Origin of the sequence: Lacrimispora amygdalina (assembly GCF_900205965.1) — a bacterium.
Lineage (GTDB): Bacteria > Bacillota > Clostridia > Lachnospirales > Lachnospiraceae > Lacrimispora > Lacrimispora amygdalina_A.
In genome coordinates, this window is the sequence record NZ_OAOF01000002.1 from 173,015 (window position 1) to 230,685 (window position 57,671).

Consider the following 57,671-nt stretch of genomic DNA (forward strand, 5'->3'; position numbering starts at 1 on the left):
AATCGGTAATCCCAAAACTATGGTATCGGCATGCTCAAGCGAGTCATAAATTTGTTGCATGTCGTCCTTGATTACACACCCCTGATCACTTTTATGGCAGGCCCAACACCCCCTGCATGGTTTAATATCAAGGTCGTTGAAGCTGAAAGCTTTGACCTCTGCGCCCTGTTCCTTCGCACCGTCGAGTATCTTGTTTACAATAAAAGCTGTATTACCTTCTTTACGCTGACTTGCGATTATTCCTATGATATTCAAATTTAATCCTCCTTGTGTGTTATGTCTGTTAATATCCCAAGCATATTTGATCATTTGTATAACCTTTCGGGGCGAAATTATTGTTTCCTTTTCACACATTTACTCTACCACTATATTGTTTCCTTGTCAACAAAGTTATGGTAAAAATATTGTTCTGCCTTCAGCCACAAAAAAACAGCCCATCCTCGATCGAGGTGGACTGTCAGAAATTAAATCGGTATAATCAGAGGTTATCAGATCTCATTTTTATACCCAGTTTCATAATTTCAGCGTCTAAATGCGTATTATATTTATTCGCGAAGTCGAGGATAACATCAAGCTGTTCCTCAGTTACCTGATTGAAAAAGGGTTGATCTCTATCCTTTAACTCCCTGTGTATATCCTCATGTATATTGTAAATCTTTTTCCCCTGGCTGGTAAGGTTAAAATACACTTCTTTCTTATTATCGGCTCTCTGATAACTTTCAATGAGCCCCTTATTAATCAGCTTCTTTGTCAGCTTGCTTATTGCACCTCTTGTCATATCAAAAGATTCCGCCAGCTTTGTCACGTTGGAATCCATATCTTCTCCGATATAAGCGATACAATGTATTTCAGACGGATTATATGCCATAAGGCTTTCTTTCATCCTAAAGCTGTCAAGCCACATTCTTTTTTTAAACATGTCCCATAGACCTATCATAGCCTGTTCCTCTTTGCTCATAACCTGTACTCCAATCTGTTTGTGCTTATGTGTATTATATAGCCGCGAAGTTTCCTGGTCAATATATCTTTGGCATCGATTGGTGTTATTTCCTGTGCAGCCTATGTGGCGGAAACACATTTAATTAAATCAAATATTTGATGCTACCTCAAACGCATCCCATATTGCATACATTATATTGGAAACCTTTCTTGCATCTCCAAGTAAGTAAATATCTCTGACTTCATGCTTTAACTCATTATAAATCCTGTTTTCTGAATCATACCCCACGGCAAGTACAACCGAATCTGCACTTAACTCCTTTTCCCCTTCAGCTGTTTTAATCAGAACCCCCTGCTTAGTGGTACGGACTGCTTTGGAATCTGTATAAACGGAAATTTTCTTCTCTTCAATCAGGGACAAAAGCATGCTGGTATTGGCAAAACACAGCGGACCATTTAAGGTTAACAGGCCATCCTGGGCTTCCACAATTGAAACTTCTTTTCCATTGTTTTTCAGCCACAGGGCAAGTTCACATCCAACAAGTCCTCCGCCTAAAACTACTACGCTGCTGCCCGGATTCTTATTTCCAAGAAGCACCTCTTCGGCTGTAAATACCTTGCTGTCGTCACCAAGACCAAATACCTTCGGTCTGGAACCAGTTGCTACAATTACAGTATCCGGATTTGATTCACGGATCATATCAGGAGTTACTTCCGTATTGTAATATACCGGCACTGCCAGATCCTTCAGCGTGTTTTTATACCAGTCCGCCAGAGCATGATCATCTTCTTTGAAATCAGGTGTTCCTCCTGGAATTAAATTTCCGCCAAGACGGCCGGTCTTTTCATATACCTCCGGCTGATGACCTCTCAGGCTAAGCACTCTGGCTGCTTCACAGCCGGCCACTCCTCCGCCGATAATCATTACCTTTTTCTTTTTCAGAACAGGTTTCAGCTCAGTAATCCGTTCTCTTGCACATGCCGGGTTGACTGCACAGTTAAGCCAGCCATAATGAACCATGCGGCCAAGACACCCCTCATGGCAGGAAAGGCATGGGCGGATCAGCTCTGTCTGTCCAAAGCGTAGTTTATTTACATAATCAGGATCTGCAAGAAGCGGGCGGCCAAGCCCAATTAAATCACAGCTTCCGTCTTCAATGGCTGAAAGAGCCAGATCCGGATTATCCATGCGGCCTGCACAGATAACAGGACCGTTAACAGCTTCTTTGATCGCTTTCGCATACGGTATGTACAGCCCTTTCTTCTGATACATCGGTGGATGATTCCAAAACCACGCATCATAACAGCCTACGTCTACATCCAAAGAATCATACCCATACTGCTCCAGCAGCTGCGCCGCTTCAATTCCTTCCGGCAGGTCTCGTCCCTTTTCTTCAAACTCTTCTCCCGGGAGACCGCCCACACGCCAGTCCTTTATAAAGGATTTGGGGCTGTAACGGAGCGTTACTGTAAATTCGTCACCACAGGTTTTCTTTATTTCCTCCACGATTTCTCTGGCAAAACGAAGGCGGTTCTCCAGACTTTCCCCGTATTCATCTGTCCTGTTGTTGAAAAATGAGATGGCAAACTGATCCAGAAGGTAGCCTTCATGGACTGCATGAATCTGGATTCCGTCAAAACCTGCATTCTTAGCAATTGCAGCTCCCTCCCCAAACCGTTTTACAATCCGGTGGATCTCTTCCTTTGTCAGTGCCCGGCAGGGTATGTCAACCCAGCGGTTCATAATCTCCGAGGCAGATACCGGCTTTAAATCAGGATCAACGGGAGGTGCAACACGCCCAAAACCTGCACTTAACTGGAGAAACACTTTGGCATCATAAGCATGAATCCGTTCTGTCATCTCTCTTGCAGTCCTGGTAAAATGTACCGGATTGATCGTCGGGCATGGAGTACTTGGCATGGAGTGATGCTCTGCTTCGTTATCAACAAAACATACTCCTGTGATAATAAGCCCGGTACCGCCCTTTGCCCGCTCCACATAATAATCAACCCCTCTCTGGTTAAAGCCTCCCACGCTGTCTCCCAGCCCCTGGGGACCCATAGGTGCCATCACAAAGCGGTTTTTCAATGTGACACTGCCGATTTTAACCGGTTCGAAAAGCTTTTCATATTTGTTCTGCATATTCGTTTTCTCCTTTTATTAATACTATAAAAAATAGTATCAAATACAAAAGGAAATGGGTATGTCTGTATCTATAAACTTTTGCCTGTTTCTTATTGGTTTTACTAAGGCTCCTTTTGTTTAATCAAACAATATTATCTGCATTCTTTATCTATTTTAACAATTCATTCTGGAACCTACATTAAAACGGTGTTATAATAATTTTCATAGTGAGAAATTACTACAAAAGAAAAGAGGATGCCTATGGCAAAGCATATGAAAAATTTGGAGGAATTTATAAAGAATTACAGCTGCCAATGTCATATCAGTAATGATTTCATTATCAGATAATGCCGCTGTCTGGTTGGCTATCCTGAGGCATTCTGCTCAGATATCGTTTACATTGCACATGTCTCAGACCTTCCTGCCTCGCTCCCGCTTTCAGAAGCTGTCAATCTTTTACTCATTGGTGACAGGGAACTGCCTCGCTCCTATGGCATCGAAAATAAAATCAACTGGATTGTCTGTGATCCCAGTCTGGTAACATTGCCAAAGTTAATCAACCTGACGGAGGAATTCTTTTTCCAGGAACTGACCCTATACCAGTACAAGGAAGAAATGATCTGTGCATTAAACGATCCGGATGCCATGAAGAAGATGCTTGAAGTAACCTTTAAGTATGTCGATAATCCTTTGAGAGTAATAGATTCCGCCCATAATCCCGTGGTTTCCTGCTGGGAGGAGAAGCAGTTGGATGAACCCCAGTGGATGGAATATAAAGAGAATCAGACATTCTCCCAAAAATACAACGATATCTGTAATGCTGATTATGCATTTCAACGTCATATGCTCAATTCTCCAACCCCATATATTATGAATTATCCGGAGATTTTTAAACACCGACAACGTATACTGCGTATCAGACAGAGCCATATGAATATTGCTTTTGTCAGCGAACTGGAATACAACCACCCCTTTACGGAGTTTACCAGTGAAATATTACAGGTCTTTGCCTATTTTGCAGGAATCCGGCTACGTAATGATGCGAATTTTTACTACTCCTATGATTCTCCATTATCGGAAATCCTTCTTTATGTTTTAAAAATGCAGCAGCCCAATCCGGAAAAGATCAGGCAGCTGATGAAAAAATCCGGTCTTCATTTTAAAAAATACTTATACTTAATCTATATCACAGACAATGACCTTTTTGACTCCAGGGAGAAAATGGTTTATATTTGTACACTGCTGGATAAATTCTTTACCGGGGGGCTGACTCAGATGATCGAAGGTAAAATAGTTATCCTTCTGGATTCTGATCATTGCATGAAGTCTCCCCTTGATGACGACCGCCTGCAGAACTTTCTTCAGATTCTAAGTGCAAATCATATTTTTGCTGCAGTAAGCCGCGCTTTTTTGGACCTTTCACAGGCAGGTTATGCTTTAGAACAGGCAAAAAAGGCCTTTGATTTTTCAAGACAAAAGGAAGGCCTGGGTCAGTTGTTTTTTTATGAAGATTATATTTTAGAAGATCTGGCAGAAACTTATCTGCTTCATAACCTGCCTGTTCACATGGTTGAACCGGGTCTTAACGAACTGATTGAATATGACAGGCTCCATGGTACGGCCTTAATGGAAACACTCACCTGCTACCTGGATCATCAGCTGGATCTACACACTGCCTCTGAACGTATGCATATCCATTTTAACACCCTGAAATACCGCATACAGAAGATAAAGGATATTACCGGACTTGATTTAAACAAAATTGATATTCTTATGAGGATCAGGCTCTCTTTGATTGTCATTAAGTCCGGAGGTTTTACTTAAATTTTTATAAGCATATCTGATAATATAAAGTTAGTTGAGGAATATAAATACTTAAATGGGGGATTAAGATGAATAAAGCAATTGTTTTACTTTGTTTTTCCATATTTTTTTTAACCAGCTGTACAACTTCTGTGAAGACGGAAAATGTAAAAAAAGAGGAAGACATTCTGGTGATCAAAAACGACAATTTATCCAGTACCACTCATGAATCTGAACCAATGCAGAGTAACAGTCATAGTGATTCTGTGAACCTATATGATTCGTACTCCGGGGAATGGATTAACTGGAATAATCCTGATAACGAAGCCGATGGAGGCGTCTCTCTTAACATATCAGTAGAAAGTAATAAGGTGACTGGTAACTTTTCCGCATGGTCTAAAAACTATGGACGCCTGGCTGATTCAGATATTTCCGGAGAAATTCAGGATCATTTATGCAAGATGACGTTTGCAGATGATGGAAGAGGACATTCGGGAATAATCTTAGTAACGTTTGGACAGGAACAGATTACTGCAGATATTTCGGTACAGACACAGAATACTGATTTCACATTTCCTTCAGGGACTACTGTCTTACTTAGGAAAAAAGTCCAATATGCCTCTGAACCAGTTCCAGCAGAAGAATCTTCCAGTCCTGCTTCCAATGCAGTCAGTTCAGATAATGATAAGGAGATTCTCTACAGTGGAAACCGGGGGGGGAATGCATCTTCTGTAAAATTAACTTACGGAATGAGTTATGATGACGTTGTTCGTTTGCTTGTTTCCATAGGAGAGAAGACAACTGAAAGTCCATGGGAAGAATATAGCAATTATACTCTCATCAATAAAAAAGAACTATGGTCTTCTATTAAAACAGAGGAAGATTTTAATAAACAGGCAAGCTTGCAGAAAACTTTAACAAACTCCAACATGCAGTATACATTTACTTTTATTAATCAAAATAATTCTACAATTTTAACCAGCATTTTGATTGGAACACCTGTCATAGGAACCACTAAGAATATCAAATGCGGCGATCCTGTCAATCTCCTGACAGATCAATATGGGGCTGACTATTATCTGTATTCTTCAGATAAATATGAAATTTACGAATATAAATCCAGTACAGGTTATGTGAGATTTTTTATTGATCCAATGACAAAGCTGATAGCGGAATGGGGTATTGATATTTACTCATACCAGGATTATTTAAATATGAAAAATAAACTGGATCGTGTTCTTTCTCATTAGAAGTGCAGCCTGGAGACAGGCTGCCCTTCTGTATGGTTACTGTTATTTTATAATTGCATGATCTGTAATACCATAGTCAGATAATTGATACGTTTTTCCATGAACAATACCGCTTCCATTTACAATGGTCATTTTTCTTGATTTCACATCATTCGGATAATTGGATGCTTCAGCGACTGCATTTGCTATGATTGAAAGTTTGTCCATATAACCAGTAGTACCAGTCAGTTTACTGTTAATAATTTCTCTTGCAGCAGCTTTTACGGAACCGTTCTGGACTGCAATATCAAAAGCTAATGCTAATCCTCTTTCTGTAGTCAGTTGGTAATCATCACAGATAGAGAAGGCCATATCAATATAATCCTGCATTCCACTCCTTTGTATCTTCTGGAATTCTGATGTCTGACAAAGTGCAATGAACTGTGATTTCCATGGCTCTACTATACTATTTTTTGAATTATTAATAGATTTTGCCCATGTAAGCTGTTCACTGAGGGACTTGGCCAGCATTTCTGTTAATTCCTGATAGTTATCTCCAAAAATATTATAAGTCATCTCGGGATAAGACTGAACCATTTGCTGTAAAAGTGGTTGTAAACTATTTGATTTAATATTAAACTGAATTATACCTAATGATAAGCCCGCACCATCAAAATCTCCGGCGATTGTACTATATGAGTTAGGACCTTCGAAATTAGACGTAAGCAAAATCGCTTTTTCGATTGTAGTATCTGACGATGTCGTTTCATCATTGGGGATTGGAATTACTTCTCCTGGCTTATTGATAATTGTATTATCGTCCTGTATAATTCTCCTAATACTTAAGATATGCGATTTCTGACGGGCTGTAAATGGGGAAATCCGTACATTCTGATTAGCAGGATCCAGTGCATTGGGATTACTATTCGAACCATGTTCATCAATAAACTGTCCATCCCCGGCATAAAGTCCAACATGATTCGGCACACCATCAAGTTCCCAGTCAAATAAAATCAAATCACCTGGTTTCATATCTTCGTATTCAACTGGTGTTCCTCGTTTTATCTGTTCAGAAGTGATACCTCCTATGTTAATTCCTAATATAGTCAGATAAACAGACGAAGTGAAATCAGAACAATCCATATATGGGGGCGGACTGTTTTTATCAAGAACCCTGGTCGTAATTATGGTATCAATACAATAAGGTATCTTTCCAATCCAGTAACGCGCCTCTTCGATAATTGCCTTTCTGCAAGAATCAGCGGTCCCATGAATCGTGCCTGGATAGGATGGCTGCACGGTTCCATCATAGGGTTTAGCAGTTCCTGATCTCAATATTTCCCATGTTTTTGTACCCACAATCCCATCTGGAGAAAGTCCGTTAATCCTCTGAAAGCTGACAACCGCATTGTAAGTTCCAGCTCCGAATATGCCGTCAGCACCGGTTTTCCCGCAATTATAATTTAAATTAATCAAAATGGTTTGTAATTCCTTTACCAGATCCCCCTTACTCCCCAGTTTTAATAAATCGCTTGCGCTATCATTTGCGACAGCTGAACCGGAGGTAAGCTTTTCCCATGTCTTACTGCCGGCAATCCCATCCGGTGTAAGGCCATTCTTTTTTTGAAATAATACAACAGCATCATAGGTGCCGCTTCCGAAAGAGCCGTCTGCTCCCGCATTGCCACAGTTATAACCTAAATTAATTAATGCTGTCTGAAGCTTTTTGACATATTCACCTTTGTCCCCCCGTTTTAATGTCGGGGTGGTATTTGTATTCGGCACTGCGTATCCGGAATTCAGAACTTCCCAGGTCATCCGGCCAACAATACCGTCAGGAGTCAAACCATTTGCAGTCTGAAATGCAGTGACTGCCCTTGTGGTTCCCGGACCAAAACTGCCGTCAGCCCCAGTGCTTCCGCAGTCATATTTTAATTCAATCAGGATATTCTGTAAGCGGATTACTGCCTGTCCGGTGCTCCCCTGTTTCAGCAAAGGAAACTTAGCATTATCATTGTCTATTGCATTCCCGGAGTTTAAGACTTCCCAGGTTTTTTGCCCAACGATCCCGTCCGGAGTTAAATTATTTGCTTTCTGAAATGCAACTACTGCGTTATAGGTACCTGTTCCAAAGCTACCATCAGCACCTGTTTTGCCGCAATTATACCCAAGGGCAATCAGCTTTGTCTGAAGTTCTTTTACCTTTGATCCGGAACTTCCCTGTTTGAGCACAGGATATTTTTCTTCTTCAGCTGCATATAGTTTTTCCAGTGTGGATTTGCCTGCCATACCATCTGCTGTTAAATTATGTTCTTTCTGAAATTTAATTAATGCATTATAGGTACCTGCACCCGCGACTCCGTCAACAGTACCGGAATAATAACCTTTCGTTTTTAATGTTTGCTGTATTGGTTTGATATCTTCTTTCAGTGCATTCCATGTTCCATTCCCAACCTTCCCATCTGGGGTCAAGCCCTTTGATGTCTGATAACGTTTGACCGATGTTGTTGTTGCTGGTCCGAAAATACCGTCTACACTTTTGGAGTTAAAGCATTTGATTCTAAGTCCATACTGGAGATACTTTACCTGCTCTCCACTGCTTCCTTCTACTAATAACATATGTATACCTTCCTTTTGTTTTTTGAATTTGCAAATTCAATGATTAAAAAGGAAGGATATTATTTTTTGTAAACCAACTTATCTAAAATTCTGATTCAAAACGTGGTGCATCAAAGGCAAAAAACTGCCGCACTCGGTGAACCAGTGCGACAGCTCTTTATACTTATGATTTTTGCATCAGATATCTCCATGTGGTCTCCGGCACCAGTCTTTTCACATCATGGAATCTGCCTTCCTTAACAGCTTCTCTGACTCTTGAAGCACTGATCACTTCTTCTCCCTGTATTTTTCGTTCAATCTCTATGACTTCTATTCCATACTCAGGAAGAATCTGTTTCATCGCTGTGTTATAAGAACCGGTTACTCTGCATATAGGCTCTGTTCCTGCAAAGCGTCTGGTAATCTTAAGGGGAGGAGCTATTTTTTCAGCAAACAGTTCCAGATCAAATTCACAGTTAGCTTTATCTGCAAATACTTTTTCCTTCAGATAATAAGTAGGAAAAGTTGCAGCAGAAACCATATAATTCGAAGCCTGATGAACAATGACCCGGTTTAGATCTTTCGTTCCCTGCTGAACCATCTGATAACGGTCCTCAGCGCCATAGAAGGTCCGCTTATCCGATAATACAAACACATGCAGATAGTCACACTGTTTCAAAGCTTCTTCTATTAAATACCGGTGTCCAAGTGTAAACGGATTACAGTTGGCAACAACAGCTCCAACCGTTCTCCCATAATCTTTGGCATCGATTGGTGTTATTTCCTGCACTGCCTGGATAAATTTTTCAAATCCCTGTTTTTCATTCTCCATAAACAATACAGATTTTGTACGGAACACGGTATAAAATCCTAAACTCTGAAACATTTCCTCATTCTTTGGTTTTGTATATAAGATAAGCCTGCTCCTGCCACGTTCGAACTCGTACTGAACCAGCTGAGAGACCACGCTGCCGGACAGTCCTTCTCCAAGATGATGGGGATCTACTGCAATGCACTTTAACACATTCTCTTCCACAGAACCTGCTGCAATGATTTTATAATCATCATCAAGTACACAGACACTATATTCAATTCCTTCATCATAATTCAGATTCTGACCCGCCAGAAATTCTTTTAGTTCCTCCAGCGCGCGGCCCTTAAGCGGTTTTCCTTCCAGCATAGTTCACCTGTTCACTTTCCTGTTCACACATTCTCAATTTCAGATAAAAAAATGGAGGCTGCCAGTAAATCGGCACATCCGCCGCTGCTATAGTTTTTTTCTATAAAATATGCGTCCAGTTCCATAAGTCTCTCTGTTGCTCCTCTGGCATAAGCACCGCCTGAGAGCAAAAACTCCTGCGACAGCCTCTGTACTTCCCTAAGCCCTTTGCTCCCGCACCTGGACAGGATATTTCCATCCTCCACCTGGCTCATCAGGGTAAACAGCGCCTGGATTTTTACCAGATTCCAGTTATGTCCTTCCTTCTTTCCCTGTCTTATAACCGGTAATGCCAGGTTTATCACAGAAGGATAACCATCTGCCGCCTCCCCCCTGATTCCTCTGGAACCATAAGTACATAAATTCTTTTTTCCATGGGTATCTTTGCTGTTCTTAAACTGAATCATGTCAAGTTCATTTAATAAAATATTCTTGACCATTTTTTGTTCCTGCACAATCAGACTGCGGACAGACACCTGACCATACTTTTTAAAACAGATTCCAGCAGCCGCACATAAGATACCCATGGTGAACACAGCTCCTTTATGGGTATTGACCTGCCCGGTTGCCTCATACATCGCCTTTTCAGCCTGAATTCCAATTTGCCGGATTTTAAAAAAGCAGCCTTCTGGTTTTTCAGACATCTGTAGTCCTGTTTCTGCGAATTTCCGGAAATATGGGATCAGAGCATCTGCACTTCTTAGAAAAGTAAGCAGATTCATATCCTGGTGAGCTCCACTACTCAATGGATCGACCAGTCCCGGCTTTGGCGCTGTATTAACTTCCTCCAAAAGTGCCAGTCCCGCCATGTTCCCAAGCCAGACGGCATTATCTTTACATCTCTTCTTATCTGTCTCTATCATCTAATTATCTGTAAAAGTATATTCTTTCACCTTACGGACTACATCTAAAATAGTTCCATCCCTGCTTTCGATGATACCCACAACCTTATCATCAAATTCCACTCTCTCCGGCTCTCCTACTATGGAATAAGCAATATCACGGAGTTCTTCGATTGTCTTAAAAGGAAGATCTACTCCTTTCATGCAGTCAATTAAGTCCTGTCGTTTCGGATTGATGGCAATTCCATAATCAGTCACTACTACATCAATGCTTTCACCCGGAGTGGTCACTGCAGTAACTTCTGTACAGACAGCCGGAATTCTCCCCTGTAACAGAGGAACAATTACGATGGCACACTTGGCTCCAGCAGCAGTGTCCGGATGTCCTCCCTGTGCTCCGGTTATCTCTCCGTCTGATCCGACCACTACATTGCAGTTGAAATTAACATCTACTTCAAGAGCAGCCAGAATGACAAAATCCAGTTTATTGACTACCGCACCTTTATTAAAGGGATTTGCATATTCTCCTGCAGAAATACGGAAGTGCTTTAAATCTTTTACCGATTCTACCGCATCAAGATCGAAATCCTGGGTATCTAACAGGCAATCCACCTGATCATTCGCCAACAGATCACACATGGGCTTTGTCAGGCCTCCAACGCCGAAACGCATGCGGATATTGCGCTCCTTCATGATTCTGGCCAGTGAAATGGTAGATGCAATGGATGCTCCGCCCACACCGGTCTGATAAGAAAATCCGTCTTTAAAATAAGGAGTATTTACAACAAACTGGGTGCAATAATCAGCCATCATCAGCTTTCTCATATCTGTGGTGGGTTTTGCAGCACCTGTGGCAATCTTGTCCGGATTTCCAATGGCATCTGCTACCACAACATAATCCACTTTTGTCATGCTGATATGTGCAGGAAAATTAGGAAAAGGTACCAGACAGTCGGTAATTGCTACTACCTGGTCAGCATAATCTCCATCTACAAGAGCGTAAGAGAGCACACCGCAGTTACTCTTGCCGCCAATTCCCCGGCAATTGCCGTAATCATCACAGGTAGGTGCGCCGATAAATGCAATATCAATTCTGGTTTCTCCGCTTTCAATGGCACGCACACGTCCTCCATGAGAGCGCATGATGGCTAATCCTTTTAATTTACCGGAGGAAATTGCCTTTCCGATTTTTCCTCTGACACCAGAGGACTGGATATTGGTTATGGTTCCATCTTCAATATATGGAACGATTGGGTCATGAGCCTTTCCAAGGGAGCTGGCACAAATTGTGATATCTTTAATGCCCAGGCGGTGAACCTCTTCCATTACCATGTTAACTATGTAGTCACCTTCCCGGAAGTGGTGATGAAAGCCAAGAGTCATACCATCTTTTATGTTGCATTTAATCAGCACATCATATATACTGTCTACTAATTTACTCTTCTTATTATCACTTACACACCTGGTTACCGGGCCATCCTTTTTATAGGTATATCCGTCTTTATAGTGAACGCCCTGGAATACTTCCTTTCCAGTGGCTTTTAGAACCTCTTCCGGGATATCTCTTCCAACTGCATTAATCATTTTACAAATCCCCCTTATATACGCCTGCCGCTTTGGCCATATAAATCGTACGTACTGCGCCATCATAGAATGCGATATCTATCATCTTTCCATCAACTGTAAATACACCGATTCCCTTTGCCTTTTTATCATCTATTTCTTTCACTACCTTTTCTGCAAAGATAATGTCCTTAAATGTCGGTGTAAATATTTCATGTACGATACGGATCTGTCGTGGATTTATAATTGATTTTCCGTCAAATCCCATTAAATGAATAGATTCAACCTCTTTGCGGAAACCTTCCATATCATTTAAATTGGTATACACGGTATCAAAGCACTGGACTCCGGCTGCTCTGGCTGCTATGATCATATTCTGCCTTGCACCCATGAGTTCCACTCCGGTTCCTGTAATATGTGTCTGTAAATCTTTGGTGTAATCACCGCCGGAAAGGGCGATGCCAAAAAGTCTTTCTGAGGACTCACAGATATCAAGAACCTTCATCACTCCTCTGGCTGATTCAATGGCAGCCATAATAAGCGTTCTTCCTTCCGGAATATGAAACTCCTTTTCTGCTGCAGCCACAGCTTCCTCAACCAGCTTCACATCCTCTGTCCGTTCCGTTTTTGGTATTCGTATGGAATCGCAGCCGCCTGCTACCGCACAGCGGATATCTTCCTTCCAGTAAGGAGTATCCAGAGCATTGATCCTGACCACACGTTCACACCCATGGTAATTAATTTCCCTGAGCGCATGATAAAGGGAAAAACGTGCAGCATCCTTCTGGTTTTCGGCTACTGCATCCTCCAGATCCAGCATAATGGAATCCGGTTTATAAATATAGGGGTCTTTGATCAGACCAGGCTTCTGGGCATTTAAAAACATCATGGTTCTTCTAAGTCTTTTCTTTTCCGGATTCATCATCTGACTGCTCCTCCCCATGGAAGATTATCAAATTGTCCTGCGGAACGGAACAATGCCCCTTCCACACGCGCTTTTATTGTACAATCCAGTGCCCCTTTGTCTATAACGGAAATTTTCACCTGACTGACTTCCATATTCTTAAGCGTTTCCATCACAACCTTTTTTATCTGATTACCGTATTGGTTGATAACCACACTTTCCAGGTTAAATTCTATGCCATCATCACCAGGTTCCACCGTAACCTGGCAGTCGCTGGATTCCAGTGTTCCGGCCATTGCCGGCTGCACGATTTCCATATCGCTCCTCCTTTTATTTCCGTTTTCTGTTGTAATTGATCAGGCTTCCCGCTTTTACAATCTCACGTTCTTCCTGAGTCATTTCTGTTATAAATAAATGAATTTCTTTTACAGAATCTTCCTTAATCACATAAGCCGTGATATCTGACAAGTTTTCGTTCTCCAATGCAGTCCTGATTCCAGGAACAAAAATATAGTCTCCTGTATCAAATCCCGGTTCTTCCTTCATCTGAAACGGAATCATTCCCCAGTTCATCACATTTGAGCGGTAACGTTTTGTCGCATATTCCCTGGTTATGTTGGCAAGTCCGCCAATGACTCTCTGGCAGCTGGCAGCCTGTTCCCTGGCCGAACCATCTCCTGGCTTTACAGCATAAATCATACTTCCGATTTCTGTTTCAGATAGTTCAATCTTTTTCATACCCGGAATTTTATTAATTGCTTCAAAAATGTTTGTAATCCCTGGTTCGGTATCTGCAGGCGATTTTCCCGCTGTTCTTGCTTTCTCCATACGGTCAACGCTCTTGCTTCTTTCCACATAACCCGGATCTCTTCTGGATAAGGTAAATTCAGCAAGTCCCAATGGATTTGAGCGGTAAGAAGCCGTTTCACCGGAAGGAATCAATTCATCAGTAGTTGTAACCTCATCCATAATTTTAGAACACACTTTTAAGAGAATGTTTTCTGTGAGTGCACTCATTTCCGGCCAATCCTTTATATTAGGTCCGCATACCAGTTCCTTCTCTTTTTCGCCATGGTCAAATCCCTGGTATATTCTTTTTTTATATACAGTGCTGTCGAACTGATAATCCGGAATATTTCCCCAGCAGTCTAACGTTTCTGCAGAAGTAAGAACGCCTCCGTTGGCTGCGGTGGCTGCAATGGAGCGGGCATCCATCAGTGCAACAGCTGACATCTGACCATTTCCAGGCTTAGAGCCTTCCCGGTTGGGGAAGTTTCTGGTGGTGTGACGGACACTCAGTCCGTTATGAGCCGGAGTATCACCAGCACCGAAACATGGTCCGCAGAAAGCAGTTTTTAACACGGCTCCTGCCTGCATTAGGTCAGTGACAGCACCTTTTTTTACCAGATCAATGTAAACCGGCTGTGATGAAGGATAAACAGACAGGGAGAATTCACCATAGCCGCAGTCTTTTCCCTTCAGTGCATTCGCAGCTTCCATGACATTCGTATAATTGCCTCCGGCACATCCGGCTATAATTCCCTGCTGAACCTGAAGCTTTCCATTAACTATTTTATCAGTCAGAGTAAATGCAGCCCGTCCCTTGCTTACTTTTTCCGCTTCTATCTCTACCTGCCGCAGGATATCCCCCAGGTTTTCATTCAGCTCATCAATTTCATAGGCATTGCTGGGATGAAATGGCAGTGCAATCATAGGCTTTACTGTACTTAAATCCACATATACGCAGCCATCATAATAAGCTGCAGCTGCAGGTTTTAATTCCTTAAAATCGGCTTCTCTGCCATGGGCTGACAAATAACTTTTAGTATCTTCATCTGTACTCCATATAGAGCTTAAACAGGTAGTTTCCGTTGTCATTACATCAATGCCATTACGGAAATCCGTACTCATAGAGGCGATACCTGGTCCTACGAATTCCATCACTTTATTTTTTACATAGCCATTTTTAAATACTGCACCGATAATTGCCAGCGCAATATCCTGGGGACCTACTCCCGGATTTGGCTTTCCTGTCAGATAAACGGCAATAATATCAGGGTAAGCAAGATCATAAGTGTCCGAAAGTAGCTGCTTTACCAGCTCACCGCCGCCCTCCCCAACTGCCATGGTTCCCAATGCTCCGTACCGGGTATGGGAATCAGATCCTAATATCATCTGGCCTCCGCCTGCGTGCATTTCCCTCATATACTGATGAATTACTGCGATATGAGGCGGAACGTAGATGCCCCCGTACTTTTGTGCCGCTGACAGACCAAACACATGATCATCTTCATTTATGGTACCGCCAACTGCACACAGGGAATTGTGGCAGTTGGTCAGTACGTAAGGAATCGGGAATTTATCCATACCAGATGCTTTGGCAGTCTGGATAACCCCTACAAATGTAAGATCATGGGAGGTCATGGCATCAAATTTTATTTTTAAATGAGACATGTCTTTAGAAGTGTTATGCTTCTCTAAAATGTCATAGGATATTGTCCCTCTTTTTGCTTCTTCTTTATCGGAAGGCTTTCCTGTCATGGATTGGGATTTTATGTAATCCTCCTCAGAAACAATTTCCTGACCATTAATCAGATACACTCCGCTGTCATAAAGTTTTACCACGTTTTACTCCTCCTGCTTTCTAACAATTAAGCTTTTTCATACTTCCCAATCAGCAATATGTAAATCCTTCCAGTATGAGATTGGCAGTTCTGAATCCAAATGTATCTTCCACAACTGTTTCGTTTCCTTCTACGTGGAAATCAACCCCTGCTTCCAAAATGCCGCCTGCATGACCGATGCGGATAAATTTTGTATCTGCTCCCGCTCTTAAAACCTGGTTTACTACGCTTCCTGGAATAATGGCTGCTGCTGCCGTACACATGGCACCAGTCATGGCATAAGTAGGGTGAGTCTTTTGCATTGACATCATACGTGATAAAAGATCAATGCTGCTTTCCTTTATGATCCCGCCTGAGGTGGTCTCATACTCATACGGTTCTGCCACGAAAGTCATTTTAGGAATTCCCGGCATCTCCCATGCCGATTTCTTATAGTCACTAATTAATCCCATTTTAACAGCTGCCAGTCCTCTTACAGTTTCTAATAGGTCCAGTTTTTCCTGATCAGAATCCAGCTTGGCTGGAAGCTCTTTTCCCGTGAGGCCCAGATCAGAAGCCTTTACAAATACCAGGGGATTGGCTGCATCTACAATGGATATCTCCACCTGGCCTATGCCCGGAACCTCCAGTAAATCCACAGCATTTCCCGTAGGCAGAAGCTTGCCTGAAACACTTCCTGCAGGGTCAAGAAACTTCATTTTAACAGGAGATCCTGTTCCCGGAACTCCGGCAATTGCGAAATCACCATCGTATTTTACTGCTCCGTCTTTTACCTGCACTTCTTCTTCTATCACTTTTCCAGTATTCGTATTAAACACTTTTACAATTGTGACTGGCTCAGTTATTTTTACAAGTCCCTGCTCTATGGCAAAAGGGCCTACTCCTGAAGAAATATTGCCGCAATTACCCTTGTAGCTTACCAGGGGTTTATCCACGGACACCTGCGCAAAGGTATAATCCACATCCGCATCCTCACGCTTAGATACCCCTATAATCGCAATCTTACTGGTAACGGAAGCCGCGCCTCCCAGTCCGTTAATCTGCTTTATATCAGGACTCCCCATGATTTTCATGAGAATATCATTTCTTGCCTGTTCCTCAGAGGGAAGATAATTTTCCAGTATATACACCCCTTTACTGGTACCTCCCCGCATGATGGAACAGGGAACTCTTCTTCTTTGTCTATCTAACATGACGTATCCTCCAATTAATGAATAATTCCATAAATTCCAATTGTTGCTAAAACTGCATTAGCTGCCACACAAGCCAGAGCAATCATAAACAGACGGCCAAAAAGTTTATTCTGTTCCTGATCTTTGTCCTCAGAGTTTGAAGCTGTCATATATGCGGCCAGTATCAGTCCGCCTCCGGTGGAAGCCGGGCTGAATGCAGCAGACAATGAAGAAGTGATTACAACGCTGGCAAGCTGTGCAAATCCGGCATTCCCTGTTCCTAATGTCTGGACAATCGGGCCAAGTGTGGGGATCATGGAAGGCATTACCACACCCGTTGTTGAACTGAAAAATGACAGAATAGAAGATGTCACAGCGATAATTGGTGCCGCAGTCTTTGGTGTCATGATAGACAAAAGTCCCTTAGACATCAGATCCAGTCCGCCCAGCTCTATTACAACGTTCATCAGCACGCCTACACCGCAGATTAAAATAAGTGTTCCCCATGGTACTTTTACCAAAGCTTTCTTTTCTTCCGTTACGCCTAATATTACTAATACTGCCGCTACAAAAAAAGAAGCAAGCCCCACATTGATATTCAGACCAACAACCATAACCACCATAACCAGGACACCAATGATTGTAATCCACTGTTGTCTATTGAGATGCTCTTTTACTTCCAGTAATTCATTTGTTTTATCCGCAGGTTTAATTTTCCAAATCTTATAATAAATCGAAAAACCTATCATCAGGATTGATGCCCATAAAATACAATTCCACATAACTGTAAGTTCAAATCCGGAAAAACCAGCTTCTGTTCCCAATTTGTCCATCAATACACCCGGAGGCGTTAAAGGGGACAGAGTGAAACCATTGGCCGCTACTTTGGCTGCCAGCGCAAACAACAGCGGATTTTCCCCCATGCTGACTGCAACAGTTACTGCAACGACTGTCATTAAGTTTCCTACCGGGATATTACCTGGTCCGATAATCGTCAGAATTCCCGATACTAAGAAAATGATAATCGGAACCAGATAAGTCCTCTTCCCTGCAAGCCCGATCCCTTTTTTCGCTACAAGTTCCAACGTCCCATTTACCTGCGCAACGCTGAATAAAAACGACACACCCACCAGTGTTATAAACAGTTTTGCATCAAAACCAGCCAGTACCTTACTGTCACTTAAGCCTCCCAATCTGGCAAGAATTAAGGCTGATCCAATCGCCAAAACACCTATATTGCACTTTTTTACAAACCCAATTGCCACTACTACAAACAAAAATAGAATAGATATAATATCTATGTAGTTCATGCCTGTTCCACCTCATTATTAAATTTTTTCTTAACGGTTACCATCTCTGAATTATATAATCCTATCGATAGAACCAATATAACATGTTGTAATCCATAAGTCTAATTCATGTTTTTCATAAAAACTATAGTTTCAGACTATAATTTTCTTGCGTTCTTTTATGGAATCAGGTAAAATAACTAAAGAGGTGATACCATGGATTTTAAAGATTTAAATTACGTTTTAGCTGTTGCCAGGCATCAGAATATAACCAAAGCTGCTAATTCCTTATATATTTCCCAGCCCACGCTTACAAAATTCCTGCAAAACCTGGAAAGCGACCTTGGACAGAGACTGTTTAAAAAAAATGGCAACCGCTTCATGCTCACTTATGCCGGAGAGAGGTACGTAAAAAAAGCCGGAGAGATTCTCCAGCTGAAAAAAGAATTGGACAATGAACTGTCAGATATTATTAAAAGCAATATCGGTGTATTAAACATTGCCTTTCCTGTCATGCGCGGAACCTACATGCTTCCATGTACGCTGCCTATCTTCAGAAGCCTGTATCCGAATGTTATTATTAATATTAAGGAATCTGCCTCAGCCACCCTGGAAAGTATGATCCTTTCCGGAGAGACAGACCTGGCATTTTTTAACAAACCGGTGAAAAGCCCGGAGGTGGATTATGAAGTGATCAGTCATGAAGAAATGCTTCTGATCATGTCAACCAATCATCCTCTGGCAGACCAGGGTGTAACAAAAGAGGGGTGTACCCGTCCATGGTTTGACTTAACACTGCTGCAGGATGAACGTTTCATTCTTCAGGAAACCAACCAGCGTTCACGCCAGACTGTAGATCGTGTTTTTCAGCAGGTTGGTTTTCAGCCCCAAAGGATGCTGATTACAAGCAATATCAGAGCAGGAGCAGAGCTGGTTTCAAAAAATTACGGTGTTGCTTTTGTTACCGATACACACTTAAAACATATGAATTTCCTGGATAAGCTGATGTGTTTTTCTTTTGGTACGCCTAATACAATGGTGGATTTTGTCGCCGCTTACCGAAAGGGATCCTATCTGAATTACCATGCAAATGAATATATAAAAATAGTAAAGGACTTCACATAATTAACCAGTAAAACAAAGAGCTGCCCGGCATAATGAGTGCCGGACAGCCTTTTTATATTATTTCTTAACAATAACCCGCTTATCAATGTCTTCCTTCTCTTTCGCATCCGGTTCTGCACCGATGCCTCCAAAAGGCATCTCTCCAATCAGCTTCCAATGACCCGGAATATCAAATAAACTGGCAACCGCTTCATCAATTACCGGATTATAATGCTGAAGTGATGCTCCCACACCCACTTCCCTCAAAGCAGTCCAGATATTAGACTGAAGCATACCGTTCGCCTGATTGGTCCAGACCGGAAACTTCTCTGCATAGAGAGCAAACTGATCCTGATATGATTTTACAATATCTTCATCGATGAAATAAAGAATTGTTCCATACCCATTCTTAAAGGAGTCGATCTTGCCGCGTTCTACCTGACCGCCAAATGCATCATAGACACTGTCCCACAGCTGATCCTGCTTCTCCCCCAGTGCAACCACAACTCTGGCACTCTTCATGTTAAAGGCATCCGGTGTCGCTTCTGTTACCTTCCTGATAATATCCAGAACTTCCTCTTCCGATACAGGAAGCTGGCGGTTAATATTATAATAGGTTCTTCTCTTCTCAAGGCTCTGAATAAATGACATAATATCTGTTCCTCCTTTAATTTATTTGAAACCACTAAGGAAATCATCCCTCATCCCATGTGATTTATACGTTATATTTATTTTGTTGTAAAAATAGTACCACATTATTCCACATAAGTCAATATTATTTTAACAAATTATATTTAACAAAATTATTTATATGCTCAATATGAATCAATTTCAATCACTCTGTCTACCCAGTCTCTGTAAAAAGACACTTCATGGGAGACCAGTAAAACAGTTCCGGAAAATTCAGATAATGCATCCTTTAATGCCAGTTTTGCCTGCACATCCAGATGATTCGTCGGCTCATCCATGATGAGAAAATTACAGGGTTTTCCAGTCAGCAGGCAAATCTTAACTTTTGCCTGCTCTCCTCCGCTTAAGCTTTTAATCTCCTGCATCGCATGTTTACTTGATATTCCGTTGAGCGCCAGTCTCTTCCTCACTTCCTTTCTCTCCATCAACGGAAAATAATCTGACACAATCTCCATTGGAGTGAGGCTGTCATCTTCCCACACCTGATCCTGCTCATAATACCCGATCACTGATTTTGCTGAAAAGCAATAATTACCGCTTAATGCAGGAATCTGATTCATCAGGGTTTTTAACAGGGTAGATTTTCCTGCCCCGTTAAAGCCTGTTATAACCACCTTCTCTCCCTCTTTCATAGAAAAATTCACCGAGGACAAAACCGGAAACCTGTACCCCACAGTCAGATCGGACACATTTAATTTCCCTGCTAAAGACAGACCACCCTGATCAAACCAGAAAAAAGGTCTGATTTCTTTTTGATCCAGAGCCTCCAACCGCTCCAGATGTTCAAGCTGCTTTTGCCTGCCTCTTGCCATTTTGGATTTTCTTCCCGCAATATTTTTGCGGATAAATTCTTCTGTCTTTTTAATTTTTTTCTGCTGAGCTGTATATTGCCGCGTATAATTTTCCCGTAATTGTGTTTTTTTCTCCAGGAATTCTTTATATGTCCCAAAGTATTTTACTATTTTCTTATGGTCGATATCACAGATCCAGGTTGTTGTTTTTGCAAGAAATCCCTCATCATGAGAAACAACTAAAAACGCCTGCTCAATTCCGGACAAATAATCCTGAAGCCAGACAATATGATCGTGATCCAAAAAATTGGTGGGTTCGTCTAACAGCAGCACATCCGGCTTCTCAATCAACAGCTTTGCCATCATGACTTTCGCTCTCTGACCGCCGCTCATTTCAGCAATAGGCCGTTCTGCCCCAATGGCCATAAGCCCCAGTCCCTGACAAACCAGATCAATCTGTGAATCAATCCGGTAAAAATCACGCTGTTCCAGCATCTCCTGACAGCCTGCTGCTGCCCTGAGAGCATCTTCCCTGCCACTTGCCGCGCATTCATAAAGCTCCTGCATCTTTTTCTCCAGGGTATAGAGATCACTAAATGCAGTTTTTAAAAATTCTCTCATTGTCAAACCAGTATCTATACTGGCATACTGATCCAGATATCCGATTTTCAGACCGGGATGCCATTTAACCCTGCCCTGATCCGGAATAATCTCTTCTGTACAAATTTTAATCAGGGTACTTTTTCCTGTCCCATTTTGTCCTGTAATTCCAACATGTTCTCCTTTATTAAGAACCAAATCCGTTTCATAAAATAACTGATTATCTCCAAATGAATGGGATAAGCCTGTAATTTCCAGTAAACTCACGTCTATATTCCTTCTTTCTGGTTTCTGTTTCTGATACAGGCGTATTTCCTCTTTTTATCCCAATATCCCTGTTGCTGATTTTCCAAATAAAAAACAGAAGACAAGGATATAATCTCCTCTGCCTTCTGTCTTAAATATACAACAAAAGGCCATGAACAAATAAAACATTGTCCATGACCTTTAACCGCAATAAGAAGCAGGGAAAACAGGCATCAAAAGAAGAAACAGCCTGTAACGCTGTTCTTATTGCTGCACTGCTTCCCGATGAATTCTATAAGCGTATCAGTAACCGCCATACTCTGTACAATGTTTCACCGGGTTGATTTGTACAGAGCTCATTCGTCTTGTCAATTGATCGCTAATAAAAATGCTCATATCTGCTCTCCTTATATCTGATTATCTGACTATATCACTATCTGTTTTTTCTGTCAACCAGTCATTTCTCTTTCACTCTTCCCATTTGCAGGTATCACCCTCCATACAAGAACAGTGATCACGGTGAGAAAAGAAGAGCAGATAAAATAAGGAGCCTTTCCGCCCGCCAGCTCAAACACACTTCCTCCGATAAAAGGGCCGATGATCCCGCCCAGACTGGTGCCAATCATAAATCTCCCGTAAAAATCCCCAATTGCCTGTTCCGGTACACCTTTCACAAACATGGCATCCAGAGAATAATCCTGGGCAGTAATGGCGATCTGATATAATGTCCAGATAAATGCAAAAACCGTTAGATTGGGACTGAAAACCAGAATGCCGATCAGCATGGCTGCAATCAGCGTAAATGAGAGGATTGTTTTTTTATATCCCAGCCTGTCACCAATCTGACCGATTGCAGAACTCAAAAAAGCAATCAGCAGCATAGGTAATAAAAACACAAAAGCTACAGTCCCCATATCAATACGATATACCTCCATCATATACGGAATAACCAGAACCCCTGCTATCCTTACAGGGATACAGTATAAGAAATTCAAAAACCATATTTTCTTATCCAATGGAGAATAAACTGCCTTTTCAGACCGGGAAGCCACTTCTTTTTTATAAGACGATTTCTGGAACACTACACAGATCAGAGAGATTAGCGCAAAAGCAGCACTAATTAAAAAAAACTGACTCCAGCCCTCTAAAAAATCAGAACGGTTAAACACATAAAAAGTGAGTCCGATTCCTAACAGTCCCCCTAATTGCCGGTTCCCGCCAAATCTTCCAAGTCCCTGTGCAAAACTGGTTTTTTCCGCCGTGATCAGGCTGACTGCAGAAATTGTCAGAAGAATTCCCGCTGCCCCCTGTACCATTCTGGCAGCCAGTAAGTATCCCATGCTTCTTGCCTCTGCTAATAATAAATAAGCCAGTCCATACAAAAGCAGAGCACAGCACAGCACCAGAAAACGACTGAAGCGATCAGAAATCTTTCCAATGACCAGCCTCATAACCAGTCCTGAGAATGAATAAACAGAGAATAAAATGCTTAACTGAAATACGGAATACCCCAGTTCTTTTGTATATGCTGGCAGCAAAGCCTCAAAAACAAGGCAGGGCAAGGATACCAGAATAATGGATATTGCGACTTTTTCATACTTCATACTTCTTCCCCCTGACAGTTTTACCCAAAGACCATGTCTAAATCCTTTGTAATTAATTTATCCAGAAAGCCGCTTCCTGCCATATCGTAAAGTATCTTAATGGCCTGAGTGTGAGTCAGGCCCTTCCTGTAAGGACGTTCTTCCGTAAGAGCCTGGTATACATCCAGGCACCCCATCAGACGGGAATTAAAATCCAGTTCATCACCGGTCTTGCCAAAAGGATATCCCTTCCCATTGAGTTTCTCATGATGGTTGGAAGCCCATTCCGTAATATCTTCAAAGCCCCTGATGTTCTCAAGAGCGACTCTGGTATAATACACGTGTTTTTTTACTGTCTCAAATTCCTCCGCAGTCAGGGCACGGGGAACATCAAGAATGCTGTTTGGCACAGCCAGCTTACCTAAATCATGTAAGTCAGCCGCAATAATCAGCCTGGCAGTTTCCTCCTGATCCTTATGATAATATTGTGCCATCCTTGCCGCTTTTTCCGCCAGCCCTTTGGAGTGGCGTCTGGTAAAGCTTGATTTAGAATCAACGATTCTGGAAAAAACGCCGGTAACCTGACGGATTTTATCCAGGGGCACCTCCAGAAAAAAGGACGGAACCGAAGCTTTTAGAGCCTGTTCCAGCTTATCATCAGAAAGGTTTTCCCAGACAGACCTTTCGTTTGCCATCTGATGCAGGACTAAAGCAATCCTTTGAGATACCATGCCTGATTCACATCCGGACACCCATTTTAACACCCTTTCCTGACAATAATCTCCGCCGGCATTTTTAAAATGATTTTCAAAACTGTCAGCTGCAGCTATAATCTGGGAAATAAGCGGTATCTTATCGCCTTTTAAGCCGAAAAAACCATTTCCGTCATAGCGCTCATGATGGTAAAGAATCACATCCTCAGGCTCTGTAAGAAACGGGTAGTCTTTTACATTCTTTTCTCCAATCACACAATGTCCTCTGGAACCTTCAAATTTCGTCACTGCATGATCCCATTCCTGGGGAAGCTGTTCATAGAGACTTGATTCACTTAAACCGTTATCATGGAGAATGGAAAGCGCAGCTGCATCATAAACCTCTTCTTCCGATAAATTCAGTCTTCTTGCTATACATAAGGTCAGATAAGCAGTTCTCTTTCCATGATTCGACTGCATTCCCAGCCGGTCCATCTCAACAAAGTCCAATGCAAACGAAACAGCTATCAGGAAATCATTTAAGCTGAATTGCATGTTGTATCGGCTCCTTCCATATCCATTCCAGTTGTATTACTGATGTATTGGTAATTATTGCATAATAAGATCATTGTAAATCAGGGTGGAATGTCTGTCAACCTGATTGGACTTAAATCATGCTCCTCCCCCTCCCGTGAGGGATCAGTAAAGGTGTACCGAATATAGGATCTGTTGAAATCACACACTCCAGATGAAATACCTCCCTCACGGTCTCTGCAGTCATGACCTCTTCCGGAACTCCTTCCGCATATACCCTGCGATTGCTTAATGCAACCATATGGTGACCGTAACGGCAGGAAAGATTCAAATCGTGAAGAACCATAACTATGGTTCTCCCTTCTCTGGCATTCAGCTCAAAAAGCAGATCCAGCACCTCTATCTGATGAGCCAGATCCAGATAAGTGGTAGGCTCATCAAGGAGCAGATACTCCGTTCCCTGTGCAAGAGTCATGGCAATCCAGGCGCGCTGGCGCTGACCGCCGGAAAGAGAATCCACGGTCCTGTCTGCGATATCTGCCACATTGGTATCAGCCATGGCTTTCTTCACCATTTCCTCGTCCTGTCTGGTCCATTGCCCCATAAAATTCTGATGGGGATACCTGCCCTGCCTTACCAGCTGGGAAACAGTCAATCCCTCAGGTGCAGTCGGTCCCTGAGGCAATACGGCAAGCTTTCTGGCCACAGCTTTTGTAGACATTTTAAAAATATCCTGTCCGTCCAGAACCACCGTCCCTTCGCAGGGTCTTAATAAACGGCAGAGAGATTTTAGCAGTGTGGATTTACCGCATCCGTTGCTTCCCACAAGTATGGTGATCTTCCCTTTTGGGATATGCAGATTTAATTCTTCTATAATAAACTGATCTCCGTAGGACAGAGATAATTGATTGGTGGATAATTCATTCATGTCTGTTCTCCTGTCAATTGGTCTGATTGCGGCTGCAGTAAAGCTGATAGATAAAAAACGGCGCTCCGATTGCGGCAGTAAACACTCCTGCCGGCACATCAACCGGCAGAAATACCGTTCTTGCAACGGTATCGGAAATCAGCAGGATCAATGCGCCGATGAGCGCTGAGGCAGGCAGCAGAAAAGCGTGCTCTGTTCCCACCAGACGGCGCCCCATATGAGGCGCAATAAGCCCGATAAATCCAATTGCCCCTGCCACTGCAGCCGCGCCTCCTGATAAAGCAGCACTGAGTAAAATGATAACAGCCCTGTGTCTCTGTAAATGTGCACCCAGACCTGCTGCCACCTCATCTCCCAGTCCCTGCACATCAATATGGCGGGCGTATGTCATGGAAAAGAGAAAGCAGATGGAAAACCAGGTCAAAAGCAGCCGCACATCCTTCCAGTCTGCACCATAAACACTGCCAACCATCCACAGATAAGCCTTATCTGCAGCTGCGTTTTTGCTTTTGGAAAGCAGCAGAGTTGTCAGAGCACTGGTCACAGACGACACCCCGATTCCCACAAGAATCAGACGGATGGGGGTGACCCCTTTCTTAAATGCCAGCACATAGACAAGAGCAGCGGCGGCAAGAGCTCCTGAAAACGAGGCTATGGAAAGAAAAGCAGTCCCTCCGTCAGGAAAAAAATTAAGAAACAGAACGGCAAAGAGACTTCCTCCCCCGGTGATACCGATTACATTAGGTGCCGCAAGAGGATTCCTTATAGTTCCCTGAAGCAGTGCTCCGGATACCCCAAGAGCCGCGCCTGCAAGAACTGCAGTTGTTGCACGTGGAAGCCGTATGGTCTCCAGAATCATTTTTACCCGACCGTCAGACATACCGAAAATTCCCAGGAAAACGGTTTTAGGTGATAGAAACAGAGATCCGGTACATACGCATGCCGCATAAGCCGCAGCAAGTATTATAAGAAGTACAAGCAGCTTTCTTTTAGGGGCTGATGCCCCTTTTGCATTTATAGTCTTAAAAAATAATCTCATTGTCTGCCTTTCCCCCCTTTTCTTGCAATGCAGATAAAAAATGGTGCGCCAATGAGAGCCGTCATTACTCCTACCGGCGCCTCGGAAGGCACGACGATAAACCGGGCCAGAATATCAGCGCAAAGTAAAAGAGCCGCTCCCAGTACTGAGCTGTAGGGAATGATCCACCTGTGATCCTGCCCCACAAGATTTCTGGACAAATGGGGAACTACCAGACCTACAAATCCGATGGAACCTGCAGCAGCTACAGAACTGCCTGCTAATAGTATAATGGAAACTCCCATCATTATTTTAACCAGCACTGTGCGCTGGCCCAGCCCTTTTGCCACATCATCTCCTGCAGATAAAATATTGACAGGAACCGAAAGCAGCAGGGCCAGAAGCATTCCTGCTGCCATATAGGGAACCACCATCATCTGCTGCTTCATATCACGGCCCGCAATCCCTCCTGCCAACCAGGATAGGGTATTGCGGATTCCCGATTCGCTTAAAACCAGAATCCCCTGCGTAAAAGAGGAAAAAAGTGCAGTAATGGCTGATCCGGCCAGCACGATCTTAACAGGCGTCAGTCCGTCTCTCCCCACCGATCCCAGAACGTATACGCAAACAGCAGAAAGAGCAGCACCTGCAAAAGCAGCCCATAAAATACATTCTGCTGGCAGACTTACTGTAAAGGAAGAAGCGAGCACCGCAAAAAAAACGGCGCCTGAATTAATGCCCAGGATACTGGGGGAAGCCAGCGGATTTCTGGTCAGTGCCTGGGTTAACGCACCGGCAGCGCCTAAGCTTCCTCCCACCAGCATGGCTGTGACCGCTCTCGGAAGCCTGGTATGTATAACAAGTATATGCTCCGTTAAACCGGGATCAAAATGAATAAACGCCTGAACTACCTCATGAAGGGAAATAGAATAAGTACCAAGAGATACGCTGGCGCCAAAGCAGAACACCATTCCTGCAAGAAGTCCTGTTAAAACCGCTGTTTTTTGTGTTGTGGTCCGCAGCCAAGCCATATGCCTTTCTCCCTTTCCTTTATTCTACTCCGTAAAATTCATATACTTCATCAAGCATATGCATGGCTGCCTGAGGGCCGCCGCCGCTGTTCCAGTATACAGAGTTAACCGGATATACCTGATTATTTTTTACTGCTGTCAAATTGGACCACAGCGGATTAGAAGTCCATTTATCACGGTTGCTTACATTTTCAGCCTCATTTAGGTTGGTCTGATCAAAAATCAGATCTGCCTCCATCTGGGGAATTGCTTCCTCGGACTGCAGCATACCCCCCACTCCGATTTCTTGTGGCTTTCCGGTCGTTCAATCCCCATATCATCAAGCACGGTGGCTGCAAAACCTGTATAAACAATTCGGGCATGATCCGCTCGGAAATCGATGACTGCTACCTTGGTATTCTTGATTTGATCAGCTGCCTTTTCTTTGAAATAAGAGGTTTTTTCATTCCATTCTGTTAAAAATTCTTCTCCCTTTTCTTCCTTGTTCAGTGCCTTCGCGCAGATATTTAAGGTATCCTTCCACTGGTAGACCTCTTTTACCATGACAGTGGGAGCAATTTCAGTAAGCTGGGAATATATTTTTTCATGACGGACTTTGGAAGCAATAATTAAATCCGGCTTTAACGCGATGATTTCCTCTAAGTTCGGCTGTGTTTCTATTCCTAAATTCACCACTCCATCCATCTGCCCCCTTAAGTATTCATAAACCGGTTTTTCCGCCCAGGATTCTACTGCACCAAGAGGCTTTACTCCAAGAAGCAGGGCGCTGTCAGTTGCTCCCTGAAACAGTGTTACAACTCTAAGAGGAGTACCCTCAATTTCCGTTGTTCCCATGGCATGTTCGATTACTCTGGAAGACCCCTCTCCTGTTTTTTCAGCCGCTGCTGTTTCTGCTGCGGTACTCTCCCCACTGGTTCCAGATGACCCGCAGCCGGATACAAGGGCAGTGAGTACCATAAGTCCGGTAAAAAGCTTTATCAGTTTCAATATTGTACACTCCTTTATCTCTTATTGATTTCTTTTCTCATTAGTTAGTTATTGCTAACTCACAGAAATACTTGTACAGTCTAACATCTGATATGACGTATGTCAACACAGGGCAGTTGAGATAAAATATCAATGAAGATATTAATGGCCTGCATGCTTATTACCGGAGTCTTTCTCATAACTAAGCCGTTAAGTTTTTAATTATATAGCTTTGTCAAACTTATATTCATGTACAGAAATTTGCGGTTATATAAATAAAAAAGAAATGTCTTTGCTGATATATGGCTATATATCCAACAGAAACATTTCTTTTTCAGCTTGTGATTCATGGATACCTTACATAGATACGGTTCGATCAGTAATATGGGTAAACATACTCCTGCTGCGGTTTCTCCGCTGCCACCATAGTATCTGCATCGATGGTAGGATATCCGTCTTTTACCGACAGCTTTCCTGTAACCGTCACCCAGTCATTTTCTTTAAAGCTCAGCCCTTTTGAGTCATATGCCATCAGCCCCATAGGCGCCATATCGGCAGAACAGCACCACATAGACAGACGGACCAGGGCGAATTCATTTTCCTGCCGGTTTTCCAGATCCAGAAATACAAACCCCTTCATGGTAACTGTATATCCCTGGTATTTGTCTGCATGAGCACCAAGCTCTGTCATCCACGCATAATAATCATCGTCTGCAATGGTAATCGTTCTGGCATTCTCATCAAGCCCATTTAATCCGGCTCCTTTTAAAAGCTCCGGCTGCTGGCTTTGTGTCTGTGCAGCATCATCTGCACTCCCATCATAGCCGGCACTGTAATCCGGCTGCTCTGCCTCTGTTTCATCTTCATAATAATCAAACCCGGATGTTTCCTGTTCACTTTTACTTCCATAATCGATTCCAGCCCCTTCCGAAGAGGAACCAGGTATACTGGAGCTGGAATAGTTCTTAATCGCCGCACTTCCTGCAGGAGGGGCTGGCGGTACTGTTAAAATCAGAATCGGAATTCCGAGAACCAGACAATGAAACAGCCTGCCCTTATATTTGGGGCGGAAAATCTTCCCTGCCCCCATGGCTGCCCACAGTACCATAAGTGCGGACAGGCCATATAAGTAAGGCTTCATTCTCGGCGTCACATAGGAGAGATAGCCGCCTGTAACAGTCAGCCGGAAAAGCAGTATTCCAAAAAGCAGATAGCAGGCAGACTCTGTCAATGCCTGTACATTGATTCCTTTCCCTTTCAGCTTCATATCCGGATCCCTCCGCTTCCAAGCAATGCAAACATACCCACTACACCAAAGCAAATCAGGAATGTTGTAACAAAAAGACGGACAATAAATTTTTTCTCAAATCCGCCAAGAAGCATTGCTCCATTTTTCAAGTCAATCATGGGACCAAACACCAGAAATCCCATCAGCGCCCCTGCCGGGAAAACACCTGCCATGGTTCTTGCCACCACCGCATCCGATGAAGAACACAAAGACAGGATAAAAGCCATTGCCATCATAAACGCCACCGAACCCAGAATGGGAATTCCAGCTCCCGACCGGGTCATTCCCGGCCAGACTTCCTGCAGTACAGTAGAAACAAAAATGCCGGTAAGCAGATATTTCCCAACTGTGAAAAATTCATTCTGGGCGTGACGCATCATGAGAAAAAAGCGGGAAGCTTTCGTCTCATCCGCCGCAGGGATCTCATAATCTCCGTACGTCTCTCCCCCCTGTATGGACGGATCCGCTAACAGTATCTTTTGGGGCTGGGATACAAGATAAGTAAGACCGGTCAGAACTGCGCACAAAATCCCCAGACCGCATCTGGTTGCAATTATCTTAATGTTCCCATTAAAGGCATACCAGGTAGACAGAATTACCACCGGGTTAATCACCGGGGATACCAGCATAAAGGTAACAGCTGCAGACAGTGGAACTCCCTTTTTTACCAGACCTTTAAACACCGGTACGGAAGCACAGTCACAAACCGGAAGACAAAATCCGGCCGCAATGGCAAAGAGCTGCCCCAGAAACACATTCTTTGGGAACTTACTCCGGATCAAGTCTGCAGGCACATAAACCTGTATGGCGGAGGAAAGCAGCACTCCGATAACAAGAAAGGGCACAGCCTGTAAAAACACACCCAGAAACAACGTGACAAATGAACCCAGAAACGAATTTGCAACCAGATAACTAATTGTAACTGCTGCAGCCAAAAGCAGCAGCATCTGGGATTTCACTTCGTACCGGAACATATTTTTCTTAATACGGTCCCATTTTCCTTCTGTAAATACACGAATATCAGGATTGATACGAAAAAGCATCTGGGCACTCTGCTCCGCCTTCTTTAAATCCTCTGTCCTTAAATATGCCATATCACCGGCTGAGATCTGGGACATGGCAATCAGTCCGGAGTCTGTGATCCTGTGTTTCAGTTCTTTTTCTTCTCCCACGTAGACAACCTTTTCCACATTCATGGCCGTCTTCAATTGAAACTGGAGAAACATCTCCTCAAATTTGTGAAAATGCTCCATTCCATTCCACTCAATTAAGATTAAATCGGCCGGATCACCCAGAATTTCTTCGCAGATCGAGTCAGCCACCAAAAACGGTGACTCCTCTATTTCCGCCTTAGAATAATAAAGAGAGCGCACGCCTTCCCCTTCGGCAAGGGGGGTGTCGCCCCGTTCAAATTGAATCACCAGAACCTCCTGTTCAGAAAGCTCTTCCTGGATTAACCGGTTTATCAGCGTTGTTTTCCCGGAATCAAGAAATCCAGTGATTACCCATGCAGGAACCGTCATAACGTCAATCTCCTTTAAACAATGTTATAATCTGCTGCTTCTTTATTCCTGAACCTATGAAACACACGCTGTTTCCCTCTCCCGGGCAGCTTAAAATCTTAAGCATTCCAGGTATGTAATGAAAGGAAATGCATCCCTTCGGACCTTTCACAATTCCTTTTCCTCTGAGAATCATTCCGTCTGCCTGCACAATTACCCTGTTGATTTTCGCCTTCAGTTCGTCCTCTGTCAGCAGCTCATCACACGCAAAGGTAACCGATGAAAAAATCTCTCTGGCAAAATGAAACAGGGGACGAGCGGCAGATTCCCCCTTTCCGCCGGAACGGATCTTCCGGTTAGCAGCAGCGGGCTTTTTCAGTTCTTCCTGTAAGGTCTCCGCCAAAGTTACCCGGGTTCCCTCAAGAAATACCTCTGCAGGAATGCTGTCCCAGAAATCCGCGTCAATTCTTGCCTCAGGATTCAGTTTCCTGATTTTCCCCATGACGTCTTTTGTCTCTCCTGCCCTTTCGCTAATATGGCTTAAGAGAATTAAATCACCGAACTGAATCTGGTTAATAAACACTTCTCCGTAATTCTCTCTGTATTTATCAAAATTCATCACATCCACCACAGTGATGCAGCGGCAGATCTTCACAATGTCCTTCCGGTTCATGCACACCTTAATAATATCCGACAGCCTTCCGGCTCCGGACGGCTCCACCAAAATCACATCAGGCTCGTATTCTTCTGCAATCTGTCCCATGGCTCTGTTAAAATCTCCGGTCAGACTGCAGCAGATGCATCCTGAATTTAAGCTGGTCACAGTTAAACTGTCACTTTTTAAAAGTTCCGCATCGATTCCTGCATCACCAAAATCATTTTCAATCACTACAACCTTCCGGTTCTGAAAAACAGCGGGGACCATCGTCTGAATCAATGTGGTCTTACCCGCCCCCAGAAAGCCGGATATGATATATAAATCTACCATTTTATCTACTCCTTATCGTGACCTAGCCTTTCACTCTCAGCAGCTTCTTTCCAATAAATATAAGCAGAAGAAAAACGACCCCCACTAATACAATGGTTCCTCCCGGTTTTAACCCCAGATAATATGCGGCAAAAAGGCCGATTATCATAAATATAACATCAAAACCGATTGCATAAAGAACCGTCTGCCTGTAATTTTTTGAAAACTGCATGGAACAGGCTGTGGGAATTACCATCATGGAAGAAACAATTAGCGCTCCTACGGTCCTCGCCGCAATGGAGACTGTAACCGCTGTTAACACGGTAAATATGAAATTCACTATTTTTACCGGAACTCCGGCAAGTCTGGCACTCCTCTCATCAAGAGCAATATAAAACAGTTCTTTATAAAGGAGTAAAAACAGCAGGAGGACCGTTAAGGATACTCCTATAATCAGAAACATCTCCATATCACTGATTGCTACAATACTGCCAAACAGAAAGCTGTTAAAATTGGCAGAATTCTTTACAAAACCGGAAAGCACACCTGCCAGACCGATTCCCGCAGACATGATAATCGCAATGGACATTTCTGAATAACGGGGCAGTTTTCTCCGTATGGCCTCGATTCCAAGGGCGGCCATGATACAGGCGGCCACGGCTCCGGCTACCGGATTAATCCCCAAAATAAGCCCGAAGGCGACTCCTGCAAGAGAAGTATGGGAAAGCGCGTCTCCGATCATGGAAAGTCTTTTTAATACAATCACGACACCGATGCAGGGAATTACCATTGCAAGCAGGATTCCCACCACAAAGGCCTTCTGCATAAAGGCATAATTAAATATCTCCATCACAGTCAGCCTCCCCCGGGATTGTTATTTGTCTCAATACGCCATCCTCCAGGCGAAAAATGGTATCCGCCAGTCCAGCCAGCCGTTTCCGGTCATGTGTTACCATAAAAACAGTCATATGATCATCGCGATTGAAATTCTTTATCAGGCGGTAGAACTCTTCCGTATTCTTTTCATCCACACCGGTGGTCGGCTCGTCAAGAATCAGAAGACGGGGTCTGTTAACCAGGGCTCTCGCCAGCAAAACCCGCTGCTGCTGCCCGCCAGAAAGCTTTCCAATCAGGCGCTTTCTATATGGTTCCATTCCCACCTCACAGAGCGCTTCCGTCACTTTTTCCTTTTCTTTTTTTCCAGCAAAGCGAAACAGCCCGATCTGGCTGTACAAATTCGCCTGAATGATCTCCTCAACGGAAGCAGGAAAGTCCTTGTAGGTATCCATTCCGTTCTGGGGAACATATCCCACTTCCTTCCAGTCACTAAACTGACGGATGTCCTTTCCCAGCAGTTTAAAGCTTCCTGCCTCTCCGGTTAAAGACAGCTCTCCCAAAAGTATCCGGATCAGCGTACTCTTACCCGCTCCATTATCACCGGTGAGTGCGGCAAAACCGCCTTGGGGTACCAATAGATCCACCCCGTTTAAAACCTGTGTTCCTCCGTAGGAAAATGTCAGTCCCTTCATTTCAATCGCGTTCACATGTTTACTCCTGTCCTTTTATTCCAGCGCTTCTTTTAATACGGTAAGATTCTTCTCCATAACAGAAAAATAATCATCCCCATTTTTTAACTGTTCATCCGTCAGTCCTTCTAAAGGATTTAAAACTTCAGTTTTTGCGCCGGTTTCTTTTGCTATGGTCTCCGCCACTTTGGGGCTGACCAGATCTTCAAAAAATATGGTTTTTACTTTATTTTCTTTTACAAAGTCTATGACTTCAGCCATTCTAGCAGGATCCGGTTCTGAATCCGGCGACAGCCCCTCAATGCCCATCTGAGTCAGTCCATAAGCATCGCAAAGATATCCAAATGCCTCATGGGCAACGACTACCGATTTGTTTGGCAGGGGTGACAAGGTATCTTTATATTTCTTGTCCAGTTCGTCGAATTTTCCGGCATAGGTTTCATAATTAGCCTGGTAGTAAGCTTCATTCTCAGGGTCTGCCTTTACAAAGGCATCCTTGATATTCTCCATCTCTATCTTCGCGTTAGCCGGGCTCAGCCATACATGGGGATCAAATTCTCCATGCTCATGTTCCTCACTTTCAGCTTCCTGGTTTTCCCCCTCCTCATGTTCGTGCCCCTTCATCAAAGTGATTCCCGAAGACGCCTCTGCAACAGTCAGATTTTGATTTTTAAGAGTTTTTAACACATCCTCTGCCCAGTGCTCCATTCCGGCTCCGCTGTATACGAATACATCCGCTTTTTCAAGATTTGCGATATCTTTCGTCGCCGGTTCCCAGTCATGAGGCTCTGTTCCTGCCGGTATCATATTGGCAACCGCTACTTTATCGCCGCCTATTTTCACAGCAAAATCGTACATAGGATAAAAGCTTGCCATTACAGTCAGTTTCCCGCTATCCTGTATATCCTCTTTTTGTCCGCAGCCTGACAGCAGTGCAGCAGAAACCGCAGCTGTAAAAAGAACTGCTTTCATTAAATTTGTTTTATTCATTATTAAAATCCTCCGATTCTCTCTTTATTTGTCATTGCCATATGTTTTTAGAATTCAATTATCCATACGGACCTTTAGATCCACCAGAGAAACCGGACGTAAAAAAAGTCCTGCAATATAAGGTAATATTCTATAGTTTGTAATCTGACATGCTATGAAGACTACAGCAGCAGTTCCAATTGCTTCAGAAATTACGCTGATAGCCGAAATACATACCTCAAGCTCCTGACAGACTTTGCAGTGGCTGCCTGTGCACTCATGGGAAAGGTGGGTGAATACAAAAAACGATGAGGAAAAAAAGACCACAGTGAGAATCACTGCTGTCATAAGTGCTGCCCATTGTCTGAGATTAAATCTGCCTTTCATGATAAAACCTTCCTTTTTGTCCGTTTACTGCTGACACCCGCTGCAATAGCCGTAAAGCACCATATGCTTCTGGTCCAGCTTAAATCCATGATCATCATGGATGTGGCGGTAAAATTCATCCAGCCTGGAGCACTCTAACGGAATCATGGAGCCGCATTTTAGGCAGACAAGCTTTCCCACATTCCTGTTAATTTCATCACCAATATATCGAAACTGAGCCTTTGATCCATCTACAGACGGGATTTTCACAACCACTCCGTCCTCACACAGGCGCTCCAGAGCACGGTATACCGTAGTCTGCCCCACCTGAATACCTGCCCTGCGAAGGCTTTCCATAAATTCTTCCACTGTACAAAATATATCTTTTTGTTTTTTTAAGCAGCTGACAATCATTTCCTGCTGCCTGGTCCGGTATCTTCCACGTTCTGCCATATTCATCCCCTATTTTCGAAATCAGAAATCATTTTCATATTATAGCACTCTCTATTAAAATGTCAAGGTGAATATGAAAATGGTTCTCTGTTTCTAATAATAAAATTCATCATTTCCCTCATCTGGCTCTTGACAATCGATTTTTAAACTGTTATTATGTTCATAAATTTAGAAATACTTTGCTTTTTGAACAAAAGGAGGATATTATGCAAGCAATCATCCTGGCTGCCGGTATGGGACGGCGACTGAAACAGTTAACCGAGCATCAGCCCAAGTGTATGGTGCCCGTCAACAAAATTCCATTAATTGAACGAATGTTAAAGCAGCTTGATCAATATCAGCTGGAGAAAATCATTCTTGTAACCGGTCACAAGGGAGAGCTGCTGCGGTACTTTGTGGAATCCCTTTCCCTTACTACTCCCGTTGTATTTATCGATAATCCGGTTTATGAAACCACCAATAACATCTATTCTCTTTATCTGGCCAAGGATTATCTCCTTAAAGATGACACTCTGCTCCTGGAATCCGACTTGATATTTGAACAGGAGGTTCTGACCCAGATTATAAAGGATCCCCGTCCCAATCTGGCTCTTACCGCTCCCTTTGAAAGCTGGATGGATGGTACGGTTGTACTCATTGATCAGCATGACAATATCATGAAGTTCTTGACCAGAAAAGACTTTCGGTTTGAAGACATCCATTCTTACTATAAAACGGTTAATATATATAAATTCAGCCAGAACTTCTCTTCCACCCATTATGTTCCATTCTTAGAGGCATACAGTAAGGCGTTGGGTAATAATGCCTACTATGAACAGGTGCTGAAGGTTATATCCCTTCTGGATGATCACGATTTAAAAGCCTCCCGTCTGGAAAGTGGATTCTGGTATGAAATCGACGACGAACAGGACTTAGATATTGCAGAATCCATTTTCACAGACTCCCAGAGCAGACTAAAACGCCTGTCTGAGCGGTACGGGGGATACTGGCGCTATCCGGGACTGTTAGATTTCTGCTATCTGGTAAATCCCTATTTCCCCAACAGCCGTCTCATGGGAGAAATCAAAGCCAGTTTTGAAATTCTTACCACCAGCTATCCATCCGGACTGGATATTAACAATCTCCTTGCAGCAAAATCCCTGGGACTGGATAAAAACCAGGTACTTACAGGAAACGGCGCTACAGAGCTGATCAAACCCCTTCTTCGCAGCTTTAACAAGCCGGTTGGTGTCCTTCGACCTTCCTTTTCGGAATACGAAAACTGTGCAGTCCAGGCAATCCCCTTTGCCATTCCTTCCAGAGATTTTTCTTACACTGCCCAGGATGTTATGGATTTTTATAGTGATAAGGACATTGATGCCCTCGTTTTGGTGAATCCGGATAATCCAACCGGAAATTACATAAAAAAAGAAGATGTATTGCAGCTTATCCGTTTCTGCAAAGAGAAAAACGCCTTGCTGATACTGGATGAATCGTTTTTGGATTTTTCAGACCAGGAAGAATCGCCATCCTTTATGAATACAGAGCTGTTAAATACCAACCGGAATCTGGTGCTGATTAAAAGCATCTCAAAATCCTATGGTGTACCAGGATTACGGCTTGGAATCATGGCCTGTGCTAATCCGGACATCATCGGTCTTATACGCAGCGAGCTTCCCATATGGAACATCAATTCACTTGCAGAATATTTTCTTCAGATATTTGAGAAGTATCAGGGAGATTATTGCAATGCTTTAATACAGTTTCGTGAAACAAGAGCTGAAATGTATGGCATGTTAAACTCGATTCGGCAGCTGATCCTTTATCCGTCCCAGGCGAATTTCATACTCTGTGAAGTAAGGGACGGCTGTTCTGCACAGCAGATTGCCGAGCTGCTTTTAAACCGTTACAACATTCTTGTAAAGGATCTCTCACACAAACCGGGAATGGAAGGCAGAGAATGCATCCGGATCGCAGTGAGAACAAAAGAGGATAACCGTCGTTTATGCGACGCTCTAAAACATATATTACGATAATTTCAGGAGGTAATGAGAATGAATGCACAGGAAACAGCAAATGAAACATGGAAGCAGATCTGGGAAAGAAAAGGAAAGGCAGAAGGAAAGGACTTACTTGCCTTTGACGGCTATGAGGCAACTCAGGTGGATATGGAAGAGGTGGCACGTCAGATTACAAAACGCCTGGATATTCAAAAAAGTGACAAAGTGCTGGAAGTAGGCTGCGGTGCAGGAGCCCTTGCCCAATACTTAGACTGTAACTATACAGGTATGGATTATTCCCACACACTGGTCAAAAAGCACATTGAGATCCTTCACAATTCCGTTTTGACTGGAGAAGCTGCAGATCTGCCATTTAAAGATCATTCCTTTGACAAGGTGATCTGCTATGGAGTTTATCTCTATTTTGATGATAAGGAATATGCGAAGAAAGCCACCAGCGAGCTGCTGAGGGTTGCCAGAAAAAGTGTTCTTATCGGGGAACTGCCCATTCGTTCCCACCGCAAAGAGCATCTGCTTTTCACAAAGGACGAATTTGAAGGCTGGGAAATCAGTGATGGTTTTTACGATCCCTATAGAAATGACCGCTTTAATGCAATTTACCGTTATACACTATAAATATAGAAGAAACAGTTACATAGGTCTGTTAGAATTGCGGGACCTATGTAACTGTAATTCCGTACTTTCTTAGGGCGTTACTCTATTTAAATCTCTTGGAAAAAGCGAAGAAAGGCGCACATTATCCTGGTCAAGCAATCTGCTTGTAAAACGTTCCAGCCCCAACCCCAGACCGCCATGAGGTGGCATGCCGTATCGGTGCATCATCAGATAGCTTTCAAATAAGTCCGGATTCATTCCCCTGTTTTTTATTTTATTTAACTGTTTATCATAAGAATGTATCCGCTGACCTCCGGTGGTTATTTCAAGACCTTTAAACAGCAAGTCAAAGCTATCTGTCTCTTCTGCATTCTCTTTGCTGTCCATGGCATAAAAAGGTCTTTTCCGGCTGGGATAATGAGTGACAAATACAAAATCACTTCCGGTTTCTTCTTTTATTAATGACGAAAGCAGCTTCTCTTCTTCCGGCTCAAAATCATCATAGTCCACTATTGGTCTGTTATATTTTTTAGAAATCACATCCTTTGCCTCTATGAATTTAATTGCAGGAATTTCCTCTATATAAGGCAGCTTTACGTTTGAAATTCTCCGTTCCTCTTTATAACAGGATTCCAGCACTTCCATCACATGACGAAGCATTCTCGTCTCCATTTCCATTATATCTTCAAAGCTTTTGATATATCCCATTTCAAAATCAACACTTGTATATTCATTAAGGTGTCTGGAAGTATCATGCTTTTCAGCGCGAAATACTGGCGCAATCTCAAAAACCCGTTCATAGACTCCTACCATCATCTGCTTATAAAACTGCGGACTCTGGGCCAGATATGCCTCTTTGCCAAAATAATCAAGTCGGAAGATATTGGCTCCTCCTTCGGCACCTGCATGAACAATTTTCGGGGAATGGATCTCTGTAAAATTCTCCTGTTTCAGAAACTCACGAATCCCCAGGGTAATGCCCTCCTGTAATAAAAATATAGCCCGTTCTCTTTCATTACGCAGAGTTACTGGTCTGAAATTCAGGAGATTTTCCAGGGAAGTATCCACCCTCTTATTATTAATAACAATGGGAATCTGCTGATCCGGTTTTGATAAGACTTCTATATCCAGCAGCTGCAGTTCAAAACCAGTCTTAGAACGTTGTTCCGGGATGACCTGTGCTGTCACAACAACGCAGCTTTCTTCACTCAGATCTTCCAATTCAAACATTGAGTATTCTTTGCTGAAAATGCATTGAACCAGCTTTCGTTTTGTTCTTAACAGTATAAATGCAAACCCGCTCATTTTTCTGATTTTATAGATACTTCCATGAACTTTTATCTTCTCACCAATATGATTGATCAGGTCTTCGACTTCTACCGTCTTATTTTCTAAAATACCAACAATATTCTTCACTTTTTTTCCTCCAGGATTTATAGAATACAATATTAAATAGTTTTCTTCCATCCATAAGGACATCATCCATATGCCCCACACGATCACCACCTCTCAAGATTATCCGTATGGGTAAAAAAATAGAACCGCACGGATCAATACCATCCACCAATGCGGTTCAGAATTATAGTTCTTTCCACATAGGCACAGCAACGAAAGCGCCTGCACCTATGATTTCTCAAAGATACAAGCGCTATCAATCGTCGTCCCTATTTAACATGGAAAATTGTTGTTGATTACGATTCATCATAGCCACCTCTGCAATTTTATTAATAGTAAACAGACTATCACAGATAATAAAGTATGTCAAATGAAATTTCTTCATAATATGTATCCCAGTTCTTTAGCCTTATCCATGAGCACCGGCTGAATGTGGGGATAGGTCCAGTGTTCCGGCAACTGATCAGTCAAAATCATCTCTTCTATCTCGTGATGCAGTTCTTCTTCAAAGGAATAGATTTCTGCAAAATAAAGCATTCCAAAACTTTCTTCCTTTAAACACTCTCCATCTCTTGTATCACCGAAGACGGAGTATACACATAGCGGAGTAAGATCATATTCTACTGCACCAGTCTCTTCCTTAAGCTCTCTTCGCGCAGTCTCAGCAATATCCTCAAAGGCCTCCCTGTGCCCTCCAGGCAGTTCATATGTATTCCTGTCTTTATGCCTGCAAAAAACCCATTTCCCTTGACTTTTAGAAATAATTACTGCAAATTTTAGCTTTTCATCTTCAGTTCTCTCATAAAATTTCACTTTAGTCAAACTATCTACCACCTTTCCAGTTTTCTTTCATAATAGTCTGTTATAAAGATTATATATCATTTTTAAAATATATAGTTCAAAATATTAAAAAAGACGCAGTTTACCTAAAACTACGCCGTCATTTTCTGACTAATTTCGACATGTTTGATTATATAATATGACATTATTGTTTGTCAATAAAAAGAAATGCAACATTGAAAATTGAATTTACATGATCTTTATTGAAGAATTCAAAGCATTTTAGGCTTACAACTCACTATTCGCCGTCAAAAAACTCGTCATTAAAAATAAGTTATAACTGTGTACCCGTGCAGAAAAGAATATATAAACGTAAGATTGCCAGATTGGAAGGCAGATAATTAAAATAATAATCTAATGATTAAAGAAAATTTTACTGTACGAATAGCCGTCATGATCACCGTCATATGCCATGATTATGTCAGTAAAACCTAGGTTTATATGGTATTCAGCACAGTTTTAGGTAAACTGCGAAACTCTGCATTCACTAATTAAGCCACTAACCACGAGATAAACTCAGGAGGAACTCAGCATGAAGAAATTTAAAGACTTCAGCATTACAAGGAAGCTACTTACAGCTTTCATCAGTATGATTGGAATCATACTTTTAGTGGGGATTGTTGGAATATCTGGCATGATCAAAATCAACACTATGGATACCTATTTATATGAAAACCAGACAGCTCCTTTTCGTGAGCTGATCAACGCTTCCAACAGCCTGAATCAGATACGTTCTGACTCCCGCGGAATCATTGCTTATATTGGAAATGACAAAAAACAGGAAGTTTTGGAGCAGGATTACAATTTACATAAGGAAACTTTATTAAAAAATCTCGATCTTTATAAGTCAAGTATAGATAATCAGGATACGATTCTTGTAATGGAAGATTTAAAGCAGATCTTCACTGAAGCCTATGCACCTGCTATAGAAAAATCAATTCTTGAAGCCAAAAAGGGAAATTCCAAGGAAGCTCTTGCTATATTAACAGAACAGGAGAATAATATTAATACGATATTTGATGATTTTAATAAGCTGATTGATAACCGTTTACAGACTGCTCAGGAAACCAGCAGCAATAATGATATGTCAGCCGGCGTTCTCACCGTAATTCTTATTATTATCGTAGCAGCTGGAGCTGGTATCGCCCTATACTCAAGTCTGAAGATATCCCGTATGATCAGCACGCCTATCAGTCAGGTGGTTGAAGCAGCGAAAAAGATAGCACTTGGACATGTGGATGTTGATTTAAATGAAATTAATACTAAAGACGAGACCGGACAGCTTGCAAATGCCTTTAATGAAATGCTGGACGGAATCCGCAAGCAGGTATTAGTTGCTGAAGAGATCAGCAACGGTGATTTTACTCAGGAAGTTCCACTTCGTTCCAAAGAAGATATTCTTGGTCTTGCACTCCGTAAGATTGAAAACGATTTAAATAAAACCCTTCTACTTATCAGTACAGCTGCAGAGCAGGTCAATACAGGTGCAGAGCAGGTATCCTCAGCAGCCCAGGCCCTGGCTTCCGGTTCTACAGAGCAGGCGGCAACTGTAGAAGAACTGAATGCATCAATTGCCACTGTAGCAAGTCAGGCAGAACAGAATGCAACCAATGTACGCCTTGCTGCCAGCTACGTACACCAGACCGGAGAAGGCGTGGAAGAAAGCAATAATCACATGAAGAACTTAAATGGTGCCATGGAACGCATCAGCACCGCTTCTGAGAGAATATCAAATATTACAAAAGTAATTGAAGACATTGCATTCCAGACAAACATTCTTGCATTAAATGCCGCAATTGAAGCTGCCCGTGCAGGAAATGCAGGAAAAGGATTCGCCGTGGTTGCTGATGAAGTCAGAAATCTGGCAACAAAATCTGCGGAAGCTGCTCAAGAGACCGCAACTCTTATCATGCACTCAGTAGAAGCCGTATCAGAAGGCGGACATATGGCGGGGGAGGCTGCAAGAATTCTCCGTGAAGTTTCCGAAAAATCCAGGCTGGTTGAACAGGCTATTCAGGAAATTGAGAATGCTTCTGCACAGCAGGTAACTGCAATTGAAGAGATTAACCAGGGGCTTTCCCAGGTATCATCCGTTGTCCAGACCAACGCAGCAACTGCAGAAGAAAGTTCTGCCTCCAGTGAAGAGCTGGCAGCACAGTCAGTGACTCTTCAGCAGGCAGTCGGTAAGTTTAAACTAAAAGGTGATCAGTCAGTTTCCTCATATGAGCCGTGGGATACTACAGTTCCGGCTGCAATAAACGGATCTGATAAATATTGATTTCCATAAAAGCAGGGAAGGAATCCAAAACCGGGATTCCTTCCCTGCTTTCGCTTATATCTGCATATTTACAGCCTCATCATACCATTCCAGACAAAGAGCAGTCCATTTCTCCCAGGCTTCTTCCATCTGACGCTTAAGTCCTTCATAGGCCGAAGCCTCACTCCATTCCATTGCTTCCCAGAATTCCTGGGATTCCTGCCAGTCCTTAAGCAGCTTCTCACAGGCACAGAATAGCTCCTCCACCTGTTCCCCTGCCTTCATAAGACGCTCCGTCACCGGTCCCATTTTCCAATCCACATAGGCTTCCTCACTGGATAATTCCTTCAGCCGGTGTCTTTCCGCCTTTGGAACCGCTCGGATCCCCGCAATAAGTGCCTGCTCTTCCGCCCGCATCTGCGCTGCAATCCCCTCTTTGCTGCCTCTCCTTTTCCGTTCCAGATAGTGAGCATATCCAAAGGGATAATAAAAAACAGACTGATCTTCAAAAATCAGAACCGATTCCGCTACCCTGTCAAGAAAATACCGGTCATGGGATACAAACAAAATTGTACCGGTAAAAGATGAAAATGCGGATTCCAGCGTTTCCTTTGCCTGGATATCCATGTGATTGGTGGGTTCGTCCAAAATCAGAAAATTAGGTCTGCTTTGCAAAAGCTCCGCCAGAACCAGCCTTGCTTTCTCTCCCCCGGAAAGAACGTTCACACGTTTGCCTGCTTCCTTTCCTCCAAACAGATAAGAACCAAGAATGCTTCGAACCTCTTTTTCTGTTAATGCAGGAAATAAATCATGAAAATGATCCGCAACGGTTTTCTCTGATTGAAGTTGGGCAGACTGCTGGTCAAAATAGCCGACAGTAATGTGATTGCCCAGTGAATACTGCCCCGACAACCCTGGAATCAGACCTGCGGCAGTCTTTAAAAAAGTACTTTTCCCTGCACCGTTTGCCCCTAGTATCCCGATCTTTTGTCCTCTGCGAATCCGCAGACTAAGCTCGGCAAGAGGCTTTTCATAACCAATTTTTAAATGCTCGGCTTCGAATACCCATTTGCTCCCCAAAACAGCCGGCTCCAGCGGCTCTGCAAACAGATGAACTTCATCTTCCACCGGTTTTTCTACCGGAACCAGCCGTTCAGCTGCCTTTCGTTTCGACCTGGCAAATGCAGCTTTACTGGGTTTGTGCTTAAAGCGTTCCACCAGGTCATTTAACCTTTTTTTCTCTTCCTGGTGCCTCTCATAGGCTTTCGTCTGGAGCCGTATTCTTTTTCTCTTCTCATCCCTGTACTGGGTGTAGCTGCCTGTATAGCGGGTCAGGGTTTTACCTGAAAGCTCATATACCACTGAAACAGTCTGATCCATAAAAAAGCGGTCATGGGATACCATAACCACCGCTTTTTTATATCCGGATAAATACTCCTCCAGCCACTGGACCGTCTGGATATCCAGATGATTGGTGGGTTCGTCTAACAGTAGTATATCCGGCTTCATGAGAAGAAGCCGGATCAGCGCAATCTTCGTCTGCTCTCCTCCTGAAAATTCTGATAGTTTTCTCTTCTTATCCGATTTTAAAAAACCAAATCCGGTAAATAATCTGTTATATTCCTGTTCATATTCAAACCGTTCCTGTGAAAAATCGTCCACAAAAGAGCAGGAAGAGAAGATCTCTTCCTCCACCGTATGCTCATTTTCTTCCAGTGCCTGCTGCTTTAAATATCCGATTGATAATTTTCTTGCAGCAATGATACCTGCATTCTGTCGCTTATCGTCACGGTCCAGTTCCAGCTCTCCTGCTATGAGCTTTAAAAGAGTAGTCTTTCCTGCTCCGTTGCTTCCAACAACCGCAATTTTTTCATTGCCGCGTATTTCGAAATTTATATGTGACAGGATGACGTTTCCTCCTGCAGAAACGGTTCCTTCTATAATCTGGTACAGCATAATTCAATTCCCCAATTGTTCTTTTTGTCTTATTCTATCACAAAACTCAAATTATACAAGCTGTCCTTAAAGAGAGACATGGGTTTTCGCATGTGCTTTCCTGTCCCTGATGGATTTTAGCACAGGAACCAGAAAGGTGGCGATAAGACCGCCTGCAAAACCATTGTTATAAAGATTCAATCCACCGTAAACGATTCCTACATTAAGTGCCGCTGAGGAATGAAGAAATCCTGCAAGAATTCCGGCCCCCACTCCAAATTCACCGGCGATGGGTGCCAGTGTGGTAGAAAGAAGAAGAGCCAGCTGAGCACTGGGATCTTTGATGCTCCAATTTTTCAAATATCCTCCAATAATGACGCCAATCATGATCGGCAGTATATTACGGGTATGCTTTCCCGTTGCACTGAAACCTACAATGGTAAAAATCCCTCCTATAGTAGGACCATTTAAATCCCCTCTGACAACAAGAACCAGCAGCGTTGAAACTATACCGTTAATTCCCATGTTAAACAGTGTGGGGGCAAATCCTTCGCTCTTCACATAATCAGTTCCGCTGATTCCATAAGATTTTAAGATCTCCAGATATCTTGTCCACACCTGTCTGGATATAAAGAATGAAAATACGATCATCCCCAAAAATAAAGCGATGAGCAGTCTGGCAAATAACACATTCTGCCCGGTTGACCAGATAAGACGTGCCTTTATTTCAATTCCAAAGGATTTCATAAGTGACACGATTATGGTAGCAATAATTCCACAGGAAAAGCCCACATTATAAAGAGAATATCCCTGATGGGCATAATGTGTGTGTGTAGAAAGAGGCGGAAGCACAAAGCCAATGCTTATACCTACAAAAAAACTTAAAACCAGCCGGAGTCCAAACGGAAGATTTCCGATCTGCATGATCTGGGTAATAACCGGAGACAAACAGGTTCCGTAAAACCCAACATAAATATAACGTGTTATGGATGTTTTGTGATAATAAGAATATAAACAGATTCCCATCATGATAGCCCATATGTTTAAGATATTCTTCCCAAACAATGAAAAGCCAAACATGAGAAAGCTAGAGGTAATGGTATGACCGCTCATATCCATCCCCAGAAAATAGACGATTGCAATGCTCAATAATGTTAATACACCTGCATTAATAAATGCAGCTCCAATGCCTCCAATGGCAATGTAATCCGTAATCAGGAAATCCGGCTCCTGTACGATCGTGATGATTCCCCTCCAGATTTCATCAAACGGCTGCAGTAAAAATCCTGCAACAATAAAATAAATCGGCACCAGGGCAAGAATCTGGAATTTGGCCCGTCTCGAAAGCGGTCCATAAGTTCTGAATCTGAATGAAGGTTGTCCTGTCATGTCGTTTTTTTCCTCTCCTATATTAAGTTATCAATACAGACTCATTTTATCATTTATAAAAAAGAGGTTCAACTGTTTTTTTTATGTCTGAACCTCTTTTTACTGAAATTATTTTCCAATATCTCTTATTACTTTTGAAAGCTGTATTATTGCAGTCGGAATAATTGAAAGTCCATATACAATTCCAATCTGTGATCCGGTTAAAGATGTTACAGAAAACAGCTTTTCCATAACAGGAACAAATAAAACCAGACTCAGTAAAGCAAATCCAAATACAAATGATCCCAGACTATACCAGTTTCCTTTAAATCCCAGTCTGAAGATGGAATGTCTGCTTCTGCAGTTAAACCCATGAAAAAGCCGGGCAAGGGTTAAAGTGGCAAATGCCATGGTGCTGGCTGACGCCTCACCTGACTGCCTTAATCCAAAATGAAATGCGGTCATGGTAGATACTGCTATGAGAGATCCCTGAATCATAACCTTTGTCATAAATTCTTTTGTAAGGATACGTTCCTTCGGATCCCTGGGTTTCTGGCTCAGCAGTCCGTGTTCCGCCGGTTCCATGCCGATTGCAATTGCCGGCAGAGAATCCGTCAACAGGTTAATAAACAATAAATGGACCGGAGCAAATGGGATGGGCAATGCCATAATGGAAGTATAAAGAACGGAAAAAATTCCTGCCATATTGCCTGACAATAAAAACTGAATGGCATTTTTAATATTCCGGTATACATTTCTTCCATTTGCCACTGCTTTTATAATAGTAGCAAAATTATCATCTGACAGAATCATGGAAGCAGCATCCTTTGATACTTCCGTACCCGTAATTCCCATGGCAACTCCAATATCGGCCTTCTTAAGTGCCGGAGCATCATTCACGCCGTCTCCAGTCATGGAAACAATATTGCCTCTCCTCTGCCATGCATCCACGATACGGATCTTGTTCTCTGGAGAAACCCGCGCATAGACTGAGATATTAACAATCTTCTCATCTAACTCCTGGTTCGTCATGGCATCCAGTTCAGCACCGGTAACCGCTATATCTCCCTCTTCAAATATTCCAATCTGTTTTGCAATGGCTGTTGCCGTAATTTTATGATCTCCGGTAATCATGACCGGGCGGATTCCTGCTGTTTTAGCGTCTGCCACGGCTGCTTTTGACTCTTCCCTTGGCGGGTCCACCATGGAAATAAGACCAAGGAATATAAAATTATTCTCAGAATGAAGGGAAAGCACATGAGATTCTTCCACTTCCTTATAACCAAATGCCAGAACACGAAGTCCATTTTCTGAAAACATCATATTCTGTTTTAAAATATCTTCCTTATCTGCTTCAGTCAATTCTCTGATGCCCTGGGAGGTGCGTATACTCACCGTCCGGTCTAGTAACACATCAACCGCTCCTTTGGTCAGAATGGTCGGAACACCGTGCAGTTTGTATTTGGTACTCATCAGCTTACGGCCAGAATCAAAGGGAATCTCTTCCAGTCTGTGCATCAGATCCCTGATGGTACTATGGCTGACAGATATCTTTCCTGCCATTTCAAGAAGTGCGTATTCCGTAGGATCACCAATTCCTTTTCCATCGGAAATGGTGGAATCATTGGTCAGTACTGCATCATAAAGCAGATAGCGGTGAAGCTGATTGGTAAGAGTAAGCTCCTCAGGCTTATATATCTGATTATCTAAGTAAATTTCCTGAACCGTCATCTTATTTAGCGTAAGTGTTCCGGTTTTATCCGAGCAGATAACGGAAACACATCCAAGGCTTTCCACCGCCTTCAGTTCCTTGATGATGGCATTTTCTTTTGCCATTCGCTGGGTTCCCATAGCCTGGACAATGGTAACAATGGAGCTTAAGGCTTCGGGAATTGCCGCAACTGCCAGTGCCACTGCAAACATCATAGAATCAAGAAGCGGCATTTTACGATACAGGCTTAATAAAAATACCACTCCGCATATAGCCATGATTACCGTAGCAAGGTGGCTGGAAAACTGATCCAGGCTGACTTGAAGAGGCGTCTTTTTTTCCTTTGTGGCATTCATCAGACTGGCTATCTTACCGATTTCCGTCTTCATGCCGGTGTCCGTAACCACAACAACTGCTCTTCCGTAGGTGACCAGGCTTCCGGAATATACCATATTGGTTCTGTCTGCCAGTGGAACAGAAATCTCCAGGATTCCATCTTCTTTATCCACATTGGTGGATTCTCCGGTGAGAGAGCTTTCATTCACCTGAAGAGAATAATTATTTAAGATTCTTCCGTCTGCCACCACCATATCGCCGGCTTCCAGTATGAGAATATCTCCCGGCACGACTTCCCTGGAAGACACTTCCGTCTTCTTTCCATCCCTCATGACTTTCGCATTTGGTGAGGATAAAGATTTTAAGCTTGCCAGAGATTTTTGCGCCTTTTCATGCTGAACAGTTCCCAATACAGCGTTAAGTATAATAACTGCCATAATAACGATTGTGCTTTCCACATTTCCTGACAGCATGGAAATCACAGCAGCTGCCATCAGTATTACTACCAAAAGGTCTTTAAACTGCTCTGCAAATACTTCAACCGTACTTTTTTTCCTTCCCTCCTCCAGGATATTCTCACCTTTTTCCTTAAGAAGTTCGGACGCCTTTTCTGAACTCAATCCTTCTTTTTGTGTGTGAAGCTCCTTTAATATCTCAGCTTCGCTCTTCTGATACCATTCATTCAAACCAATCCTCCATTCTGACACCTTTTGAGATGCCACGCATCATAAATGTATACTTCCGCTTTGATTAATATTGACCAAAGTGAGTAAATAAAAAAGACTTTTAACGCACTCTCCTGAAAAAATAATTATTCAGAACAAGCACATTAAAAGTCTGGTAACCATAATCTGGTACGCACCGCCAGACTGTATCATTACAGCCAGGATGTTGACGGTACATTTAAACTACTCCCTTTTAATTAACTATGCAATTATAATGAGATACTGAAAGCTTATGAGTACTGATTATACCCGGGGCCATGACTTCTGTCAAGTAATTTTCACTACATAAAACGTATTTATCTGATCCTTGTTACCTTCTGATCATCTGTACATATAGGAAAAAGTAACTGTATTTGTTTCTTTATCACCTAAAGTATCGTAATAATATTAGTTAAATTAACTAAAGTTTCCATTTTTTGTATAATATAATTTACAAATGTTTTTTTATCTGATATCATATTTATTATAAAATTAATTTTCATTAATAGCAGAAATATCAGACTATTCTATTACATTCATTATTCTCCATGGCTGACTCTCAACCACACATAAATCCACCATAACAACAATACTGCTAATAAAATTGTGCAAATAAGAAAAGGAGGGCGCAAATAATATTTATATCGTATGTAGGTAAGTGTATCAATCAGTAATATCAAACAGGAGGGGTTAAAATGAATGAATTAAGCAAAAAGGTCTTTTCGTTAATTTTCGCATTAGTGATGTGTTTTTCAGGTATTTTTACCAGTACATCATTTGCAGCTACAGATTACTGGCAGAATTGGACAGATGGAGGCGGAACCGTTAATACCGTGAATGGTTCCGGAGGTAATTTCAGTGTAAGCTGGACAAACTGTGGTAATTTCGTAGTTGGAAAAGGATGGGGTACTGGAAGTCCATCCAGAATCGTGAATTATAATGCTGGTGCTTTCTCTCCATCAGGTAACAGTTATTTAACGTTCTATGGCTGGACAAGGAATTCCCTGATTGAATATTATGTGGTTGACAGCTGGGGAACCTACAGACCGACCGGAACCTATAAAGGAACCGTAAACAGCGATGGTGCCAATTATGATATCTATACAACCATGCGTTACAATGCTCCTTCCATTGATGGTTATCAGACATTTCCACAGTACTGGAGTGTCAGACAGTCAAAGAGACCGACCGGTAACAATGCTCAGATTAACTTTGGTAATCATGCAAATGCATGGAGAAGCAAAGGGATGAACTTAGGTAGTTCCTGGTCCTATCAGGCATTCTGCGTAGAAGGATATCAGAGCAGCGGGTATGCAAATGTAACAGTCTGGTAATACAGACAGTATTTTAAGAAGCCATTTATCTATGCACTTACCTACATACTATTTAAATATTATATGATCAGATAAAAAAGACAGAGAAAGGGACTTGTCTATGAGGAAGAAGCTGATCTTGCTTTTAATTGCTGCAATGATCGCAGCCTGCGGATGTTCCAAAAAGGAACAGGATCGTTTTGTACTTGTGGAAGGCAGGGCTGCTATCGCGGCATCAGCCGACAGGGTCCAGGAAGAACCGGCAATCCATGATTTTTACATAGGGAAATATGAAGTAACTCAGGAGGAATGGACTGAGGTGATGGGAAATAATCCTTCCACTTTTAAAGGCAGTGATCTGCCGGTAGAATCCGTAAGCTGGTACGACAGCATCGAATACTGCAACAGGAGAAGTGAAAAAGAGGGACTCAGCCCTTATTACAAGATTGATAAAAAAAACCGTGATCCTGAGAATATCTGTGATTATGACGATATTCGCTGGACCGTTACTGTTTTAGAAGGCGCAAATGGGTACCGCCTGCCCACAGAAGCTGAGTGGACTTACGCCGCCGGCGGAGGAGAAAAAACCCAGAATTATACATACAGCGGAAGCTCTGACGAAGAAGAAGCTGTGTGGTATTGGAGAAATGCCGGAAACGAGTATCAAAAGGGAGACTGGTACTGGCCTGACATCGAAGCCAATCAGACCAAACCCCACCCCGTTGGCAAGAAAAAAGCCAATGAGCTGGGAATCTATGATATGTCCGGAAATGTCCGGGAATGGTGTTTTGAATGGTATCAGGATACAAAGATTCCAATGGGCTTTTACCGGGTATGGAAAGGAGGCGGCTGGGTCGGAGATATTACCAGCTGTCAGATATCCTACCGAGGTAAGTTCGAACCAAACGGAAGAGGCGCAGATATGGGGATCCGTGTATGCAGGGACAGATAACCCTAAATATATAATTTGTATGAGACCGGTCTTTCATCCGGTCTCTACACCTCTAAGGAAAGCTTTGCTGCCTTAACCGCATGAATTTTGGTAGTATCAAATACAGGCAGATCCACATCTTCCTGCTGAATTAAAAGACCAATTTCCGTACAGCCAAGAATAACTCCCTGCGCCCCCCGGTTCTTTAAACTATCAATGATACGTAGATATGTTTCCTTCGATGTTTCCAATACAGTGCCAAGACATAATTCGTTATAGATAATACTGTTTACTGCCTCAATATCCTTCGCTTCCGGAATCAGAACGGTAATGCCTGCATTTTCCAGTTTTTCTTTATAAAACTCCTGAGTCATGGTATATTTCGTCCCCAGTAACGCTACTGTTGTAATATGATTCTGTTTTAATTCCTCTGCAGCCACTTCAGCAATGTGTATAATCGGAATATTAATTTTCTTTTTAATCTGGGGCACTACTTTATGCATGGTATTAGTGCCTATTAGAAGAAAGTCAGCTCCGGCTTTTTCAAGAGCTTTAGCAGCCGCAGATAAAATATTCCCGCTTTTCTCCCAGTCACCTTCCGCCTGACAGCGCTCAATTTCAGAAAAATCCACGCTGTATAAAAGTATCTTCGCTGAATGAAGTCCCCCCAGTTCCTGCTTTACCGTCTCATTCATAATCTGATAATATGTAACTGTACTTTCCCAGCTCATACCTCCAATTAACCCAATTGTTTTCATAAAGTCTCTCCTGCTTCTACTATCAAATTTAAAAGTATTTGCTGTACCCGCCTTTCGGAACAGCGTTTTCCAATCCTAATACTCTTGGCCATAAACCAGTATCTGCCGTAATAAAGCCCATTACCATCCCCATGTGGGTATGTAAATGCCTAAACTGCGCTAATATCAGGGTAAGCCTGCTGTATTCGCATCCCATGGCCTTATCCGTTAATTCATCGTCAGTCAGTTTTAAAAGATAATACGTAATCTTTCGGCTGATTTCATAAAAATAGTCATTGATCTCTTCTCTTGTAAGCCGTTTAACCGATACTGCATCCAGATTATTTAAATCCTTTTCATGAATTTCCGGTTCCGTATATTCCTTGTCTCTGGGATTGATAAACCACAGATCCAGAGAATGAAGCATGTGATAAATATGTTTCCAGCAGGGCATTTTACAATATTCCTTATTCCACAATTCATCGGTAACACAATCAATCACATTCTTTACTTCCCATAACGCCCGGTTCGTCTGTTCTGCTATCATTTCAGTCAATGCATTCTCTTTTTTTATCACCCTGTATGCCATCGGATGTCCTTCAGAAAACTGAACCAGATCCCACAAATTCCCGTACAGATCTTCAAATACTGCCACAATTCCATACTCCTGAGTCTTGGGCTCCCGGATAAAAGTAATCCCCAGCTTTTTCATCTCATCATAGTCTCTGTTAAAATCATCCGTTCCCAAAAAAAGAAACACTCTTCCTCCAGCCTGATTGCCGATAAAGGGCTCCTGTTCCTGTTTTGAGGCTTTTGCAAGCAAAACTGTGGTTCCATAAGCTCCGGGTGGAGAAACCACAACCCATCGCTTATCCTGTTCTGGCTGATATGTGTCTTCTATTAATGCAAAATGCAGCTTTTTAGTATAAAATTCAATGGCTTCATTATAATCCCTTACAACCAATGCAATGTGTACCAATGCCTGTGTCATCTGATTTTCTCCTCTTTTTTATAACTGTAAGCGTTTTCCCTCTTTATCAAAGTGCTTTCTTAATGCAAGTTCAGTGGGAATTATAGAACCAATCAGAATAACCATTTGTACGGTTATAACCAGCGTTCCGAACATACCTACTGTGTCTGTCCCCTTACCCAGGACAGCCAGCATTGCGACAAATGACGGAACAAGCATACAGAAGCCCACTATCTGCCAGACCTTCCCGCAGTGATGATGTGCAAACTCCCAGGTATCCTTATTTTTCATGGACATTGTAGTTCTGTATCCTGCCAGATTATTTATTTTTTGGGGCGGCTTTTTTTTTAAAAGATTACCAATCACAATCATTACAAGCGGAAGCAGCAGTTCCATTGCTGTTATAAAAATCCAAAAAGTCATATTTTTCACTCCTGTGTGACAGATTCCAGCTGTTTATAAAGGGTCTCAGTTTTTTCCCGCGTCTGATCATTCATCACATGCAGACCCTCATCAGTTCCAATTATTATAAAAGGGGGCCTGGAAGCATCTATATACACGTGGGCGGTCTCTGTTCCGGTATTAAATTTCCCTTTCAATATAGAGCCCAGATCAGAGCCATTCTTCTTTGTTAATTGAAAAGGTAAGGTTTCTTCCAGCTTTATAGTTTTTATACCTTCAAGGATTGTATTTTTCCTTTTCCTCCTGGCTTGACGTATTATATTCTGCTATAAGAAACGATCCGCGTCCTGTCAATAAAACAGCAGACAAAACCAACAGCAGAATAAATATAATCCAAACAGCAACCATTATGACTACCTCCTGAACTATTTATTATCAGGATAGTACAAATAACAAATAAGATCAAGTAATTAGACCATTTTATTTTGACCTTCAGTTATATTTATCCTCATCATATTAATCAATACTCCATTGAAGTATCAGACCAGATCTGATACCATTACATTATCAAACTGATTGATAGAACAGGAGGACAGACCCATGCCATTAAACACCGTTATTCGGGAAAAAAGAAAAGAAGCCGGGCTTACACAGGAAGAAGTAGCCGACTATTTAGGAGTCTCTGCCCCTGCTGTCAGCAAATGGGAAAAAGGAAGCACTTCACCTGACATCACACTGCTGCCTGCCCTCGCACGACTGTTAAAGACTGATATGAATACACTTCTCTGTTTTCAAGCCGAACTTACCAAAGAAGAAATCAGCCGGCTCTGCAAAGAGATTATGGATGTCATTCACAGCAAAGGATTTGAAACAGGTTTACTCTTAACGATGGAAAAAGTCCGTGAATATCCGACCTGCGGCCAATTTATTCACACTGCTGCACTGCTGTTAGACGGTGCCATGCTGATGACAGGTATGAATACCGAAGAAAAAAAGAAATATAGCAGTCAGATTACCTCCCTGTATATGCAGGCCGCCAGATATGGAGATGAACAAATCCGCAGCAAGGCAAATTTTATGCTGGCTACAACCTATACAAGAACTGGTAATTATGAGAAAGCACAAAAGCTGTTAGATCTGCTGCCAGACCATAACGCCATTGACAAACGGCCTCTTTTAGCAGAACTTTTGATCCAGGAGGGAAAAACAGATAAGGCTGGAGAACTGATAGAACGAAGACTTCTTATGGCAAACCAGGAGATTCAGATGTTATTAATGAAATTATCGGACATCGCCATAAAGGAGGGAAAGCCTCAGAATGCAGCAGAAATTTCGGAGCGGTCTTCCAAACTGGCAGAGATGTTTGGGATGCAGGAATATGATACTTACGCAGCTCCCCTTCAGACTGCCATTGACCAGAGAGATGTTCCAAAAAGCATATCCCTCTTAAAATCTATGCTGTCCTCCCTTCTTAACCCCATGGATCTGGACAACTCCGTACTGTACCAGCACATTCCAATGCCGAACTATACGAAAGATGTCCGTAATAAAATGATTAAAGTCATTCTCAGGGAACTGGAAGACGACCAGTATTCTTATCTTCATTCAAGTGAAGAGTTTGAACAATTAATGAAAAAGTTCCGTTCTGTGCAGGTGAAGTGAGGCAGATTTAAGCCAGGCCGCAGGAAGTTTCGCCGGCCCGGCTTAAATCCCTCTATTGAATACGTTGACACGAATTAACGATATCTTCACACGTGGATTTATATTTTTCAAACTGGCTTGGCCTAACAATCTGTACAATAATCGCAAATTTGTCAAAATCTTTAAACTCTGCTAAAGAGATAATATAATAATATTTATCACTATCCAGTTCACCGGAATATAGAACAGTTTTAATCCTCTTTTCCTCATCTTTTTCATCTCTCATAACCTCAATAAATTCCGGATTATCATGTTGTAACAGCAATTCATCAATATATGAAGTTAATGCATCTTCAGGGTTGAAGTTATCCGTATAATCTGCTTTATCATAATCTAAAACTCCTGTAAGCAGATCTTCATCATATGTCAGGCATTTCAAATCTAAAGAAGTATTCTCTTTCTCCTGTTTCCAATCTTCCGGGAATGTAAATGAAAAATGGTCCGTTTTAAAAGTTTTGGACTGCAGCACCTGTGAATGAGTTTCGTTCTCTCCTGTGGGAAAAAATGCAATACCGGCTATAACAGCAACAGCGAGAGAAACCACGATCAGTAAGGTAACGAAGATACTCAATACATTTGTACCCCCATGTCTTTTTATGTACTGTACCGCTTCCCATTGTGTCATATGGGAGGTTTGTTCTATCGTCTTTTTTGCTTTGTTTCGGTAATAAGAGTTTGCAAAGATTCCAACTAATATATGCAAAACCAGTCCGCCTCCTGGAATAATTGCTGAAAATAAAGAGAGCAGCCCAAATAAAAAAGCCTCTAAATACATTTTTCTGTATCCCAGCCAGTAAATCGAAAAAATGAACGCCGGCCAGTTCCAGCTTGCAAAGTTTGGTTGTCCCATTCTGCCACGCCATTGATTCCTGTAATACTGATAATTATCCCCTACGAATAATTCATCATTTCTGTCATCTACTATCTGTTGTTCCCCTGTCATTTCTGTTCCTCCATTGTAATGTTAATTTCAAAAATAATGCCTTAACTTATTATAAAATAAATTGTTACAAAAATGGTGTTAATGTAATAAATAGCACCGTGCATGTAATTTTTGGTAAATCTTTGTCGCTTTTATCCCCCGCCGGTCAATTATAATATCCATGTATTATCCCATTATTTACGAGCAATACTATAAACTGGTACAAATTGTATCGATATATGTTTTTTACATTGAGTTTTCTTTTATTTGTGTTACTATAATATCAATATTACTATTATAGGAGGAACATATGCCAGAAGCGATTGTCCGCATCAGCGAAATCCAGTTAAAAGATCTAAAGAATACAAAATATGGAAAGATAGAGATGCCATCTTATGCAGAAAAAAATTATTTTTCGGATCAGGCAGATCTTCTCGGTATTTATGGACAGAACGGATCAGGGAAGACTGCCGTAATAGAAGCCATGGACATCATCCAGACACTTTTAGCGGGAAAATCTCTGCCGGAAGATACGGTCCACTTTATATCCGAAGAATCAGGTACCTGCAGCATCACCGTCAAATTTCTGATTCGTTTTCCTGATCAATCCATTCTTGCGGAATATACTGCCCAATTTAAGAGGGTCACAAGTCATTCCATGGAAATATCAAGGGAAACCTTAAGTACTGCCATCTGGAACGGAACACGTTTTGATAGTAAAAAAACTCTCATGGATTACTCCTTATCACCTGACGGACCGGCTTTTGCACCAAAATACCGGTATGAAGCTCTGTCTAAAAGCGGCGAGGATATCCGTGTAAATTTAAGCGTGGCTAAAAAGCTGGCACAGAAAAATACTGCCTCCTTTCTATTCAGCCAGGAAAGCAGAAGCATCTTTCTGTCTGCTCCTGAACATATTACACAGGACTATGCACCGGTTATTGAAGCAATATATCAATATTCCAGCTTTAATCTATTCGTGATTTCCAGTGCTCATTCCGGCTCTATCTCCATGAACTCCAGACTTCCCTTCGCCTTCCGCTTAAATCTGGGCGGCCGGATTGCTAAAGGTGATTTAATGATCCGGCTTGATGACCCATCTGTTATCAGTAAGGAACAGTTTCAGCTTGTAAACCAGATTATTGAAGATATGAATTTAGTCTTATCCTCTATGATTCCAGGCCTGACCATTGGTATTCACAACTTTGGTGAACAGTTAAGAGAAAATGGCACGCCGGGTTATCGGATTCAGCTGATATCCAGACGTGGAGAGGTTGTAATTCCTCTTAAATATGAATCTGAGGGAATCATAAAGATTATTTCTGTACTGAACGTAATGATGTGTGTCTACAATCAGCCTTCCATGTGCCTGATTATCGATGAACTGGATTCCGGTATCTATGAATATCTGTTAGGGGAGATTTTATCAATCTTTGAAAAAGGAGCGAAGGGACAGCTAATCTTTACCTCTCATAATTTAAGAGCACTGGAGATGATACACAAAAGAAGCATTCTTTTCTCTACCGCCAATCCAGCCAACCGGTATATCCGCCTCCAGAATGTAAAAAGCAATAATAACCTGCGGGATTTGTATCTGCGCAGCATAACGCTTGGAGGACAGCCTGAGGAGATATATGAAGAAACTGACAGTGTAGAGATCGGACGCGCATTCCGGCGTGCCGGAAAGGCGGTTCCCTATGATAAACAAGACTAAGAAAGTCATTCTCTTTATTGCAGAAGGACCAACAGATGAGGAAACGTTAAGCCCTGTTTTAAAAAAGATCTTTCAGAAAGAAGACGTCCGCTTTCATATCGTGCATGGAGATCTCACCAGCAACTGGTCCGTCACTGCCCAGAATGCAGTGAAAACAGTGAACCGGCACATTGATACAGAACGAAAACGTTATGGATTCGAGAAAAAAGATATATTAAAAGTTATACATCTGGTTGATATCGATGGTGCTTTTATCCAGGAAGAGAAAGTGGTTTATGGA

General features: G+C 42.4%; 50 protein-coding genes (2 of these 50 running past the window's edge). 11 read left to right on the plus strand and 39 right to left on the minus strand.

Annotated features, from left to right (window positions below; genetic code table 11):
* From CRO04_RS03555 to CRO04_RS03565, 3 genes are all read right to left on the minus strand, one after another.
* Positions 1-255: the 5' portion of a flavodoxin family protein gene (locus CRO04_RS03555; protein ID WP_097002854.1), read on the minus strand. It extends 315 nt beyond the left edge of the window; the window shows 255 of its 570 coding nt (coding positions 1-255); the start codon lies at positions 253-255; the stop codon falls past the left edge of the window.
* A gap of 223 nt (positions 256-478) precedes the next feature.
* Positions 479-958, minus strand: a complete 480-nt coding sequence (locus tag CRO04_RS03560; protein ID WP_097002855.1) for a MarR family transcriptional regulator — start codon at positions 956-958, stop codon at positions 479-481.
* Positions 959-1,087: 129 nt separating this feature from the next.
* A complete protein-coding gene (locus tag CRO04_RS03565) occupies positions 1,088-3,082 on the minus strand; it encodes an FAD-dependent oxidoreductase (protein ID WP_097002856.1) in 1,995 nt (664 codons plus the stop codon).
* A 597-nt stretch (positions 3,083-3,679) separates the two neighbouring features.
* On the opposite strand from CRO04_RS03565, the gene CRO04_RS03570 reads away from it, so the two are divergent.
* Together CRO04_RS03570 and CRO04_RS03575 are read left to right on the plus strand one after the other, a co-directional pair.
* Entirely contained in the window at positions 3,680-4,888 is a 1,209-nt protein-coding gene (locus CRO04_RS03570) for a PucR family transcriptional regulator (RefSeq protein ID WP_097002857.1), read from the plus strand.
* 68 nt (positions 4,889-4,956) lie between these two features.
* A complete protein-coding gene (locus CRO04_RS03575; RefSeq protein ID WP_097002858.1) occupies positions 4,957-6,117 on the plus strand; it encodes a hypothetical protein in 1,161 nt (386 codons plus the stop codon).
* Between the two features lie 42 nt (positions 6,118-6,159).
* Here the strand turns inward: CRO04_RS03575 and CRO04_RS26515 are convergent, their stop codons facing one another.
* From CRO04_RS26515 to CRO04_RS03620, 9 genes are all read right to left on the minus strand, one after another.
* Positions 6,160-8,715 carry a peptidoglycan-binding protein gene (locus CRO04_RS26515; protein ID WP_097002859.1) on the minus strand — a complete coding sequence of 852 codons (2,556 nt, stop codon included), beginning with the start codon at positions 8,713-8,715 and terminating at the stop codon, positions 6,160-6,162.
* A 163-nt stretch (positions 8,716-8,878) separates the two neighbouring features.
* Complete coding sequence (gene citC, locus CRO04_RS03585; protein WP_097002860.1) at positions 8,879-9,874, minus strand: [citrate (pro-3S)-lyase] ligase; 996 nt, start codon at positions 9,872-9,874, stop codon at positions 8,879-8,881.
* Between the two features lie 23 nt (positions 9,875-9,897).
* Positions 9,898-10,776: a triphosphoribosyl-dephospho-CoA synthase CitG gene (citG, locus tag CRO04_RS03590; RefSeq protein ID WP_097002861.1), complete on the minus strand. Its 879-nt coding sequence runs from the start codon at positions 10,774-10,776 to the stop codon at positions 9,898-9,900.
* On the minus strand, positions 10,777-12,339 hold the full coding sequence (gene citF, locus CRO04_RS03595) for a citrate lyase subunit alpha (RefSeq protein WP_097002862.1): 1,563 nt from the start codon (positions 12,337-12,339) through the stop codon (positions 10,777-10,779).
* Between the two features lies 1 nt (position 12,340).
* Complete coding sequence (locus tag CRO04_RS03600) at positions 12,341-13,243, minus strand: aldolase/citrate lyase family protein (protein ID WP_207654388.1); 903 nt, start codon at positions 13,241-13,243, stop codon at positions 12,341-12,343.
* Positions 13,240-13,539, minus strand: coding sequence for a citrate lyase acyl carrier protein (citD, locus tag CRO04_RS03605; RefSeq protein WP_097002863.1), 300 nt, complete (start codon positions 13,537-13,539; stop codon positions 13,240-13,242). The genes CRO04_RS03600 and citD overlap by 4 nt, the downstream gene beginning before the upstream one ends.
* Positions 13,540-13,552: 13 nt before the next feature.
* Positions 13,553-15,847 (minus strand): hydratase, encoded by a 2,295-nt coding sequence (locus tag CRO04_RS03610; protein ID WP_097002864.1) that lies wholly within the window; start codon positions 15,845-15,847, stop codon positions 13,553-13,555.
* A gap of 49 nt (positions 15,848-15,896) precedes the next feature.
* Positions 15,897-17,039, minus strand: a complete 1,143-nt coding sequence (locus CRO04_RS03615) for a 2-methylaconitate cis-trans isomerase PrpF family protein (RefSeq protein WP_097002865.1) — start codon at positions 17,037-17,039, stop codon at positions 15,897-15,899.
* Between the two features lie 14 nt (positions 17,040-17,053).
* Complete coding sequence (locus CRO04_RS03620; protein ID WP_097002866.1) at positions 17,054-18,328, minus strand: SLC13 family permease; 1,275 nt, start codon at positions 18,326-18,328, stop codon at positions 17,054-17,056.
* A gap of 195 nt (positions 18,329-18,523) precedes the next feature.
* On the opposite strand from CRO04_RS03620, the gene CRO04_RS03625 reads away from it, so the two are divergent.
* Positions 18,524-19,432 (plus strand): LysR family transcriptional regulator, encoded by a 909-nt coding sequence (locus tag CRO04_RS03625; RefSeq protein ID WP_097002867.1) that lies wholly within the window; start codon positions 18,524-18,526, stop codon positions 19,430-19,432.
* Positions 19,433-19,489: 57 nt separating this feature from the next.
* Here the strand turns inward: CRO04_RS03625 and CRO04_RS03630 are convergent, their stop codons facing one another.
* From CRO04_RS03630 to CRO04_RS03705, 17 genes are all read right to left on the minus strand, one after another.
* A complete protein-coding gene (locus CRO04_RS03630) occupies positions 19,490-20,062 on the minus strand; it encodes a nitroreductase family protein (RefSeq protein WP_097002868.1) in 573 nt (190 codons plus the stop codon).
* A 164-nt stretch (positions 20,063-20,226) separates the two neighbouring features.
* Positions 20,227-21,759, minus strand: coding sequence for an ABC-F family ATP-binding cassette domain-containing protein (locus CRO04_RS03635; protein WP_097002869.1), 1,533 nt, complete (start codon positions 21,757-21,759; stop codon positions 20,227-20,229).
* A 428-nt stretch (positions 21,760-22,187) separates the two neighbouring features.
* Complete coding sequence (locus tag CRO04_RS03640; protein ID WP_097002870.1) at positions 22,188-23,342, minus strand: MFS transporter; 1,155 nt, start codon at positions 23,340-23,342, stop codon at positions 22,188-22,190.
* A gap of 20 nt (positions 23,343-23,362) precedes the next feature.
* Positions 23,363-24,568, minus strand: a complete 1,206-nt coding sequence (locus CRO04_RS03645) for an HD-GYP domain-containing protein (protein WP_097002871.1) — start codon at positions 24,566-24,568, stop codon at positions 23,363-23,365.
* A gap of 112 nt (positions 24,569-24,680) precedes the next feature.
* Positions 24,681-25,475 carry an ABC transporter ATP-binding protein gene (locus CRO04_RS03650; RefSeq protein WP_097002872.1) on the minus strand — a complete coding sequence of 265 codons (795 nt, stop codon included), beginning with the start codon at positions 25,473-25,475 and terminating at the stop codon, positions 24,681-24,683.
* Between the two features lie 13 nt (positions 25,476-25,488).
* Positions 25,489-26,514: a FecCD family ABC transporter permease gene (locus CRO04_RS03655; RefSeq protein WP_097002873.1), complete on the minus strand. Its 1,026-nt coding sequence runs from the start codon at positions 26,512-26,514 to the stop codon at positions 25,489-25,491.
* Positions 26,511-27,524, minus strand: coding sequence for a FecCD family ABC transporter permease (locus CRO04_RS03660; RefSeq protein ID WP_097002874.1), 1,014 nt, complete (start codon positions 27,522-27,524; stop codon positions 26,511-26,513). The genes CRO04_RS03655 and CRO04_RS03660 overlap by 4 nt, the downstream gene beginning before the upstream one ends.
* 19 nt (positions 27,525-27,543) lie before the next feature.
* Complete coding sequence (locus CRO04_RS26520; RefSeq protein ID WP_207654389.1) at positions 27,544-27,792, minus strand: hypothetical protein; 249 nt, start codon at positions 27,790-27,792, stop codon at positions 27,544-27,546.
* Positions 27,747-28,511, minus strand: a complete 765-nt coding sequence (locus CRO04_RS03665; protein WP_207654390.1) for an ABC transporter substrate-binding protein — start codon at positions 28,509-28,511, stop codon at positions 27,747-27,749. Before CRO04_RS03665 ends, CRO04_RS26520 begins: the two co-directional genes overlap by 46 nt.
* 355 nt (positions 28,512-28,866) lie before the next feature.
* Positions 28,867-29,757, minus strand: coding sequence for a TIGR03943 family putative permease subunit (locus tag CRO04_RS03670; protein WP_097002875.1), 891 nt, complete (start codon positions 29,755-29,757; stop codon positions 28,867-28,869).
* Complete coding sequence (locus tag CRO04_RS03675) at positions 29,754-31,301, minus strand: permease (protein ID WP_097002876.1); 1,548 nt, start codon at positions 31,299-31,301, stop codon at positions 29,754-29,756. Before CRO04_RS03675 ends, CRO04_RS03670 begins: the two co-directional genes overlap by 4 nt.
* A gap of 4 nt (positions 31,302-31,305) precedes the next feature.
* Positions 31,306-32,268, minus strand: coding sequence for a GTP-binding protein (locus CRO04_RS03680; RefSeq protein WP_097002877.1), 963 nt, complete (start codon positions 32,266-32,268; stop codon positions 31,306-31,308).
* Between the two features lie 22 nt (positions 32,269-32,290).
* Complete coding sequence (locus CRO04_RS03685; protein WP_097002878.1) at positions 32,291-33,097, minus strand: metal ABC transporter permease; 807 nt, start codon at positions 33,095-33,097, stop codon at positions 32,291-32,293.
* Positions 33,084-33,791 (minus strand): metal ABC transporter ATP-binding protein, encoded by a 708-nt coding sequence (locus CRO04_RS03690; RefSeq protein WP_097002879.1) that lies wholly within the window; start codon positions 33,789-33,791, stop codon positions 33,084-33,086. Before CRO04_RS03690 ends, CRO04_RS03685 begins: the two co-directional genes overlap by 14 nt.
* Before the next feature lie 18 nt (positions 33,792-33,809).
* Complete coding sequence (locus CRO04_RS03695; RefSeq protein ID WP_097002880.1) at positions 33,810-34,763, minus strand: metal ABC transporter substrate-binding protein; 954 nt, start codon at positions 34,761-34,763, stop codon at positions 33,810-33,812.
* Between the two features lie 54 nt (positions 34,764-34,817).
* Positions 34,818-35,129 carry an AraC family transcriptional regulator gene (locus tag CRO04_RS03700; protein ID WP_097002881.1) on the minus strand — a complete coding sequence of 104 codons (312 nt, stop codon included), beginning with the start codon at positions 35,127-35,129 and terminating at the stop codon, positions 34,818-34,820.
* 24 nt (positions 35,130-35,153) lie between these two features.
* The gene (locus CRO04_RS03705) at positions 35,154-35,561 is read right to left on the minus strand and encodes a Fur family transcriptional regulator (protein WP_097002882.1); all 408 of its coding nucleotides are present in this window, start codon (positions 35,559-35,561) and stop codon (positions 35,154-35,156) included.
* Positions 35,562-35,767: 206 nt separating this feature from the next.
* On the opposite strand from CRO04_RS03705, the gene CRO04_RS03710 reads away from it, so the two are divergent.
* Positions 35,768-37,576, plus strand: coding sequence for an aminotransferase class I/II-fold pyridoxal phosphate-dependent enzyme (locus tag CRO04_RS03710; RefSeq protein WP_097002883.1), 1,809 nt, complete (start codon positions 35,768-35,770; stop codon positions 37,574-37,576).
* Positions 37,577-37,594: 18 nt separating this feature from the next.
* The gene (locus CRO04_RS03715) at positions 37,595-38,176 is read left to right on the plus strand and encodes a class I SAM-dependent methyltransferase (protein WP_097002884.1); all 582 of its coding nucleotides are present in this window, start codon (positions 37,595-37,597) and stop codon (positions 38,174-38,176) included.
* A 69-nt stretch (positions 38,177-38,245) separates the two neighbouring features.
* On the opposite strand, the gene aspS is transcribed toward CRO04_RS03715, so the two are convergent.
* Both aspS and CRO04_RS03725 read right to left on the minus strand, forming a co-directional pair.
* Positions 38,246-39,571, minus strand: a complete 1,326-nt coding sequence (aspS, locus tag CRO04_RS03720) for an aspartate--tRNA(Asn) ligase (protein WP_097003094.1) — start codon at positions 39,569-39,571, stop codon at positions 38,246-38,248.
* A 360-nt stretch (positions 39,572-39,931) separates the two neighbouring features.
* Complete coding sequence (locus CRO04_RS03725; RefSeq protein WP_330400779.1) at positions 39,932-40,363, minus strand: NUDIX hydrolase; 432 nt, start codon at positions 40,361-40,363, stop codon at positions 39,932-39,934.
* 559 nt (positions 40,364-40,922) lie between these two features.
* Here CRO04_RS03725 and CRO04_RS03730 point away from each other — a divergent pair.
* On the plus strand, positions 40,923-42,668 hold the full coding sequence (locus CRO04_RS03730; protein ID WP_097002886.1) for a methyl-accepting chemotaxis protein: 1,746 nt from the start codon (positions 40,923-40,925) through the stop codon (positions 42,666-42,668).
* Positions 42,669-42,722: 54 nt separating this feature from the next.
* On the opposite strand, the gene CRO04_RS03735 is transcribed toward CRO04_RS03730, so the two are convergent.
* The 3 genes from CRO04_RS03735 to CRO04_RS03745 form a co-directional block, all read right to left on the minus strand.
* Positions 42,723-44,603, minus strand: coding sequence for an ABC-F family ATP-binding cassette domain-containing protein (locus CRO04_RS03735; protein ID WP_097002887.1), 1,881 nt, complete (start codon positions 44,601-44,603; stop codon positions 42,723-42,725).
* A 66-nt stretch (positions 44,604-44,669) separates the two neighbouring features.
* Positions 44,670-45,971, minus strand: coding sequence for a DUF1576 domain-containing protein (locus CRO04_RS03740; RefSeq protein WP_097002888.1), 1,302 nt, complete (start codon positions 45,969-45,971; stop codon positions 44,670-44,672).
* 108 nt (positions 45,972-46,079) lie between these two features.
* Positions 46,080-48,683: a cation-translocating P-type ATPase gene (locus CRO04_RS03745; protein ID WP_097002889.1), complete on the minus strand. Its 2,604-nt coding sequence runs from the start codon at positions 48,681-48,683 to the stop codon at positions 46,080-46,082.
* A 761-nt stretch (positions 48,684-49,444) separates the two neighbouring features.
* Here CRO04_RS03745 and CRO04_RS03750 point away from each other — a divergent pair.
* Both CRO04_RS03750 and CRO04_RS03755 read left to right on the plus strand, forming a co-directional pair.
* A complete protein-coding gene (locus CRO04_RS03750; RefSeq protein WP_242974343.1) occupies positions 49,445-50,035 on the plus strand; it encodes a glycoside hydrolase family 11 protein in 591 nt (196 codons plus the stop codon).
* A gap of 100 nt (positions 50,036-50,135) precedes the next feature.
* Positions 50,136-50,966, plus strand: coding sequence for a formylglycine-generating enzyme family protein (locus tag CRO04_RS03755; protein WP_097002891.1), 831 nt, complete (start codon positions 50,136-50,138; stop codon positions 50,964-50,966).
* 44 nt (positions 50,967-51,010) lie between these two features.
* Here the strand turns inward: CRO04_RS03755 and CRO04_RS03760 are convergent, their stop codons facing one another.
* From CRO04_RS03760 to CRO04_RS03775, 4 genes are all read right to left on the minus strand, one after another.
* Entirely contained in the window at positions 51,011-51,703 is a 693-nt protein-coding gene (locus CRO04_RS03760; RefSeq protein WP_097002892.1) for an aspartate/glutamate racemase family protein, read from the minus strand.
* A gap of 28 nt (positions 51,704-51,731) precedes the next feature.
* The gene (locus CRO04_RS27140) at positions 51,732-52,673 is read right to left on the minus strand and encodes a VOC family protein (protein WP_097002893.1); all 942 of its coding nucleotides are present in this window, start codon (positions 52,671-52,673) and stop codon (positions 51,732-51,734) included.
* A gap of 18 nt (positions 52,674-52,691) precedes the next feature.
* Positions 52,692-53,075: an SdpI family protein gene (locus CRO04_RS03770; RefSeq protein WP_097002894.1), complete on the minus strand. Its 384-nt coding sequence runs from the start codon at positions 53,073-53,075 to the stop codon at positions 52,692-52,694.
* 255 nt (positions 53,076-53,330) lie between these two features.
* Positions 53,331-53,462 (minus strand): DUF3784 domain-containing protein, encoded by a 132-nt coding sequence (locus tag CRO04_RS03775; protein WP_097002895.1) that lies wholly within the window; start codon positions 53,460-53,462, stop codon positions 53,331-53,333.
* 192 nt (positions 53,463-53,654) lie between these two features.
* Between CRO04_RS03775 and CRO04_RS03780 the strand changes: the two genes are divergently transcribed.
* Positions 53,655-54,716 carry a helix-turn-helix domain-containing protein gene (locus CRO04_RS03780; protein WP_097002896.1) on the plus strand — a complete coding sequence of 354 codons (1,062 nt, stop codon included), beginning with the start codon at positions 53,655-53,657 and terminating at the stop codon, positions 54,714-54,716.
* Between the two features lie 52 nt (positions 54,717-54,768).
* Here the strand turns inward: CRO04_RS03780 and CRO04_RS03785 are convergent, their stop codons facing one another.
* Complete coding sequence (locus tag CRO04_RS03785) at positions 54,769-55,698, minus strand: DUF2628 domain-containing protein (protein ID WP_097002897.1); 930 nt, start codon at positions 55,696-55,698, stop codon at positions 54,769-54,771.
* A 289-nt stretch (positions 55,699-55,987) separates the two neighbouring features.
* Between CRO04_RS03785 and CRO04_RS03790 the strand changes: the two genes are divergently transcribed.
* Both CRO04_RS03790 and CRO04_RS03795 read left to right on the plus strand, forming a co-directional pair.
* A complete protein-coding gene (locus CRO04_RS03790; protein ID WP_097002898.1) occupies positions 55,988-57,391 on the plus strand; it encodes an AAA family ATPase in 1,404 nt (467 codons plus the stop codon).
* On the plus strand, positions 57,375-57,671 hold the 5' end (the start) of the coding sequence (locus CRO04_RS03795) for a hypothetical protein (RefSeq protein ID WP_097002899.1). 405 nt of this gene lie beyond the right edge of the window; the window shows 297 of its 702 coding nt (coding positions 1-297); the start codon lies at positions 57,375-57,377; the stop codon falls past the right edge of the window. Before CRO04_RS03790 ends, CRO04_RS03795 begins: the two co-directional genes overlap by 17 nt.

Bases quoted from the DNA above. Each gene is read 5' to 3' on its own strand.
- CRO04_RS03575 (WP_097002858.1), top strand. From the start codon at position 4,957: ATGAATAAAGCAATTGTTTTACTTTGTTTTTCCATATTTTTTTTAACC.
- CRO04_RS03695 (WP_097002880.1), bottom strand. From the start codon at position 34,763: ATGAATAAAACAAATTTAATGAAAGCAGTTCTTTTTACAGCTGCGGTT.
- CRO04_RS03705 (WP_097002882.1), bottom strand. From the start codon at position 35,561: ATGGCAGAACGTGGAAGATACCGGACCAGGCAGCAGGAAATGATTGTC.
- CRO04_RS03640 (WP_097002870.1), bottom strand. From the start codon at position 23,342: ATGAAGTATGAAAAAGTCGCAATATCCATTATTCTGGTATCCTTGCCC.
- CRO04_RS03760 (WP_097002892.1), bottom strand. From the start codon at position 51,703: ATGAAAACAATTGGGTTAATTGGAGGTATGAGCTGGGAAAGTACAGTT.
- citF (WP_097002862.1), bottom strand. From the start codon at position 12,339: ATGATTAATGCAGTTGGAAGAGATATCCCGGAAGAGGTTCTAAAAGCC.
- CRO04_RS26515 (WP_097002859.1), bottom strand. From the start codon at position 8,715: ATGTTATTAGTAGAAGGAAGCAGTGGAGAGCAGGTAAAGTATCTCCAG.
- CRO04_RS03790 (WP_097002898.1), top strand. From the start codon at position 55,988: ATGCCAGAAGCGATTGTCCGCATCAGCGAAATCCAGTTAAAAGATCTA.
- CRO04_RS03675 (WP_097002876.1), bottom strand. From the start codon at position 31,301: ATGACGGTTCCTGCATGGGTAATCACTGGATTTCTTGATTCCGGGAAA.
- CRO04_RS03785 (WP_097002897.1), bottom strand. From the start codon at position 55,698: ATGACAGGGGAACAACAGATAGTAGATGACAGAAATGATGAATTATTC.
- CRO04_RS03700 (WP_097002881.1), bottom strand. From the start codon at position 35,129: ATGAAAGGCAGATTTAATCTCAGACAATGGGCAGCACTTATGACAGCA.
- citC (WP_097002860.1), bottom strand. From the start codon at position 9,874: ATGCTGGAAGGAAAACCGCTTAAGGGCCGCGCGCTGGAGGAACTAAAA.
- CRO04_RS03570 (WP_097002857.1), top strand. From the start codon at position 3,680: ATGATCTGTGCATTAAACGATCCGGATGCCATGAAGAAGATGCTTGAA.
- CRO04_RS03560 (WP_097002855.1), bottom strand. From the start codon at position 958: ATGAGCAAAGAGGAACAGGCTATGATAGGTCTATGGGACATGTTTAAA.
- CRO04_RS03685 (WP_097002878.1), bottom strand. From the start codon at position 33,097: ATGGAGATATTTAATTATGCCTTTATGCAGAAGGCCTTTGTGGTGGGA.
- CRO04_RS03615 (WP_097002865.1), bottom strand. From the start codon at position 17,039: ATGTTAGATAGACAAAGAAGAAGAGTTCCCTGTTCCATCATGCGGGGA.
- CRO04_RS03680 (WP_097002877.1), bottom strand. From the start codon at position 32,268: ATGGTAGATTTATATATCATATCCGGCTTTCTGGGGGCGGGTAAGACC.
- CRO04_RS03775 (WP_097002895.1), bottom strand. From the start codon at position 53,462: ATGGTTGCTGTTTGGATTATATTTATTCTGCTGTTGGTTTTGTCTGCT.
- CRO04_RS03755 (WP_097002891.1), top strand. From the start codon at position 50,136: ATGAGGAAGAAGCTGATCTTGCTTTTAATTGCTGCAATGATCGCAGCC.
- CRO04_RS03630 (WP_097002868.1), bottom strand. From the start codon at position 20,062: ATGTCATTTATTCAGAGCCTTGAGAAGAGAAGAACCTATTATAATATT.
- CRO04_RS26520 (WP_207654389.1), bottom strand. From the start codon at position 27,792: ATGCTGCAGTCCGAGGAAGCAATTCCCCAGATGGAGGCAGATCTGATT.
- CRO04_RS03670 (WP_097002875.1), bottom strand. From the start codon at position 29,757: ATGAAGCTGAAAGGGAAAGGAATCAATGTACAGGCATTGACAGAGTCT.
- CRO04_RS03660 (WP_097002874.1), bottom strand. From the start codon at position 27,524: ATGGCTTGGCTGCGGACCACAACACAAAAAACAGCGGTTTTAACAGGA.
- CRO04_RS27140 (WP_097002893.1), bottom strand. From the start codon at position 52,673: ATGACACAGGCATTGGTACACATTGCATTGGTTGTAAGGGATTATAAT.
- CRO04_RS03715 (WP_097002884.1), top strand. From the start codon at position 37,595: ATGAATGCACAGGAAACAGCAAATGAAACATGGAAGCAGATCTGGGAA.
- CRO04_RS03625 (WP_097002867.1), top strand. From the start codon at position 18,524: ATGGATTTTAAAGATTTAAATTACGTTTTAGCTGTTGCCAGGCATCAG.
- citG (WP_097002861.1), bottom strand. From the start codon at position 10,776: ATGATAGAGACAGATAAGAAGAGATGTAAAGATAATGCCGTCTGGCTT.
- CRO04_RS03740 (WP_097002888.1), bottom strand. From the start codon at position 45,971: ATGACAGGACAACCTTCATTCAGATTCAGAACTTATGGACCGCTTTCG.
- CRO04_RS03770 (WP_097002894.1), bottom strand. From the start codon at position 53,075: ATGACTTTTTGGATTTTTATAACAGCAATGGAACTGCTGCTTCCGCTT.
- CRO04_RS03730 (WP_097002886.1), top strand. From the start codon at position 40,923: ATGAAGAAATTTAAAGACTTCAGCATTACAAGGAAGCTACTTACAGCT.
- CRO04_RS03735 (WP_097002887.1), bottom strand. From the start codon at position 44,603: ATGCTGTACCAGATTATAGAAGGAACCGTTTCTGCAGGAGGAAACGTC.
- CRO04_RS03780 (WP_097002896.1), top strand. From the start codon at position 53,655: ATGCCATTAAACACCGTTATTCGGGAAAAAAGAAAAGAAGCCGGGCTT.
- CRO04_RS03565 (WP_097002856.1), bottom strand. From the start codon at position 3,082: ATGCAGAACAAATATGAAAAGCTTTTCGAACCGGTTAAAATCGGCAGT.
- CRO04_RS03750 (WP_242974343.1), top strand. From the start codon at position 49,445: ATGTGTTTTTCAGGTATTTTTACCAGTACATCATTTGCAGCTACAGAT.
- CRO04_RS03650 (WP_097002872.1), bottom strand. From the start codon at position 25,475: ATGAATGAATTATCCACCAATCAATTATCTCTGTCCTACGGAGATCAG.
- CRO04_RS03645 (WP_097002871.1), bottom strand. From the start codon at position 24,568: ATGCAATTCAGCTTAAATGATTTCCTGATAGCTGTTTCGTTTGCATTG.
- CRO04_RS03620 (WP_097002866.1), bottom strand. From the start codon at position 18,328: ATGAACTACATAGATATTATATCTATTCTATTTTTGTTTGTAGTAGTG.
- CRO04_RS03600 (WP_207654388.1), bottom strand. From the start codon at position 13,243: ATGATGAATCCGGAAAAGAAAAGACTTAGAAGAACCATGATGTTTTTA.
- citD (WP_097002863.1), bottom strand. From the start codon at position 13,539: ATGGAAATCGTGCAGCCGGCAATGGCCGGAACACTGGAATCCAGCGAC.
- CRO04_RS03710 (WP_097002883.1), top strand. From the start codon at position 35,768: ATGCAAGCAATCATCCTGGCTGCCGGTATGGGACGGCGACTGAAACAG.
- CRO04_RS03655 (WP_097002873.1), bottom strand. From the start codon at position 26,514: ATGAGATTATTTTTTAAGACTATAAATGCAAAAGGGGCATCAGCCCCT.